We start from the raw sequence: 57,671 nt of genomic DNA, 5'->3' as shown, positions 1-57,671 counted from the left end.
TGAAAGGCGATGACCCTGCATTGATCGTCGAACCGCTTAACTCCTATCGACAGAAAGAAATTTTGCCCGATAATCTGGGCGAATACTATATCCCGCTAGGCCAGCCGGAAATTTTAAGAGAAGGAAATGACCTCACTATTGTTACCTATGGCTCAATGTGTCGTATAGTAATGGAGGCCGCTTCTCAATTGCAGAGTTCAGGAATTGAAGTTGAAGTCATTGACGTGCAGACGCTCCTGCCATTCGATGTCGACAACCGGATAGTGGAGTCCATTAAAAAGACGAACCGGGTCGTTTTCGCCGACGAGGATTTACCCGGAAGTGCGTCAGGTTTTATGATGCAGCAGGTTTTGGAAAGGCAAGAGGCTTATCGCTGGCTCGATTCGGCACCGGTAACCATTGCAGCGAAGGATCACCGCCCACCTTACGGTTCGGACGGCGATTATTTCTCGAAGCCTAATATGGACGACATTTTTGAAACTGTTTACGAAATCATGCGCGAAGCGGCCCCAGATAAATATCCGGAGCTGTTTAACGTATGATCTTATGTATCGTTCAAAAGGAAAAAGAATCTTAGACATTTTACTGGCGGCAATGGGGTTAATCACCTCGTTGCCGTTTTTTGTTGTGCTGCTGCCGGTGTTGTCGGTGCATTTTAAAGGTAACCCGATCTTTGTGCAAATCAGGCCGGGGCTGGATGCGCGGTTATTCGCAATCCTGAAATTCAGGACAATACAAGGCGACGGCAAGCCGCTCACCCGGCTTGGGAAATTGCTTCGGAAATCGTCGATCGACGAGTTGCCGCAGTTCTGGAACGTACTACGGGGCGATATGAGCATTGTAGGGCCCAGACCTCTGTTGCAAGAATACCTGCCGCATTACAATGAAAAACAGCATCTACGGCATTCGGTAAAACCCGGTATGACCGGCCTCGCGCAAATCAATGGGCGCAATGCGCTGAGTTGGGAAGAAAAGTTTGAATTTGACTTGCATTATGTGGATAACCTTTCGCTGATGCTCGATGTGAGGATCATCTTCGAGACAGCTATGGGGCTTCTGTTCATGCGTAATGCTGCCGGTTCCGCCGTTGATGTTTCCCCATTCAAAGGTCGTAAGACATGCTGATCTACGGTACAGGTGGGCATGCGAAGGTGGTAGCAAGTATACTTTCGGCGCGTGGAGAACAGGTTTTGGGCCTGTTCGATGATCATTGGCAAAATGCGAAATGGCGTGGTCCATGCGTTCCGGTCGCTTATGATCCATGGCTGATGCAGAATGAAAAGCTGATTATCGCCATTGGCAACAATTTCGCTCGCCGAAAGGTCGCGGGGCGAGTCGCGCATTCTTTTGGAGCAGCGGTTCATCCGACGGCGATCATCGATGATTCCGTGCATTTAGGCGAGGGAGTTGTGGTAGTACATCGTGCAATCATTCAAGTCGATTGTTGTCTGGGGGATCACGTGATTGTCAACACCGCCGCTATTACTGATCATGAATGTACCGTCGGCGACTTTGCGCATGTAGGCCCGGGCGCTATCTTGTGCGGAGGCGTGCGTGTAGGCGAATGCACGCTTATTGGCGCAGGAAGCGTAGTCCTGCCTGGGGTAAATATCGGGAAGGAATGTGTGATCGGAGCAGGTTCCGTGGTGGTTCGCGATGTCCCCGATTATGCAAAGGTGGTTGGAAATCCTGCCAGGATCATTTGTTAAAATAAAACACACTATGCAGTATAAAATTTACCTGTCACCCCCGCACATGAGCGGGCGCGAAATGAAATACATCCAGGAAGCATTTGATAGCAACTGGATCGCGCCTGTTGGACCGAATATCGAAGCTTTCGAGGAAGAATTGTGCCGCTACACCGGCAGTGAACATGCATTAGCGGTGTCTTCGGGCACGGCGGCGCTGCACCTTGCATTGCTCGCATTAGGCGTCGGCCAAGGCGACATCGTCCTTTGCCAATCCTTGACATTCGTAGCGACGGCGAATCCGATCATGTACGTAGGCGCGACGCCGGTTTTTATCGATAGTGAGCCGGTAACATGGAATATGTGCCCTGATGCTTTGGAAGATGCTATCCTGCATTATATAAGTATCGGGAGAAAACCCAAAGCCGTGATAGTCGTGCATTTGTACGGTATGCCGGCCATGCTGGATGAGATTTTGTATTTGTGTAAAAAATATGAAATCCCTTTGATTGAGGATGCTGCGGAGGCATTAGGCTCGGAATACAATGGCCGTAAGGTAGGGACCTTTGGCGATGTCGGTATTCTGTCTTTTAATGGAAATAAAATCATTACCACGTCGGGAGGTGGTGCAATGCTTTCGGACAATGCAGCATACCTTGCAAGGGCCCGTTATCTGGCAACACAAGCCCGGGAGCCGACGGCACATTACGCGCATCGGGAGGTGGGCTACAATTACCGGATGAGTAATGTATGTGCTGGGATCGGGCGGGGGCAGTTGGAAGTGGTTGACGAAAGGGTTCAACAACGGAGAGCCAACTATCTGTTTTATCAAACTTCCCTAAGCAAACTTCCTCATGCTAGCTTTCAGAACGGCATTCCCGGTTTGTTTTCAAACCGATGGTTGACGGCGCTGATTGTCGGGGATGAAGATACTTTGCTTATTCAGAATGCGCTTTTCGCGAACAGAATTGAATCCAGACCAATGTGGAAGCCGATGCATTGTCAGGAGATATACAAAACGCTACCTCGTTTTGGAGGTAGCGTTTCGGAAGGGTTGTTTAATCGCGGGATTTGTTTGCCTTCAGGGTCAAATCTCCATGACGATGACAGGGAACTGATTGCCTGCATCATAAGCGATTGCTTCAAAACCTAGTTTTGAATTTCAATTTCAAATTGAAGCGGAGAATAGGGAAGAATAGATTTGGTCCATGTTTTGCCATAACCTAGTTTGGACGGGAATACGATTATCGCCTTTTCACCCTTTCTCATTTTTCTGATTGCCCTGTCAAATCCTGGGATCGTGTTCGGGCTGCCTGTAACGAAACTGCTCGTATTTTCATCGAATTTCGTGTCGTCGAGCAGCCTTCCTACGTATTTTACATTCACCGATTTTCCTATGCCGATCGTGTCACCGGTCACAGTATTGGCTTTCACTATTACGAGATTATCAGGCGTTCTTTCGGATACGGTATAGCCTTTTTTAGCGATGAAATCATCGATTTGCTGCGGCTCAGTACGAGTTTTGATAAACTCAACTTCAAGGCGAATAGGTGAGTAAGCGGGGATATTCACCCTATCCACGGCGCCGGAGGCCAGGTAGAACGGCAGATAGAAAGTCGCTTTTTCGCCAGTTCTCAATTTGAAAATTCCCAACTCAATGCCTGGCCAATATACGCCTCCGTAAGCCGGGAAAGAGAATTCCGTTTTGTTGTCCTCAGTAGAAGAGATAACCTTGGTCCCATTCAGCAGGTAGCCGGTGTATTTGATGGTTGCTGCGTCACCGATCTGTGCTTTCAGACCGGCCGGATTGGGCTTTCTGATAATGTAATAATAGCCGGCCGAATCCCTCACCGCTTTTGAGCCTAAGCTGTCGGCCTGCAATGCGGCTTGGATAGCAGTTTCATTCTCGGCAATTTTCTCCTCATCCCTGTTTGATACATCTTTCATACAAGATGATACACCGATCGCCATCGTCAGTAGTACACACCACACCAGATTAATACGCTTCATTTCTTTTCTAAGTAATTAATGGGATTGTTTTAGTTTCAGGGTAGACCATGCTACGCGGAAATTGGTTGTAATCAAGAATGAAAAACGTCGATTTTTACATTTTTTTCAAAGTATTTGCAAAATGGCGATAGCGGGCACTGGAAGCACTGCGGGTTGCGCGCGGTACACACGTAGCGCCCGTGCAGGATAAGCCAGTGATGGGCTTTGTGAATTAAATGCTTTGGAATGTGGCTCACCAGTTCCTTCTCTACGGCTAGCGGCGTCTTTGCCGTAAGCGGCACGAGGCCCAGCCTGCGTGATACCCTGAAAACGTGCGTGTCCACCGCCATTGCCGGCATGCTGAAAATCACCGAAGCAATCACATTGGCGGTTTTGCGGCCCACACCGGGTAATTTTTGCAATTCTTCCACGGTGGAAGGGACCCCTGAGTGAAACTGGTCAACCAGCATCCTTCCCAGGCCTACCAGATGTTTGGCTTTGTTATTCGGGTAGGAAATAGATCTGATATAAGTAAACACCTCCTCCGAGTTGGAGGCGGCGAGTGACTCGGGATCCGGGAAACGCTCGAAAAGCTTCGGCGTGACCATATTTACACGCTTGTCGGTACATTGCGCCGACAGGACTACCGCCACTAACAGCTCGTACGGATTGGAATAATGCAGTTCGGTTTCGGGCTCCGGGAAATTCTGGGTGAAATAATCCAGGAAGAGTTTATAGCGTTCTTTTTTTTGCATAATACAATCATGGTCCTATGAAGGATGGAATTCCGACACAGAAATCTACCGGGAACGGGAACCGACTGGCGGGTTTCCGTTCCAAATCTTAAAAATAATGACAATTTCCAGCTACCGCACCGATAGCTGGAAACAAAAAAATCTGCCAACTCGTCCTAGTACAGGAGTGCAGCAGATCTTTTAGAAGAGAATTGTCGCGAATATCTGAAAACTTCTGAAATCACATTCTCGGAGGGAGTCCGAGTGATCCTGTTCATCTGATTCTGGATTTCCAGTGAATCGAGATAAAAGTTCATCAAGTTGTCGTCAAGAGCGAGCGCCTCAACAATCTGTTCATTTTCATTCTCAGTTGTTTCGGCATATAAATACCTTACAACATCATCGTAGGTAAAGGTTTTTGTCATACTGTGGGGCACGTTGGTTAAATTGCTTACGCAGGTTTATCAACGCGTAACGCATCCTACCCAATGCCGTATTAATACTCACACCCGTGGCGTCTGCAATTTCCTGAAAGCTCATGTCCTCGTAATGGCGCATGATCAGAACTTGCTTCTGCACGTCGGGCAACCGCTGGATCATCTCCCGCAGCTGCTCATGTGTTTCCTGACGAATCTGGATCGACTCAACGGAATCTTCCGAAAAATCCAGCGTGTTGAAAACACTGCTCCCATCTTCGAACACTACATTGGGGTAGCGTTTATCGCGTCTGAAATAATCAATGGCGAGGTTGTGTGCGATTCGTATAATCCATGGCAGGAATTTACCTTCGTCGTTATATCTCCCACCTTTAATTGTGTCAACAGCTTTAATAAATGTATCCTGTAATAAATCTTCGGCTACATATTGATCCTTGACAATCAGATAAATAGTGGTGTATATTCTCGACTTATGGCGCTGAACAAGCTTCTCGAAAGCCTTCTCATTGCCCCGGATATACAATGTTACCAACTCACTGTCGCTAACTTGGACTTTCTCCATTTTACTATTCGATTTAGTTAACGTAGAGCAGTTCGTCGATATTGTTTCTCCTTTCTGGTTTGGTGAAAATTAGATGTGACTTTTCGGTATTTCGAATTATACGAATCAAAGAAATGGATTTGAAAAATAATTTGCAAATGTTTGAGTTCCTTTTTGCAGAAAAATTATTTCCCGTTAACAGATGTTAACAAGTTGTGCATGTTTTAGATGCATCGCATTCGTTGTCACCACACCGTAGACATATTAGAATAAATAATAGTATTTAATAAATAATTTACGATGCGCACGTCGAGTTAGATCGATTTTAGTATGTCGGGCCCTGTATTTGTCGGCTGGACATCGTAATTTCACTTTTCTTATAAAAATTGAATTTTTACCAGATATGAGATACAAGCATATCTTCTTCGATTTGGATCACACACTTTGGGATTTTGAGAGAAATTCGTCCGAATCCCTGGAAGAGATTTTCCACCATCACCAGCTCACCCGTTACGGCATTCCGTCGTTAGAGGCATTTGTAGGTTCATTCCTTAAAATCAATACTGCTTTGTGGGACGCGTTCGACCGCGGGCAGTTGCACCATAGCTATATACGTGAGAACCGTTTCAGGATGGTTTTTGAGGAGCTCGGCGCGGAATGTCCGCCGGAGCACACAGAAATCGGGGAGTTGTACCTTACTTCGCTGCCTACCAAGAAGCATTTGCTGGAAGGCGCGCTCGATTTGCTGAACTACGTGTCGGCGGCGGGCTATGGAATGCATATTATCACGAATGGCTTCAACGAAATCCAGGCGAGGAAAATCGCGAGTTCGGAGATCGGCCATTTCTTCGATCATGTAGTGACATTCGAAACGGCCAGCGCCAAGAAGCCCGACCGCCGTATTTTCGAGTTTGCATTGGAGCTGGCGCAAACCACAGCGGAGGAAAGCCTGATGGTGGGCGACAACTGGATCGCGGATATTCTCGGCGCAAAACAGGTCGGGATGGACACGGTGTACCTCAATCCGGCGGGTCTGGTGTTCGACGAATCGCCTACCTATAATATCAAAAGGCTCGAAGAGTTGATGCGCGTACTTTAATGATGCCGGAGGTCAGGCCGGGTCGGCTTCATAGTAGCGGATGTGTTTTTCTTTTAAAAACTGCTTGATCACATCGACGTGCACGCATTGCCCGACGTTCAGGAACGGGTAATTGGACACCCGCTTGCGATGACCGTCAATCGTCACTTCGCGGTTGACCTGGTCGAAGCCGAGATGCAGGTGACGTGTGGAGCTCTGCATTCCATAAATGATGCCGTTCTGGTCAAACAACGGCCCGCCACTCTGGCCGCGTAGTCCCGGTGTGCTCATTTCGATGCCTACGACTTCGCTGTTGTCGCCGATATGGCGGGTGATGATGCCGTCAATCGGGAAGCTCGGGGTCTTGATCTTGCCTTCGGTCGTCCATTCGATGTCCCCCGTATGCTTATTGTACCGGTAATTGGTGAATTCGGGGAATGGGTAACCTAACCGGCACAGGTAACGGCCTTGCTTCACCATTCTGGAATCTTTCAGGAATTGGGCATGAAACTGGTATTGTTTTGATTCGTAATTCCGGAATTGGATAATGGCCAGATCCTGCGTCGGATGCAGATGGATTGTGAGCCCTTTGTAGGCCGATACACAACTGATGAAGTTGAAAAGGATGCGGATCGGGCTGTCCGGCGCGATTTTGTATTTCGTTTCCAGCAAATTACGTTGCGTGGCAAGGCCGGGATCTTTCTCGAATTTTCGAAGTTCACCCTTGAACTTCAGGTAATTTTCATAAATGTTGTTAGCATACAATATCTGCCGGGCGACATGCCGGCACGTAACGGCGAAGCCGTCTTCATTCACGAAAAACAAGGTGGCAGTACCCGGAACAATGTCGCTCCCTGCGTAATAACGGATGATAAAGTGAACCGGACGGGTAAACTGATCTATTTTTTCAATAGCATCAACAAACATAAAAAACTGGCCGTAGCCGTATCGAACTAAGGGTGGGTAAAGGGAACGAGCGCCTCCGTCTGGTCCCAGCTCAGGACCATGTTGACACCATTGGGGATTTCTTCAAAATAAATATGGAAGACTTCCTGAACTGTCGGACGGATCCGGATCGGAACTTCGACATTCATGACATTCTTGCCGTCGTTGTAATCTGTGCCCCATTGTCCGGTTTCCGAGTTGAGGATGATTTTCCAGGTGCTTTGCCCAGGCACGGAAAAAAGGGAGTAGGTTCCGGCCTTAACCGGTTTACCACCCATTACGACATCTTTTTCGAATTCAATCAGCGTCGCTTCATTGGCACCGGTACGCCATACCTTGCCATAGGGCAGCAATGCTTTGTCCTGCTCCCTGCCGAAAATCATGCGACCTTTTTTGCTGGGTTGTCCGTAGGAGATTTTGATGTTGACCCCATTCAGACTGGTTTCCGCCACTGCTTCCGGGCTAAACGACTTGGTATATTTCCTGACTCCCCAAAAGCCTGCGACTGCAACGATGATCAAGGCAAAGACAATCAGTAGAATTCTTTTCATAAATCAGGGACAGAAGATTTTGTAGAAGGTATAGCTAACAGAAAGACGCACGTAAAAGTAGGTATCTTTTACGGAGGGATCGCCCTGCTGGAATTTGTCGGTAGATGTAGGGTCGCCGCCGAGGTTGTCGAGGTAATCCGTAAAAGTTTTCCGCGTGCCGTATTCCAGTCCTATGTTCCAGGGGCGACGGATCTGATATTTGATGCCTACGCCGTATGGCAGCACAAGGCCGGATGTTTTGTATGAACTGGTCTGGATATTGGGATTAAATTTGTTGAAACCAAGCCCTCCGAATACATAGGGACTCCAGTTGACAGCAAAACGGCGGTCCTGAAAATTGAGAAAGTTATACTCTGCCACCGCACTGCCTTCGAATATCGTAGTGCGGAATGACATATTCCTGGCCTGTTGAAACGGATCGTCGCTTTTCTTATCGTCCGCACCGATGAAGCCGCCGGCTACCTCCGCACGGAGCGATAGGGCCTGGTTGGGATTGAACCGGAAAAAAAGGCTTCCGGCCGGTTTGAAAAAACGAAAGCGAAAAGTAGGAGAGATATCCCCCCGGTAGTTGAAGCCTCCGACACCTGCCCCGATCTCGACCCGCTGCGCGCGTACCTGCACGGCTGCCGGAAAAAAACAAATACCTGCCAGCATCATAACCGGCAAGTATCTCCGCAGCAGCGGCCGTTCATTCAAATGTTCGAAAATGTATTTCAACGGGGTAAGTTTATTATCTCAGTGGAGGACATTTTACCTGCGAAGGCAGCATGTAATGGACGCTGATCATACCAAAAAGGTAAGCGTCCTTTTGGGTTGGGCTATTGCCGCGTTCGGTGCCGGGTGCCCCGAATCCGGTAGTAGGTAGTTTTGTAAAAGGGTCTTCTCCACTAGCCAAAACGCCCGGGTAGTTGGCATCCATGAATTTTCTCACATCATTGGTTCTGTCTTTCCCCTTACGCGCGGCGAATTGCTCGGTGGTGCGGTTTGCAACTAATGCAGCTGTTGGATTATCCGCGAAAAGCGCTGGATCGGCATAGGCACCGTGCGCGTCGTCAAGATAGTCTGTGAACGTTTTGCGGTAACCCAGTTCAGCCGAAATGTCGAATTTGGAATTGATTTTATAGCGGACGCCTATACCGAGAGGGATCGCAAACTGAACCAGTGAATAAGGCTTGGCATATCCTTCGTGACCCTGGCCTTCTGTTCCAAGCGGTTGTAATTTTACCCAGTCGCCATTCAGGGAATCGAGTGCTTTCGGATTGTGTGCGGTAAGCGCGACACCTGCGAACAGGTACCAGCCCAGTTGAGGGCGGCGATCATAACTGCGGTTGTCCGGTGTCAGTTTGTAAATACCTTGTATCGAAAACTCTTTAAGGTCATTGCGGAAATGCAGGTTCCGGGCGTAGTAAATACTGGTAACGTGTTTCGAATCGCGGTTCATGATGTAATCGTCACCGGCGATTCTGGCATAAATGAAGCTTGCTCGTGCGGCAAGGCGCGGTGTAAAGTGGCGTGTGTAGTTCCCGCCGACACTCCAGCGGATCATTTTGAAGGTAGAGGCCAGCGGGCGACGGTACGGCGCCAGATCGCCATAGTAGCTCGAAGTACCAATACCAAAACCTGCCGTAGAATAGGGAACGAAGAACCCCCTGTTCTGTGCTTTTACGTCTTTGCCAGACAGTAATAGCCCCAAGATCAGGGTTAAAGCCAACGCTCCGGATACTCTTCTCAAGTCGAAATTTCTACGCATTTTCAGATCGATTTTTTTGCAAAAATAGAATAGTTGTTGGTTTTCTTCAGGATGCAACACCATTTCAACGACAAATCTTCCTTATCATTGTGTACTCAAAAAGCGCCACAGAAAATGATTTCGAGTAATCAGCTACGGTTTTCTTATTCCGCTCAGAAAAGATTCAGCTTCCCCAATATTCATTGCAACGACAAAGAAACACTCCTTATCCTTGGTCAATCAGGTAAGGGAAAGACCACATTGCTGCATTTGCTGGCGTTGTTGCTGACGCCGGAATCGGGGGATGTTGTCATCGCGGGTAAATCTGTCAAAAACCTGACCCCTCAGGAAATTACTGCTACACGTGCCAAAAACATCGGTATTATCTATCAGCGGCCGCATTTTGTGAGCTCGCTTTCGGTGATGGATAACATTTTGTTGTCCAATTATCTGGCCAATCAGAAAGAAGACCGCCAAAAGGCCCGTCACCTGGCCGAGCAGCTGGGTTTTGCGGATCATTTATCCAAAAAAACGAATCAGCTAAGCCAGGGAGAACAGCAGCGCGTAAGCATTGCGCGGTCGTTGATGAATAACCCCAATATCATCCTTGCCGACGAGCCAACGTCCAACCTCGATGATGATAATTGCCAGCGGGTGATCCACCTTTTGAAAAATCAATCGGCGCAAATAGGTGCGAGTCTGGTGGTGGTTACTCACGACCAACGCCTTAAAGACGAGTTTTCCAACCAGGTTTTTCTGTAAAATCATACCGGCATTGCCGTTTTTCATACCTAATCCTTTTAAGAATGAATCTTTTCAAGATCAGCATTGCCAATTTAAAGGAGAAAAAGCTCAACAGCTTCCTGAGCGCATTGCTGCTGACCCTCGGTATTGGAATGATCTCCCTGCTTTTGCTGCTGAATAAACAGCTGGACGAACAGTTCAAGCGCAACCTGAAAGGCATCGACATGGTGGTAGGAGCCAAAGGCAGCCCGTTGCAGGTAATCCTCTCGAGTATTTACCAGATCGACGCGCCTACCGGTAATATTCCACTAGCGGAGGTGAATGCGCTTCGGAAAAATCCGTTTGTGAAGACGGTAATCCCGCTGTCGATGGGAGACAATTACCAGGGGTTTAGAATACTGGGAACAACGCCCAAATACATCGAACACTTCAATGCGAAACTGGCCGAAGGGCATTTATATAATGCATCCATGGAAGTGACGATCGGCAGCAAGGTCGCGCGGGATTCGAAGCTGAAAATCGGAGATCAGTTTTCGGGATCGCACGGGCTGGATTCCGAGGGGGAGAAGCATGAGGATAAGAAATACAAGGTCGTCGGCATATTTCAGCCCAGCGGCACGGTGGTGGATCAGCTCATCGTAACCCGGCTATCGAGCGTCTGGGATATTCATGAGCATTCGGAGGGGGCACAAGCGCCGGCCGTCGCGGAGTTGGAGCATACCGACAGTCAGGCACACGCAGACCCCGAACCGGACGAAGAGGGCAAGGACGTAACCAGCGCATTGATCCAGTTCCGTAACCCGATGGGGTTGATGACCATTCCACGCCAGATCAACGACAATACCTCCATGCAGGCCGCATTACCCAGTATAGAAATCAACCGGCTTTTCTCATTGTTAGGCGTAGGTATTGAAACGCTGCGTACCCTGGCATTGATCATTATCTCCATTGCGGGAGTTAGTGTTTTTATTTCGCTGTATAACTCATTAAAAGACAGGAAGTACGAGATGGCGCTTATGCTTTCCATGGGCGCCACGCGCACGAGGTTGTTCCTGATGCTGCTGATCGAAGGCGTATCGCTTGCTGTGATCGGCTTTTTTGCGGGTGTTATTGCCGGCAGGGTCGGGTTATGGGTATTTTCCAAATCGGCGGAGCAGGACTTTCATTATTCGTTAGGCAAGTTCGCCTTGCTGCCAGAAGAGATCTATCTGTTTTTTGGTGCGCTCGTGATTGGCGTGGTAGCGGCCGCATTACCTTCGCTGGGCATTTACCGGCTGAATATCTCCCGGACACTGGCGGAGGAATAATAATGTGTGTAAATTTGCTAAACCGGTACAAATCATTGTAATACAAAATTGGAATACTGATGAAATCTGTCAAAATCAGCATATTGTTCTTCTGCATCGTCTCACTGTTCGCTTTCAAACCGGCGATTGAACCGGTGAAACTGACCTGGGAAACGCTGCGGGATGTTACTTTCAAAAAGAAATGGTATGCCGAAGAATCGATTTACATGCTGCATCCGACATTCGGGCCAAGTGTGCAGAAGCTGAAAAATCAGCAGGTTTCGATTACGGGTTACATTCTTCCGGTTGATTTGGAAGCCAATTTGTATGTTTTGTCTGCATTCCCGTTCAGCGCATGCTTTTTTTGCGGCGGCGCCGGTCCGGAAACGGTCATGACCCTGAATTTCAAGAAAAAGGACGGAAAGAAATTCAAAACGGACGAACGCCTCACGTTCACCGGCACATTGAAACTCAACGCCGATGATATTTACCAGATGAACTACATTCTGGAAGGAGCGGAGATCGTCAAATGATCAGACGCCGATCAGGCGCCAAACACCCGAGATAAAGAACAATACGAGTCCTACGGGCGTAAGCACCTTCCAGCCAAGGTACATGAGCTGGTCCACGCGGAGGCGCGGGAGCGTCCAGCGCGCCCACATCTGGATCAGAATGCCGAATAATGCCTTCGATAGCAGCCAGAAAATCCCCGTCAGGTAACCGAACCATGTTCCCGGCTCACCGCTGGTCCAGTCGGCCAGTTTTACCGGACCCATGTTGGGCAGCGGCGTATTCCAGCTTCCCAGGAAAAGAATAGCCCCCAACAACGACACCAGCAGCATCATACCGTATTCCGAGAGCATGAACAACGCCCAGCGCATTCCGGAATATTCGGTGTGAAAACCGGCTACCAACTCCGATTCACCTTCGGGAAGATCGAAAGGGGCGCGGTTACATTCGGCCAATGAAGCTATGAAGAAAACGACATAGGCGATCAGCAGGAATGGATTGCGTACGATATTCCACGACAGAACCCCACCCACACCGCTCACATCGATTCCTAATTCGCGCATGCCGAATAAATAGACTGTTTCGGGTGTGTAAATGCCTTGCTGATAGCTGATTACCTGTAAATCGAGCGTCTGCGTGAGCATAATCACGCAAAGTATGGAAAGACCCAACGGTATTTCGTAGGAGACGATCTGAGCGACCGCGCGCATGGCGCCGTACAATGCAAATTTGTTATTGGAACCCCAACCCGCCATTAGCAACCCGATTACGTCCACGGAAACGATCGTGAGCAGGAAAAATACCCCCACAGCCGCGCCCGATCCCGCGAGTTCCGGTGCGAGTGGTACCACCGCGAATCCTGCAAAAACAGAGATGAAAATGACGAACGGGGCGATCAGAAAGAGTCGCCGGTCAGCAGCTTTCGGTACAATATCTTCTTTTTGAAGCAGCTTGAGCAAATCGGCGAATAGCTGCAATAACCCCCATTTTCCTACTTCCATGGGTCCGAGGCGGTCCTGAATGAAGGCTGAGACCTTCCTTTCCAAGTACACACCGATCACGACAAAGCCGGGGACGAGCAGGAGGAAAATGATGAGCGTAAAAGGCATTAAATGCTATCTGAACAATGGTTTGACGCAAAAGTAAGTAAAAAACTTACTCATCTTCGTCTGTCTGTCCCTTATATCCCGATTCCTGCAAAATTCGGCCGGCATTGTCAATCGCCATGAGATCAGTGAGCTTTGTGTCCGGATTTTCAGCTAAAAACCGGCTCACGATCCGCCAACCGACCCACCGGCCGATCGCGCCTGGCACTTTGTTGCCGATTTCGGTTGTAAACGGGCGGTCGTCGATGAACTTGCGCTTTTTCAGGTCGCTTTTTTCGTAGAGTAGCTTGCTGGAAATAAAATATGCCCAGATGTCCGTCTGGCTGTTATACGTCCTCCTCAGATCGTCTTCCGAATAGCCGATAATGAGGCTGTCCGGCGTTTGAGGCATGATCTGCTTCACAAATTCGTAGCCTTTGCCGTAACCGATCATGTCCGAAAGCAATGTCTGGTCACCGACATTCATGAAATTGAACTGATTGGATTCAAAGAAAACGATTGACGGCACAATGTACTCACGCTGGTACCGACGAAGCTGGTAATCATATACATTAGGTCGATAGCGCGCCGCAGGGCCCCCGAAATAATCGAGACCAATGACGATCAGCGAATCGGAAATATAAAGGTCGTTGCCAGCGAAGCCGGTAACGATAAAATCTACCTCAGGGATTCTGAATTGGGGATAATGGTATTTAATTTGCTTGAATGCATTGGTCAGCGGGTTCAGGATACGGGTTTTGCGGTCCCCGATAATCGAATCGAGTTGCGCCCGGAATGCCTGTAAATCGGGGTTTTGCAGGATTGTAAACAAATGCGCAGCCAGTTTTGCAGGCTCGACGGGGGCATTGGTAAAATAGGCCTTCGCGAGATAGGGGTGACTGTCCAGGAACTTTTGTACATCCTCAACCGATTTGCAGGAGAACAGCTCTTCGTCAAGATTTTTGGAAGTCAGTTCAACCCGGATATTGCTGGTGTCGGCCTCCTTGCGTTGGTCGGTTTTACAAGAAAATTGGAGGAGTGTTACAAGCAGAATGCACAACAAGGACCTGAAATAAACCATTGGACGGAGAGAATATATGTCGGAACAAGTTTCAAAAGTAGAAAAAAAACGCATAAGCATCCTGGGCTGTGGCTGGCTCGGGTTTCCATTAGCTAAACGGTTACTCGGCAGCGGTATTACATCGCAGGTGAAAGGGAGTACCACTTCGGAGGCCAAGCTGGATACTTTCGCGGGAGTTGGTATCGATGGTTATCTACTGCCGTTAAACCCCGAAGCGGGCATCGACGCCAGCGTTTCAGGGGCGTTCTTCGATGTGGACGTTGTGGTGATTGCTGTCCCGCCTCGTATGTCGCAAAATGTCGCAGGCAACTATGCCGCGCAAATGCGGATGGTGGCCGATACGATCCGGCAATCGCCGGTAAAGGAAGTGGTTTTTGTAAGCTCCACCGGCGTTTACCGCGACCTGAGCCAAACGGCTGTTGAGCGTGACGTAGTTTTACCCGAACAGTCGCCCCAGCCCGAAATGGTGGCGGCCGAAAATGCCATAGCCGCATTAAGGCCTGAAAAAACGGTGACTATCCTGCGGTTGAGCGGGCTGCTGGGCTATAACCGCATTCCCGGCAAATATGTACAGGGGCAAAAGAACATGACCACGGGTGACATTCCTGTGAACTACATCCATCGCGACGACGCGGCGGGCATTATCATAGCTATTATCAAACAGGGTATTCAAAACGAGACATTCAATATTACCGCTCCATTCCATCCCACACGTAGCGAAGTGTATATCGATTCCTGCGCGCAATTCGGTTGGGAAGCGCCTACTTTCAAAATACCGGAAGAACATCCGGCATTTAAACTGATTTCAGGGGATAAATTCGGAAAATCGTACCGGTATGATTTCAAATATCCCGACCCGCTACTGTTTCATTATCAGCTCGACGAGGATTTCTGAGTCAAAAGTTGAAAGTCCATGAGTTCAAAGTCAACAACGTTTAACATTGAACTATTAGACTCTAAACTCATGAACTAAAAAAAATCCGCAGGATCAACTCTGCGGATTTTATTATTTATAACCAAAAAGTGTATTACTGAGCCCCCAGCAACTCGGTGAGCTTGGTTTCGAGCGCCGCGCCGCGGAGGTTTTTTGCAATGATCTTGCCTTCTTTATCGAGCAGGAATGTGGCGGGGATCGCATTGACGCCATACGTCTGCGCAACCCCCGAATTCCATTTCTTCAATTCCGAGCCGTGCAGCCAGGTTAGTTTGTCGCGTTCGATAGCCGTCTTCCAGGCTTTTTCGTTATCGTCCAGCGAAACGCCGAAAATATCGAAGCCTTTGTTCTTGAACTTGTCATACATTCGTACCACATTCGGGTTTTCCATTCGGCAAGGTCCGCACCATGAGGCCCAGAAGTCGATCAGCACATATTTGCCGCGCAATGATGATAATGCGATCTGTTTGCCTTCGGGGCTGTTGAGTGTGAAATCAGGGGCTTGCTCGCCTACGGCAAGACCTGCCATTCTTTTAACAGACCCGATAAAGCCTTTCGCGAGCGTGGGCACGGGATCTACTTTGGAATAGTCATCGGCCAATTTTTTCAGGATGTCCAGGTCGTTCTCAGGCGTAAGAAAGTTGTTGGCCGAAAAAAGCGCGATAAGCGACGTTCCCATTTCAGGGATCATCTGGCGCAATGTAGCTACCCTTTCTTTCTCTGCTGCCTGGTAGGCCTGTTGTATTTCCTGGATTTTTTTAGCGTCTTTTTTCTCTTCCGCAGCTGCATAGGCTTCGTTCCAGCCAGTCACTTTCGCGGAAAATGCCTGCATCAGCTGGTCGACTTTGGCGTAGTACTCCATGTTTTTGGAACCGGTGATGGACACCTTTCCGCCATTGCCTTTATCGTCGCGCTGGGTGCCGTCGGCGGTAATACTGAACGTTTCCCCACCTTCCACGAGCAAGGGGAACTTCTGCCGGTCGGCGATATTGAGGGTGAAAAAGCTGCCGCGGTCTTTATCTACGCCCTTTAGCGTAAAACTGCCATCGGCGCCTAATAATGCGGAATCGAGTTTAACAGAAGATCCGGCTGCAGTGGATTGGGACAGAATGACTTTTTCGCCTTTGGAACCGTTTTTGACCTTTCCATTGATAGTAAAGCCTTTCGGTTCGATTTGCGCCATGACCTGGAGGCTCAGTAACGCGCCACCCAAAACCAATGCACTCTGTTTGATAAATGCCTTCATGATCTTCTGTTCGATTGTCAAATGTGTGATCTATAACTTTTGCGCGAGCAACTGGTTCACGAGCTTGGGATCTGCGGCCCCGTTCGATTTTTTCATCACTTCGCCGACGAATAGCCCCATAAGGCCTTTTTTCCCTTTTCTGTAAGCTGCGACCTTGTCGGGCATAGCGCCGATCACCTCATCTACCAACGTTTCAAGCTCGTTCGTATTGCTGTTTTGCAGCCAGTTATTTGACGAAGCGATCTCCGAAGGCTCGTGGTTTGGCTCTTCCAGCATGACCGGGAAAATCTTCTGTGCAGCCACCGAATGGCTTACTGCGCCCGATTCGTTCAGTTCGATCAAAGCGGCCAGGTTTCCGGCGCTGATCGGGAAAAGGGCGATGTCACCGTGATGGTCGTTCAGGTAGGATTTCACGGGGCCCATCAGCCAGTTCGATACCGCTTTGAAATGCGCTGTGTTAGCACAAACTGCCTCGAAATATTCGGCCAGTTCGCGGGTATCGGTCAGTACCGCGGCGTCGTAGGCCGGGATACCATATTGATTCACAAATTTTTCACGCAGCTCGTGTGGCAATGCAGGCATACTTGCCTTGATGCTTTCCAGCCATTCGTCCGAAATCACCACCGGGCTCAAATCGGGGTCTGGGAAGTAGCGGTAATCGTTCATGGTCTCTTTTACACGCATCCCGTAAGTTTGCCCGCTTTCCACGTCGAACATCCGCGTTTCCTGCTGGATTGTCTCGCCGTTTTCGAGCATGGCTGCCTGGCGGCGCTCCTCATAGGCAATGGCGCGCATCATGTTACGGATCGAGTTCATGTTTTTGATCTCGACTTTTGTTCCATATTCTGCCGCACCCTTCTTGCGCAGGGACACGTTCACGTCCGCGCGCAGGGAACCTTCTTCCATATTACCGTCGCTGATGCCCAAATAGCGCACCAACCGACGAATTTCTGTCACAAATGCGCCTGTTTCCTCTGCCGAACGCAAATCCGGCTCCGAAACCATTTCCACCAGGGGCGTTCCGGCGCGGTTGTAATCGAGCATGGTCTCGGTGTGACTGCCGTCGTGCACCGATTTTCCCGCGTCTTCTTCCAAATGGATGTGGTGGAAGCGAATGGTTTTTTCGGTGAACTTGCCGTCGTGCTTAAAGGAAATATGCACGCCGCCCTGTTCGCAGATCGGCTTTTTGTCCTGCGAGATCTGGTAACCTTTCGGAAGGTCGGGATAAAAGTAGTTTTTACGGTCGAAAATGGTCCTCTTGCTGATCGAGCACCCGCAGGCAATGCCCAGGCGGATGGCGTATTCGACTGCTTTTTTATTGACTTTGGGTAAAGTCCCGGGCAATGCGATCGTCAGCGGACCGATATTGGTGTTGGGTTCTGTGCCGAAAATGTTGAAATCGCGGGTAAACAGCTTGGATTCCGTCAGAAGCTGGCAATGTACTTCGAGCCCGATTACGGTTTCATAAGCGGCCAGAAGTTCATCGGTAACGTCAGCGGGGTGAATTGCGGTTTGACTCATATTATATTACTAATGCTTTCGCAAAGATACAAATACGGGCCGTCCATAGCATGAACGACCCGTATTTTATGGAATATAGCCGGTTTTGCCAGGGATCAGAGTGAGTTGATCCAGTTGGCGATTACAACAATGTCAGCTTTTGGAACGTGGGCCAACGGCGCCATCGGAGGATAGCCAGGCCAGTGTTCCGGTTTTGGGCTGTGAACCAGCTCCACAATCTGGTCAGCAGTATATTTTTTCTTAGCAACTTCTGAGTAGGCAGGCCCGATTACCTTGTCGTAAGCCTGGTGGCAAGCGAAGCAAGTGTGTTTGTTCAGCAACGCGGACACTTCTGCGGGTACCGGCTTGCGTTTGGGTGTGGCATCGGTTGCGGGAGCTGCTGCCGTGGCTGCTGTATCGCCCGGCGTTGCTGCCGGTGTAGCCGGCTTCGCAGCTGCTTCGGCTTCTGCCTTTTCTGCCGCTGCTTTTCTATCGCTTTGTAGCTTCACGAGGGCCGCTTCTTCGCGCGATTTGCTTCCCGAGCCGTACCACTGATCATATTTGTCACGGTCTTCCTTGGACGAACAACCGATGAAGAAAGAAACTGCCAGGGCCATCAGGGCCAAAGAAGCGCTTTTTTTGAGTGTCATTGTGTTAATTTTTAAGAATTTTCGCCAGATTAAGGTTGCGATACCAAATCGACCACGAAGAAAGCAAGTTTGCGTTAGATTTCCGTCATGGTCATGGCAGAAATTCGGACGATTCTTGAAAACACCGAATTCTATTCGCTTGTCCGACAACCGCTTATCCGCAGGTGGCTTTTAGCAAATTCAGGAAAATTTCTTGTTTATTTGTCTGTAATTGTTGCGATTAATGCAAAATGTCTTTACTTTTGCACTCCTATTTGTAAAACGATGTAAAGCAATGGCTAAGAAAGGTAATAGAGTACAGGTCATTTTGGAATGCACTGAACAAAAAGAAAGCGGTGTTCCAGGCATGTCACGTTACGTGACCACAAAAAATCGGAAGAATACGCCAGGCCGTATGGAATTGAAGAAATTCAACTCTTTCCTGAGACGTTACACAGTCCACAAAGAAATTAAGTAAGTTCGTCTTGTTACCCGTTAACTGTCACGTGAAGCTGAACAATAACTGGGTAAGCGTTGAACAGTTAATCATTAACAAAATAACTTCTAACTGATATACAGACATGGCAAAGAAAGTAGTTGCTACCCTGAAAAAAGAAGGCGGTAAAGCATTCGCGAAAGTGATCAAAGCCGTAAAATCTCCTAAAACAGGAGCTTATACCTTCAAAGAAGAAATCGTTCCCCTGGACGGCGTACAGGGTGCATTGAAAAACTAGTCTTCGGCCGCACCGGTTCGCTCGGACTGTCTTCGACTGCGCTCAGACTGACATCAAGCGCAATATTTTTGTCACCCTGAGCGAAGTCGAAGGGTTGAATTTATAAAAAGTCCCTTTCCGGGACTTTTTTGTTTTATTTTTGAGCCATCAATGTAATCAGCACTATGGGTTTATTTGGCTTTTTTTCAAAGGAGAAAAAAGAAACATTAGATAAGGGCCTCGAAAAAAGCAAGGACAGCTTCTTTGGCAAGCTCTCGCGCGCGATCGTGGGTAAAACCACCATCGACGAGGACGTACTCGATGAACTGGAAGATATACTTGTAAGCTCCGATGTGGGTGTCGAGACGACCGTGAAGGTCATCAAACGCATCGAAGAACGCGTAGCCAGGGATAAATATGCTTCCACGGCCGAGCTCGATAGCATCCTGCGCGAAGAAATTGCCGCATTGCTGACCGAGAATAAGTCGGTGGACATTACCGACAGCTTCGAAACCGAGCATTTGCCGAAGCCGTACGTAATTATGGTTGTGGGTGTGAATGGGGTAGGTAAAACGACGACGATCGGCAAGCTGGCACACCAGTTTCACCAGCGAGGCCATAAAGTGGTACTCGGCGCAGCGGATACCTTCCGCGCAGCGGCCGTTGACCAGCTAAAACTCTGGGGCCAGCGCGTGAATGTGCCGGTGATCGATCACGGGATGAACACCGATCCGTCGGCCGTAGCGTTCGATGCATTGAAAAAAGGTACCGAAACCGGTGCGGATGTGATCATTATCGATACCGCGGGTCGCTTGCACACAAAAGTGAATTTGATGAACGAGCTTTCGAAGATCAAGCGCGTGATGCAGAAGATCATCCCCGATGCGCCGCACGAAGTATTGCTCGTCCTCGACGGCAGTACCGGCCAGAATGCCGTGATCCAGGCCCGCGAATTCACCAAGGTGACCGACATTACCGCATTAGCCATTACCAAACTCGACGGAACTGCAAAAGGCGGTGTCGTGATCGGTATTTCGGATGAATTTAAAATCCCGGTGAAATACATCGGAGTAGGCGAGAAAATGGACGATTTGCAGGTCTTCGACCGCGCGGAATTCGTTGATTCGCTGTTTAAGAAAATAGGATAACGGCGCTGGTCAGCGACGGTAACCGCTCGTAGATTAAACCACTCAGGTTTGGTATAAGAAGGTATCTTGGAGTATTCAATTCCGGGATACCTTTTTTATGAATACGCTGCTGGTCTTTTTAATTGTTTTCGCGCCATTTGCATGGTATATCTGGCGCATGCTGCGATTTACGAAAGACACAATTGGAGGGAATTCACCCTTGAAAGTATCGCGCACTTTCATTACTACACCCTGGAACTACTTTTCGCAATTCGAAGGTCTGTTTACGTATTACTTCATTCTGGTAGGCAGCTTTTTCTTCAAATTGGCGCTTTTCATGCATATTTCTTACACCGAGAACCACCCGCTATTGGTGAGGCTTTGGTTTCTCGCAGTTGGTTTGGTGGCCATGGGATTCGGTTTTTTGGTGGTGGCGCTGGATATCAATCACTGGCAATATGTTGAAGGGCTTGTTATAGAGACATTTCCTGAGGAGCACGAATTGGAACTCACATTTACGGATAAAGTGCTCCGTTTGAGGGAAGGTGATATTGAAAAGGTGCGTGTTTATCATAACAATAACATCAAGTTTCCACTTGCTTACATGCATTATTTTCTCAGGACGGGCGATGAGTTCATTATATCACCCAAAACGGAAGGGTATTGGGTGATAGACCAGTATTTCCAAAATCTTCCGACTGAATACACCCATCGCCGTTTTCCTTTCATCCGATAGTACTTCCTATTCATTTTTTCACGAACTTTGCACCCCATTTCGCCGTTCATTATCAGTCACTTTGACGCTGAACAGCGTCAAATTAATTCAAAAGCATATAGCTTATGGCTTAAAGCCTAAGGCCAACTTCAATGAAAACCAAAGGAATAGTCAAGAATAAAGTCAATATCGTGACGCTGGGTTGCTCGAAAAACCTGGTCGACTCGGAGGTGCTGTACACACAGCTTAAAGGCAACGGTTTCGCGGTGGACCATGAGTCTAAAAAGGATGATTCACAGATTGTCGTGATCAATACCTGCGGGTTTATTGATAATGCGAAGGAGGAATCGATCAACACGATTTTGCGCTATGCTGATGCCAAAGCGGCCGGAATGGTGGATAAAGTGTATGTGACAGGCTGCCTCTCGCACCGTTACAAGGACGAACTGGCGGTTGAAATACCCACAGTGGACGCCTGGTTCGGTACTAATGAGCTTCCCCGCCTGCTCAAAACACTGAAAGCCGATTACAAGCATGAGCTCGTAGGCGAGCGCCTGCTCACCACCCCCGCGCATTACGCGTACCTGAAAATCGCCGAAGGTTGCGACCGCCCGTGCTCGTTCTGCGCGATCCCGCTCATGCGCGGGGGCCACGTGTCGAGGCCGATCGACGAGCTGGTAAAAGAAGCGAAATCGCTTGCTAAACGCGGCACCAAAGAGCTCATCCTCATCGCCCAGGACCTGACATATTACGGTCTGGATATTTACAAAAAGAGAAACTTGTCCGATCTGCTCCGTAACCTTTCCGATGTGGAAGGTATCGACTGGATCCGCCTGCAATATGCCTACCCGGCGGGCTTTCCGATGGATATTCTGGATGTGATGAACGAGCGCAGTAACATCGCCAAATACCTCGATATGCCGCTGCAATCGGGTTCGACCGAAATGCTGAAACTCATGCGCCGCGGTATTACCCGTGAAAAAACCGAAGCGCTCATCTACTCGATCCGCGACAAAGTGCCTGATATCGCATTGCGCACGACATTGATCGTCGGTCACCCCGGCGAAACGGAAGCGCTGTTCGATGAAACCTACGAATTCGTGGAAAAAATGCGTTTCGACCGGCTGGGAGCATTCCAGTACTCGCATGAGGACAATACGCATTCATTCACGATGGAGGACGATATCGATCCGGAAGTGAAGCAAGAGCGTGCCGACGCGATTATGGAGTTGCAGCAAGGCATTTCAGCAGAGCTTAACCAGGAAAAAATCGGTAAGACATTTAAAGTACTCTTCGACCGCAAGGAAGGAGGCTATTTCATCGGCCGTACCGAATACGATTCACCCGAGGTGGATAATGAGGTACTTGTCCCTGCGAGCCAGTATGTACGGTTGGGCGATTTCGCGCAGGTGAAAGTAACTTCCGCCGAGGAATTCGACCTTTACGGCGAAGTGATTTCCTGATGCGATTTCCGGCAAATGGCGTCTTTGCCTAAATTTGCCGATCATTTGAAAAAGAACAATTCTTAAAAAAGCATGTTACAACGTATTCAAACAATCTTCCTGGCAATGGTCGTCATAGGAATGGGTATTTTCCTTGCCTTTCCGATCTGGTCGAAAGTAGCATTAACGGGAGGACAAAGTGCTGATCTGACAGCCCTGAGGCTGCACCACCAGATCAACGAAGTGCAATCTAATGTTCAACCGGTATACTACCTCGTGGCTTTGGCTATTCTTACAGCCGGCGTGGCTGCCTATGCGATTTTTCAATACAAAAACCGCATTCTGCAATCTGCCCTTTGTGCAGTAAATTCAATTTTGATGACTGTGACGATGGGTCTGGTGATCTATTTCACATTCTATAAAACAGCCAAGCTTTTCGATCCCGAACTGACCGGCAAATACGATATCGGTTTTTACGGATTAGTAGGAGCAATGCTCGCAAATGTGTTTGCTAACCGCTTCATCCGCAAGGACGAGCGCGAAGTACAGCAATCCAAGCGGTTCAGATAACGTAGTATGTCACGCTGAGCGGACCGCCCGGCGGCCCGGTCCGCTCAGCGTGACAACTGCGCTAAACGAGCCCCTCGCGCAGCAAATCGTGCAAATGCACGAACCCAAGCGCCTTACCCCCTTCCACCACTACCACCTGCGTAATGCTTTTGGACTGCATTACCTCCAAAGCATTCACCGCATATTCATCAGGTGAAACCGTAATCGGTGACTTAGTCATGATATCTTTCGCGTGCAGGTTCAGTAAACCGGCAGCACCATAAGTTTTCAGCATTCTTCGAAGGTCGCCGTCGGTAATAATGCCGGCCATCTGGCCATTTTGGCCTACTACCGCAGTAGCTCCCAGCCTTTTTGAAGTCATTTCCAGAATCACTTCCTGCAATGTAGCTTGCTCATTCACGGTCGGCAATGCATTGTGCGGGTAAATGTCGCATACTTTCAGGTAGAGCCGCTTGCCCAGTGAGCCGCCGGGGTGGTACCGGGCGAAATCATCATGCGTAAAGCCGCGGGCTTCGAGCAGGCATATGGCCAGCGCGTCGCCTAGGGCCATGGTCACGGACGTGCTCGTCGTAGGCGCGAGGTTGAGCGGGTCCGCCTCCGCGGGCGCGTGTGCGTGGAGCGTGAGAATGCAGTTTTTAGCCAGGTAGGAATCCTTGTTGCTCACCATGGCGATCATCTGGACGCCCGTACGTTTCAGCAGTGGAACCAACACTTTGATCTCCGGCGTATCGCCGCTTTTGGAGATCACGATCACTACATCGTTGTCCTGGATCATGCCCAGATCACCGTGAATGGCATCGGCGGCGTGCATGAATAGTGCAGGCGTTCCGGTGGAGTTCAGTGTGGCAACAATTTTCTGTCCTACAATGGCGCTTTTGCCCACACCAGAGACCACAACGCGTCCTCCGGAATGCAAAATGGCATATACGCATTTTTCAAATTCATCGTCAATCAATTCAATCAGATTACGTACGGCTTCCGCCTCCTGACGTAATACTTCTTTTGCGGTTGACTGAATATTTTTTATTAATTTCAAATCTGAAACACAGTTTAGAGAGACAAAAACGTCATTATTTATTTCAAAGCGCAAAGATAGGGAAGTTTGGAATAACCATTTTGTGAACAGAGTATGGTACAGCAGGTTGATAAAGTCGTAACAGACACATTAAAAGGGAAGCTTAAAGAAATATTTGGATACAGTCAATTCCGCGGAGATCAGGAAGTTATCATACAGAATATACTTTTAGGTAAAAATACATTCGTCATTATGCCTACGGGCGCAGGCAAGTCACTCTGCTACCAGCTTCCTGCCCTTGTCAGCGACGGACTGACGATCGTGATTTCCCCGCTGATCGCCTTGATGAAAAACCAGGTCGACCAGCTTACTGCGTTCGGTATCAATGCTCAATTCCTGAATTCCACGCTTACCAAAGCTGAAATGACGCGCGTAAAGACCGATGCGCTCGACGGAAGCCTCAAACTGCTCTATATTGCCCCGGAATCGCTCACAAAGGAAGATAACCTGGATTTTCTCAAAAAGGTAAAAATCTCGTTCGTAGCTATTGACGAGGCTCACTGTATTTCAGAGTGGGGCCACGATTTCCGCCCTGAATACCGCCGCATTTACGGGATTATCGAGAATATCGGGAAATTGCCCATTATCGCGCTTACGGCCACGGCTACACCCAAAGTGCAGCAGGATATCCGTAAAAACCTGCAAATGGAAGAGGCTGAGACGTTTAAATCTTCTTTTAATCGTAAAAACCTCTATTACGAAATCCGTCCGAAGAAGGACATTAAGAAGCAACTGATCCGCTATATCCGCAACAACAAGGGCAAATCGGGCATTGTGTACTGCCTGAGCCGGAAAACGGTGGAGGAAGTCGCGGAGCTTTTGAATGTCAACGACGTACGTGCATTACCGTATCACGCGGGCCTCGACGCCAATACGCGCATGGCGAACCAGGACGCGTTCCTGAACGAGGAGTGCGACGTAATCGTGGCGACGATCGCATTCGGAATGGGTATCGACAAGCCGGATGTGCGTTTTGTGATCCATTACGACGTACCCAAATCGCTCGAAGGGTACTACCAGGAAACGGGCCGCGCAGGCCGCGACGGGCTGGAAGGCAACTGCCTGATGTTTTACAGCTACGACGATATTCAGAAGCTCGAAAAGTTCAACAAGGACAAAACCGTTACCGAACGCGACAATGCACGCCATTTGCTGAACGAAATGGTAGCTTATTCGACGTTGGGCGTATGTCGGCGGCGGCAGCTGCTGAGCTATTTCGGCGAATACCTCGAAAAGGATTGCGGGTACTGCGATAACTGTAACAAGCCCACGGAGAAGATCAAGGTACAGGAGGACGTGATTTTGATCCTCAAATCGGTAGCGCTTACCGAGCAGCGTTTTGACGCCGATCATATTGCCGATTTGCTGACCGCCACCGACAACCAGTATGTTAAAAGCTATGAGCACGACCAGCTGGAAGTTTTTGGTAAGGGATTGGAATTGAACGAATCACGCGATTACTGGGTGTCGGCCATCCGCCAACTCGTGATCCTGAACTACCTCGAAAAGGACATCGAGAATTACGGAGTGATCAGACTGGGTGAAAAAGGCGCCAAATACCTGAATGATCCTTACCCGATTACCCTTCAAAAGGACCACAACTTCGACGAAGAGGAAGTGAAGCCGGAGGACGACGACAAGGAAGCCGTGAACGGAAACGGCAGCGCACATGCTTATGACGAGGCCTTGCTCGGAATGCTGAAAGCGTTGCGTAAAAAAGTGGCGAAGGAGAAAAACCTGCCGCCGTACGTGATTTTCCAGGACCCCTCGATGGAAGAAATGGCTACGACTTATCCCACTACCCAGCAGGAGATGGCGCAGATCAACGGCGTCGGAATGGGGAAGGTACAGAAGTTCGGCCGGCCGTTTATCGAACTCATTTCACGTTACGTGGAAGAAAACGAGATCGAAACGGCGAAAGACGTGGTGATCAAGTCCACGGTTAACAAATCCAAAATCAAGATTTTCATCATCCAGCAGGTCGACAGGAAGGTAAGCCTCGACGAGATTGCCGAAGTGAAGGACCTGGCATTGGCTGATGTAATCGAGGAGGTAGAACACATTTGCTATTCCGGCACGAAGCTCAACCTGGATTATTACATCAACCAGGTGATCGACCGCGAGCGACAGCAGGACATTTACGATTACTTTATGACCGCCGAAACCGACAATATCGCCACTGCGTTGAACGAATTCGAGGGTGAGGAAGTCAGTGAAGAAGAATTACGGCTGATGCGGATCAAGTTTTTGTCGGAACTAGCCAACTAGCACCCCCGGAGTACTTGCCGGACAATCAGTATTTTTTGAATTTTTAAAACCAGTTATGAACATACTCATCTTGGGATCGGGCGGAAGAGAACACGCTTTTGCCTGGAAAATAGCCCAAAGCCCTCTTTGCGACACCTTATTCATGGCTCCCGGAAACGCCGGGACAGCGGGCGTAGCAACGAACCTATCCATTTCTTACAACGATTTTGACTCCATTGCCAACGCGGTAATTGAAAATAACATCGAACTCGTGATCGTAGGCCCCGAAGAACCGCTGGTAAATGGGGTTGTAGATTATTTCAATGCACGGGAGGACCTTTCGAAAGTGCGCATTATCGGTCCGGACAAAGCCGGGGCACAGCTGGAAGGAAGCAAAGACTTCTCGAAGCAGTTTATGGATAAATACGGTATTCCGACCGCGGCTTCGCGCACATTTACCGCCGAAGACCTGGAAGTAGGATTGGAATACCTCGAAAACCATTCACTGCCGATCGTGCTTAAAGCCGATGGACTTGCTGCCGGTAAGGGCGTGATCATCGCCGAGAAGCATTCCGACGCCATACAGGCGTTCCGCGAAATGCTGCTGGATGGCAAATTCGGTAAGGCGGGTAATAAAGTTGTGATCGAACAATTCCTGAAAGGGATAGAATTGTCGGTTTTTGTGCTTACTGATGGTGAGCATTATAAAATCCTCCCCGAAGCGAAGGATTACAAGCGTATCGGCGAAAACGATACAGGTCTCAACACGGGTGGAATGGGCGCGGTGTCGCCCGTCGTGTTTGCAGATGCGAATTTTATCAGAAAGGTGGAGGAAAAGGTAGTGAAACCGACATTGTATGGCCTTCAAAGCGAAGGGATCAAATATGTGGGCTTTATCTTCATCGGCCTGATGAATATCAAAGGCGAGCCTTATGTGATTGAATACAACGTCCGGATGGGCGATCCCGAAACCGAAGTAGTAATCCCGCGTATCCAGTCGGATTTTGCGATGCTCATGGCATCGACGGCTAAGGGTACCCTGCAAGATTTCGATTTGCAGATCTCGCCACAAGTAGCCGTAACGACGGTAGTGGTGTCGGGCGGTTATCCCGAAGATTACGAAAAAGGAAAAGTGATTTCGGGTACAGATAAGGTGGAAGACGTGCAGGTATTCCATGCAGGAACCACTTTTAATGCAAACGCCGAAGTCGTGACGAACGGAGGACGGGTGATGGCCCTTACAGGCCTTGCCAATTCCCTCGAAAACGCGGTGCATAAGTCACAGCGGGCTGCTCAGGCAGTGCAATACGAAGGAAAGTATTTCCGGCACGATATTGGCGTGGATTTAATTCGTTATAACGATTGATGAAGCGGAGTAATTATGGGATGTGGATCATGTTCATCCGGGGGCTGCGGTACTAACGGTACGGCCGTCGCCGGGTGTGGAAGTAAAGGAAGCTGCGGAACGGGCGGATGCAATAAAATGAATGTGTTCGATTGGCTCAGTCATATGGACGTGCCGACGGGACAGCGTTTTGATGTGATCGAAGTCAAGTTCAAAGGAGGCAGGAAGGAATATTTCCGGAATATAAACCAGCTGGAATTTATCACAGGCGACTATGTGGTTTGTGAAATGGCTTCCGGCCAGCATATTGGAACGGTATCGTTGCAGGGAGAACTTGTGCGCCTTCAGATGAAGCGCAAGAATGTCCAGATCAACGACGACCTGCACGTGATCTATCGTATTGCGACGGAGAAAGATCTCGATAAATTCACGCAGGCTATGGCGCGCGAAATGCCTACGCTCTACCGTACGCGCGAGATTATCCGCGATATGAAGCTCAATATGAAGCTTTCGGATGTGGAATATCAGTCGGATAATACCAAAACGACTTTCTACTATTCGTCGGAAGAGCGCGTGGATTTCCGGGAGCTGATCAAAATGCTGGCTTCGGAATTCAAGGTACGGATCGAAATGCGGCAGATCAGCCTCAGGCAGGAAGCGAGCCGCTTGGGCGGGTTAGGCTCCTGCGGGCGCGAACTTTGCTGCTCGACCTGGCTGACCGATTTCAAGAACATTTCAACGGCGGCAGCACGTTATCAGAACCTTTCATTGAACCCCGCGAAGCTCTCGGGCCAATGCGGAAGGCTGAAATGCTGCCTGAACTACGAACTCGAAACGTACATTGATGCATTACGGGATATCCCGACGGTGGATGCGCCCTTGAAAACCAAAAAAGGTGTAGCCACATTGCAGAAGACGGATATCTTCAAGAAAATCATGTGGTTCGGGTTCGATAAGGATACGAACTGGTATCCTGTTCCTATCGACAAGGTTTTGGAAATCATTGAGTTGAATAAAAAGGATATTATTCCTGAATCACTCGAAATCCTGACGCCGGAACCGGAAAAGGGCCTGGATAAGCTAGCTGGCAAGCTCAACAGCGACCTGGAAAACCTTGACAAGAAGTACAGCGACGAGCAGAAGAAAAAGAAAAAGAAGAAAAACCGCTCAGGTAAAAACCGTGGAAATGGCGGTGTTGAAAATAGCAATGCTGAGGCTGCGGTAGCTGTGCCCGCGAATACAAATCCCGGGAATAATGCTGGTAATGCGCCTTCTAATAAAGGTAATAATCAAAACCAACGCAACCGGGGCAACAACCAGGGTGAAGGACCCAGGAATAAAGGTAACAATCAGGGAGACGAAGCAGGAAACCGGGGTAACAGCCAGAATGAGGAGCGCCAGAACAAGGGCAACAATCCGGGCGACGAACCTCGTAACAGAGGTAATAACCCGAATGAAGGCCAGCGTAACAGGGGCAATAACAATCCCGGAGGCGAGCCTCGAAACAAAGGCAATAACAATAACCCCGGCGGAGAACCCCGCAACAAGGGGAATAATCCCGAGGGGAACAGGAATAACAACGAAGGAGGGAACAGGAACAACCGTAACCGGAACCGAGGGCAGAAGCCTTCTAACGGGCCGAAACCCGAAGGCGAAAGCAACGGGTAACAATGTTTCCAACGAATCCAAACGGGCCAGCTCATTCAAAGGCTGGCCCGTTTTTTACCCAGACTATCTGTGAAAGAACACGTTGAAAAGCTTTATGCGCTGAGCCGGAAGCCGTCGCGCTGGATTATTGGCCTGATGTCGGGGACTTCGCTCGATGGGCTGGATGTGGCACTTTGCCGTGCAGAAGGCAACGGACCGGAAACAAGGTTACGGGTAGAGCATTTCAAAACGGTGCCTTACGAGGACAGTTTCAGGAATGCTGTTCGTGAGATTTTTGCTAAAAGGCAGATCGATTTTCAACAGCTTTGCCTGCTCAATCCTTTCATTGGCTTGCAGCACGGGCAGATGATCCTCGAATGTCTGGCTGAATGGGGAATTAGCGCTTCGGAGGTGGATCTGATCGCAAGCCACGGGCAAACGGTTTTCCACGCCCCGCAAAAGCAGCATGGAGTAGCAGGCTTTCCCAATGCCACCCTGCAAATCGGGGACGGGGACCATATTGCTGTTAAGACCGGTATCATAACCCTGAGCGATTTCAGGCAGAAACATATCGCAGCGGGTGGCGAAGGCGCGCCGCTGGCCGTGTATGGGGATTACTTTCTGTTTTCCCAAAGAGGTGAGAACCGGATATTACTGAACATGGGAGGTATTGCCAACTTCACATTCCTGCCAGGTAATCTGGATGCTTCGCTGGTTTTCACAACGGATACCGGCCCCGGAAACACGCTGATCGATGCATTTACGCGACTGCACTTCGGGAAAGCTTTCGATGAGAATGGTGGCATTGCCGCCAGCGGAACGATAGATGAAGCATTACTGCATGCGCTGAAAGCTGCACCGTTTTTTGAACACCCTTTTCCAAAAACGACTGGTCCCGAAGTATTCGGTGCGGATTACGTGCAGAATGCAATGCGGCTATCGGGACGTAATGCGATTGGACCGAAAGACCTGATTGCCACACTGACCCAATTCAGTGCGGAGACGATCTCGGAAGCGATCCGCAATGCAATGCAAACGGGCGAAGTATTTGAAGTGTACGCAAGCGGCGGCGGTGCGCATAACCCGGTGTTAATGGGCACGATTGGCAGGTTACTGGGCCAAAATATTCGTCTGATCGATAAGTTGGGGGTATCCGGCGATGCGAAAGAGGCGGTATTGTTCGCCGTGCTGGCGAACGAGGCAATTGCAGGGGAAGCGGCGCATTTTGGCAAAAAGAAGGGGGTGCCGGGCGTTTCAATGGGGAAAATATCCTTCCCCGGTTAAGTAAGGAAAAAGTATTTGAATATATGTACGACATTACCATCATAGGCGGCGGCATCGTAGGCCTCGCAACAGCCCTCCGTATCAAGGAGCAGAAACCCGCATTGAAAGTACTGCTGCTCGAAAAAGAAAATGAAGTAGCCAAACACCAGACCGGCCATAACAGCGGCGTGATCCACTCCGGGCTGTATTACAAACCCGGTAGTCTGAAAGCCACCAATTGTATACGAGGTTACCAGATGCTCATTGATTTCTGCGAGAAAGAAGGGGTGGCTTATGATTTGTGCGGAAAAATAGTGGTAGCCACTACCGAAGAGCAGCGCCCGTTGCTCCGGAACCTTTTCGAACGCGGCAACCAGAACGGATTGACCCAAAACCGAATGATCTCGGAAGGCGAAATGAAGGAAATCGAGCCGCACGTGAAAGGGCTCGAAGGCATTTGGGTGCCCTACACCGGCATTATCGATTATAAAACGGTTTGTGAAAAGTATGCGGAAAACTTCCGGAAGCTGGACGGCGAAATTCGTTTCGGTGAAAAAGCGACGGACGTGAAAAACCGCAATACGCATTCGGAAGTGGTGACGGCAAGCGGGAAGGTATTTGAAACCAAACTCGTCGTAAACTGCGCCGGCTTATACTCCGACAAAGTGGCGCAGCTTACACAGCCGGAGAATATCAATGTTCGCATCATACCCTTCCGTGGTGAGTATTACAAGATCCGTCCGGAGAAGCATTACCTCGTCAAAAACCTCATTTACCCGGTTCCGGACCCTAACTTCCCGTTCCTGGGCGTGCATTTTACGCGCATGATCGAGGGCGGTATCGAAGCGGGGCCGAATGCGGTGTTTGCTTTTAAGAGGGAGGGCTATAACAGGCTGGACTTTAATGCAACGGAACTGATGGAGTCGCTTTCCTGGCCTGGGTTCCAGAAGGTAGCGATGAAATACTGGCGTACCGGGCTGGGCGAATATTACCGCTCATTCTCTAAAGCCGCATTCACCAAAGCATTGCAAGGCCTGATCCCCGAAATTCAGAGCGAGGACCTCGTTCCCGGCGGCTCGGGCGTACGTGCGCAGGCGTGCGACTACGACGGCGGCTTGCTGGACGATTTCTCGATCATCGAAAACAAAACGGCCATTAACGTCTGCAATGCGCCGTCGCCCGCTGCTACCTCGTCGCTTTCCATCGGACAAACGGTTTCGGAGAAAGTGCTGTCAAGGTTTTAGCATTGATTTACCCATAAACGAAAAGAGGCCATTCCGCTGCGGAATGGCCTCTTTTCGTTTGATATATGCTGATTACGCCTTTTTCGACTGCGTCATCCCGAAAGTGACGAGGTGGATCAGCGCGAAAATCATCGAGAAGTAGTAGATGCCCGTATCGGCGCCGTCTGTTTGGAGGTGGTGGAAATAGGCGATAACAGCCAGCAGAATCGCCAGCACGATACCAACTAGGCCCACTATTTTACTGCCTGCTACAATCGCTGCGGGTAACTTGTTCGACAGGAAACTGTTTTTGATTCCATAATACAAATACACATCGAAACCGATGATCATCCATACGAACAGACGGATCCACGTATCGAGCGGCAGAAATGCCATCATGAAGAAGCAGGTGAAAATACCAAGGATCGGAACCAGTGGAACAAGTGGCGTTTTGAATGCACGCGGCGCGTCCGGCATTTGCTTGCGCATTACGATGATACCGATACAAACGAGGATAAATGCAAACAATGTTCCGATACTGGTCATTTCACCTACCACTCGCGCAGGTACGAACGCCGCGAAAAGGCTTACGAATACCAGGAACATCGTGTTGTTCTTCACCGGCGTCTGGAATTTAGGATGTACTGCTGAGAAAACACGTGGCAACAACCCGTCTTTACTCATACTGAAAAATACGCGGCTCTGGCCCAAAAGCATTACCAGGATCACGGAAGCGTAACCTGCAAGGATCGCCACGATGATCGCGCGGTTCAACCACGGATAATCGGGGTGAATGACGCCGCTGGCATCGGGCGTACCCATGGATTCGATCGCTACGGCAACCGGCGCGATACCGTCCTGGCCCTTGAATGTGGTGTAGTTGGTTACACCGGTCATGACGTGTGCGAAAAGGATATAGAGAATGGTACAGATCACCAATGAGCCGAGGATACCGATCGGCATGTCTTTTCTGGGATTCTTGGCTTCCTGTGCCGCGGTACTTACGGCGTCGAAGCCAATATAGGCAAAGAACACGATCGCTGCGGCCCGTATGATCCCGCTGAAACCGTATTCACCGAATTTGCCGGTGTTTTCGGGGATATAAGGTACGTAATTAGATTCGTTGATGTATTTCCAACCCAGGATGATGAAGATGATCACAACGGCTACTTTCAAGCCTACGATGATACCGTTCACCAATGCACTTTCCTGGGTTCCTTTCATCAGGAGCAAGCTCATCAGGATTACAATGAAAATAGCTGGGAGGTTGATGATGCCGCCATCCCATGGACCTACCGTGAGGGCCGCGGGTAAATGGACGTCAAACCCCTCGCAGAACTTGACTAAATACCGGCTCCAGCTGATACTTACCGTGGCGGCACCTACCGCATATTCCAATACAAGGTCCCAGCCGATGATCCATGCGATGAACTCGCCCATGGTGGCATAGGAATAGGTGTAGGCACTACCCGCAACGGGGATCATGGAAGCGAATTCGGCATAACAAAGACCGGCGAATGCACAGCCTAATGCCGCTACGATAAAGGAGATGGTGATAGCAGGACCAGCCTGATTGGCGGCGGCCCCGCCTGTAATGGAGAAAAGACCCGCGCCGATGATCGCACCGATTCCAAGTGCCACCAGGCTTCCGGGGCCCAGTGTCCTTTTCAGCTGGTTACCTTCTCCGGTAGATTCGTGTAATAGTTTTTCAAGTGGTTTCTTAATCCAGAGTTGACTTGCCATATATTAGGTTCGTTGTTGTAGAAATGATGGTCTGATAAAGCTAAAAGAAAATTTGCTAACTACGCATGGAGACCAAAGAAAAAGAGGGTAAGTACAAAACTTACCCTCTTTTATTCTTTTATTTTATGCCTTTGCTTTTTTGGTTGCCGCTGCCGCGGTAGCGTCCGCCGCTACTGCCGGTGCCGGCTCATTCTTCTGTGAACGTTGCAGGAGGTCAACCACGATAGGTGCCGCTACGAAGAGTGAAGAATAGGTACCCACGATTACCCCTAGCAACATACAGAAGGTAAATCCGCGGATAACCGCTCCACCAAAGATCATCAGAACGATCAACACGAGGATTACCGAGATACCGGTTACGGCCGTACGGCTCAAAGTACTGTTCAAGGCGTTGTTGATAACGGTCGACAGGTTTTGTCCGCGCGACTTTTCGTCGGCCAGGTAATCACGGATACGGTCATAAATTACGACGGTGTCGTTCATCGAGTAGCCAATCATGGTCAGGATCGCACCGATGAATGCCTGGTCGATATCCAGTGACCATGGCAACCAGCCGTTGAACAATGAGAAAATCGCGAGGATGATCACTACGTCGTGTGCAAGGGACATCACCGCACCGTACGAGAATGCTACGCGTTTGAAACGGATGAGGATATAGACGAAGTTAGCTGCCAATGCAAGCAATACCGCATAAACCGCGCTCCACAAAGTGTCCTTCGCCATGGTAGGGCCAACTTTGTTCGAGCTGACGATCTTGGCAGGGTTGTTGGCGATTTTCTTGGTCGCTTCCAGGATTTTCGCTTCCGCTTTCTGGTCAGCTTCCGGCGTCACGTCTTCGATGAGGTAAGGAGTCGTGATTTTCACCTGATCCTGGCCTCCGAAAGTTTTTACTTCGGTAGTCGAGCCGAGTACTTCGTCCATGTTGGTACGAAGCGCATCCGCATCCACATTGTTTTCAAAACGAACCACATAAGACCGGCCACCTTTGAAATCGATACCCAGACCAAAACCTTTGAAGATAAATGACCCTACACCAATCGCGATGATGATACCTGAAATGATGTAGAAACGACGGCGTTGCGAAACGAAGTCGAAATGGTTGTCCTGGAACCAGTTTTTAGTCAGTGTATTCGTGAATGCAAAAGTTTTGCCGTTTTTAAGCTTTTGTTCAAGCAGCAAACGGGTAATGAAGATCGCACTGAAAAGGGAAGTCAAAAGACCCAAAACGAGGGTTGTTGCAAAGCCCAGTACCAGACCCGTACCGAATGTATAAAGGATGATACCGGTCAAAAGCGTCGTAACGTTGGAGTCGATGATGGCAGTCAATGAATGCTTGAAACCGTCACGGATCGATTGTGCAAATGGCTTTCCTTCCGCCAGCTCTGTCTTGATACTTTCGTAAATCAGTACGTTGGCATCCACCGCCATACCGATCGAGAGCACGATACCCGCGATACCCGAGAGCGTCAGTACAGCTCCGAGCGAAGCCATTACACCCAACAGGAAGAACAAGTTGATCAAAAGCGCGATGTCAGCAATCCAGCCAGCCTGGTTGTAATAAGCCACCATGAATACGAGTACGATCAAAAGACCTACCGCAGATGACCACAAACCGTCGTTGATCGCCTCGGCACCGAGTGAAGAACCAACAACCGCTTCTTCCACGATGTGTGTCGGAGCCGGTAGTTTACCTGCTTTCAATACGTTGGCCATATCCTTGGTCTCTTCCACAGTGAAGCTACCGGTGATGCTTGAGTTACCATTAGGAATCTCGCCTTGTACGGTCGGAGCGGTGTAAACCAGGCCATCGATGATGATCGCTACCGGGCGGCCTACGCTGCGTGCAGTCAGTGAGCGCCATTTGCGGGCACCTTCGCCGTTCATTTGCATCGTTACTTCCGGACGGCCGCGGTCGTCGTAATCGTGGTTCGCATTCACGATCACGTCACCTTCCATGGCTGCTTCGCCATTGGTTTTCTTAATGAAATACAAAGGCAAAATCAGTTGGTTACCACCTGCTTCGGTTCCTTTGCGGTCCCACATGAACACGAGGTCCGAAGGGAAAAGCGAGCGTACTTCCGGGCGGCGCAGGATTTCGCTGGCGCGCGCAGTGTCTTTCAGGTATACACCAAGGCCTTGCGGCATCGGTACGAACAGGCTGGTCAATGCAGCGCTTTGAGCCGCCAATGCAGCTGAATCAGTTTTGGCAGTATCTGATTTTTGTTCCAGCTGGGCGGCCAGGCCACCAGCAGTCGATTTCTTGGTCGTATCAGCAGAAGCAGTGTCTTTGGGAGCAGCAAGCCCTCCGTTTTTCTTGGCGGCTTTTTCGATTTCAGCTTGCTGCGTCAGGTAACGGCCGAGGCCTTCGAGCCCAGCGCCTAATTCCTGAGTGAGGTACACTTCCGCGAATTCCAGTTTCGCAGCACCGGAAAGGAGGCGGCGAACACGTTCGGGGTTATCTACACCCGGAAGCTCCACCAAAACGCGGTTCTGGCCTGGCAGGCGCTGAATGTTCGGGTTAGTTACCCCGAATTTGTCGATACGTGCCTGAGTGATCTGGAATGCGCGGTCGATAGAACCGTCGATTTCCGTTTTCAGCATTTTGATCACGTCCGAATCCGACGAGTTGCTGTTGATCTTGCCGCGGTTGGCGCTCGTAGCGAACACCGAAGCGAGGCTGGTGTTTGGAGCAGCTTCTTTATAAGCGCTTACGAAACGGTTGATAAATGTACTGTTGTTGGCCGATTTGTCTTCACCTGCTTTTTTCAATGCATTCTGGAATGCTGCACTGCGGGCATTACCGCCGGCCATTCCTTTCAGGATGTCGGCAGGAGCTACTTCCAGTACAACGTGCATACCACCTTGCAAGTCAAGGCCGAGGTTCAGTTCGCGCTCGGTAACTTCCTGCAAAGTATGGCCGAGGTATACCTCTTCACGCCACAGGGAGTCGATGTAATGTTGTTTTTTGGTCAAATCAACCTCTCCTTTCGCATCGGTCGCATAGGCGATCGCCTTGCTTTTGAAATTGCGCGACACAAAAGTGAAGGACAGGTTATAGACGCTAATAAGGGCGATGACGATCGTCAACGCGATTATCCCGTTCTTGTTGGTCATTTTGAAATGAAAAATTTAATTGAAATCCTTGAAATACAACTGGAAACTGCCCGGCCGGAAATGTAAAAAGGCGCAGGCTTTCTGAGAAAATGTGTACGTGCGGGCCTGGGGGCCCGCTCACATTACGGAGCGTTGGTGACGATAAATCTGCCGAAAACCCGCTGGAAATGAGAAACCAGGTATACCGGTTCGCTGAATGCGGTCCGGACGACCAGCTTTTGGGCGACGAAATGCCAGACGGGTTGAGGTAAAAAATAAAGGTATTGATAAAAATCAAAAGAAATGGCGGGCGTAATGACCGCATTCAGGCTGAGTGCGCTTACTTCGGGCTGCTCCGATTGGCCGGATTGCGCATGGGCCTTCTTAGCCAGGTCTTTGGCGAGCGCCTCTGTCTTGGCCCCCTGGAAAGCACCCCGATCCGTATGATCCGACCACGACCGCACCCCCGCAACCGTCAATAACATGACGGCAAGCATTAAGCTGATGGCCTGGTTAATCACTCGTACAGTCTTCACTTTCAGATTCGGGATTTCAATGAAACCGCAAATTTGATTCGAAAAAATCAGAATCGCAAGATAAATTTCCACCCACCCAATATTACTATTCTGCTAATAACTTGTGTTTTGTGTGTGTTTTTAATGCAAATGCCCATTTATGGTCGCTATTTTGTAAGCAGATGAGAATCAGAAGGATAAAAAGAATTTGCTGTAACATGGTTACTTGGCTTGCCTTGTGATTGTCGTGCCGCTCCGTAACGGGGCATTGCAGCCTCGTTTTTATGTCTTTTATTTGGGGCTCAACTACTCCCTATCATTTATGTACAGCAAGTTTATCGTTTTTACTTTTTTGATCTTATCCTTTCATTATTCCAAAGCTCAAAAATCATTTGAACCCGGTTACCTGGTCACTTCTCCCGGAGACACGACCAGAGGTTTCATCGACTACAAAAGCTGGTCACGCAACCCGGAAACAATCAGCTTCAAAGCGTCGCCTGAGGAAAAAACCGAAACTTACGGGCTTAGCGACATAGAAGGTTTTGGTGTGCATGGGGAAAATTATGTCAAAGCGCATGTAGAGGTAAACACAAGCGCGACCGAAATCGACAAATTATCGTCCTCACCGACCCCGGAGGTCATAAAAACGGTGGCCTTTTTGCTGGTGGTGCATAACGGTCCGAAAGGCCTCTTTTACTTAAAGGATAAAGATGGCAAAGTTCACCTCTATGTGAGGGATAAGGACGGGGCCTACCAATTGTTGATCAATCACCGCTATCTCGCAGCAAACGGGCAGGTGGTCAATGTTACTTACTACCGCGAGCAGTTGAAAAATTTCTTTGCTGAGTGTGAGGGACTCGTTGCGGACCAGAGAATGTTACCGTATTCTCAGCAATCGATAGGCAAAGTGTTTGACCGGTTTTACGAAAAATGCTCCGCCCAAAAGGTGCCCGCTACCTCGTATAAACCTACCGGTTCTTCAATCCAGGTGGGTGTTGTTGCCGGCTTGGCCAGCTCAAAACTGAGTTTTGAGGGGTCTGTGGAGCCAGAGCTGGTAAATGGAGATTTTCCCTTGTCTAACAAGGTCTCAGGCGGTATATTCCTGAATTTTGTATTCCCGCGGTTGAAACAACGGGCTTCGTTGTATAATGAGCTTGCATTTACTTCTTACAAGTCGAGCGTCGCTAGTCAGACTACATTTTCAGATAATAGTTATAGCCAGGTTAGAACAACGTTTGGTTTTGGATATATCAAGCTTATTAACATGGTGAGATATCAGATTCCGGTCGGCGGTCTTAAACTATTTTTGAATGGAGGGGTGACAAATGGCCGAGCTATTTCGGTGATTAACGAAAGAATAACTGAGGAAAGATTTCAGACCTCTGCTCCCACAACAACCAGGGAAGTGGCAATGGATGGTGCCCGAAAATATGAATTTGGGCTAATCTTTGGTTTGGGTGTTAACTATAAAAGGTTAGGCATAGAGCTACGCCATGAAACCTCAGACGGCATGTCCCTCTATAATAAATTGAAATCCAACATAAAGCGTAACTACTTCCTGCTTTCTTACCGCTTTCTGGAAAAGTAGGCATGAAATCCCTGTGGTGCGCTTGTCGACATTAAACGGCCATCAGCATCGCGTAACCCAGCGGGACTGACGGCCCGTCATCGGAAGCGAGGGTAAATGCGGATGTTCCGGGAGGTAGTTTCAGCGATACAGTGAAGTCGTATTCCACGGGTATAAACCAGCCGAGCAGCCAGTTAACCAGTGCGTCGAAGTTCTTGTTGTGCAGGTATTGATCCAGCCCGGCAGGGTTGGGGACTTCTATCCCGACGTTGATTTGCGGCAGGTAGGTATCCAGTTCGCCACCGAGGGCAGTATCCGCACCGAGCAGGGAGTCGCCCATACTCGCTTCGGATTCGAAGTGATATTTCAAACCGAAAATGATTTGTATTTCAACCGGCAACCGCAATGCCACCGTCATGATTTCCGCGGCTTTGTCGAGGTTACCACGATTTTCGGAGACCAGCGGAAGGAGTGGCAGCAGTTGTATGAAGACATGCTCATCGAGAGAAGGCGGCGCCTGCCAGAAGGCTTTCAACGCATCCAGTACTCCTGAATCCGTACCCAGTTCCCACGCGCATTGTTCCAGCCGGGCGAGGCTCACGCGGTTAAGAAAGAATTCCTGCTCCCACGGCAGAAAAAACAGCCGGGATTGCTGTTCTTTCTCCCTTTGCAGGCGGATCTCATCGACCTTCTTTTTCGTCGAATTCAAATTGGCCGATGAGGGCAAATGGAAAAGCTGCTCGGGCAAATGGTCGTAAATACCACTTCGGTTTGAATCAATTATCTGGCCTTTAAAATTGCCTATTTCAAGCTCATAGGTGTTTTCGATATCGCGATGGCTGCGCCGTTTGAAGTCTCCCAGCGGACGAAAAAGGATTTGCCGGGCGGGAATGCCGTTTTCGAGCCAGGCGCTGGCTATGAATTCGGCTTTAAGGTCGGGGCGGGGTTCCATTTTTCTGGTGGATGCGGTTAGAATAGTCAGGAGTTGTCGGGTATGGTCAGGTGTTGTCAGGAGTTGCCGGATAGTGTGACTACCTGGATGGGGTACATACCGGTGGAAAGGCGGCTTACTTTCAGTTGCAGTAATTCGCATTCGCGTGCCCAGTCGTCGGTCGTGCGGGCGGATGAGGCGGGCGTGAGCCCGATCTGCAAGCAGCGCACGAAGCCTTGCCCGGGCATTTTGCCAGGCATAAAATGTGGTTTCACCTGCACTTTGCGCAGCCGGTCGCCGAGCTCGGCGGTACAGAATGCGCGCATATCTTCCAATGTGACAAGCCTGTTGCGGGTGACGATGTTTTTCCGGAGCTGGTTCACGTATTCCCCCTCATCCGGCCTGGATTTCCCGCCCGACGAGCGGGTAAGCATCGTAATATCCGCCCCGCTCACACCCGAGGCTGCGTACGATTGCAGCCGCGTACCTGCGGGAATGCCGTTGGCTTGCTCGGCCAGCGTGCTCCAGTAGGAAATGAAAAGTACGTCGGGATTTTTATCCCCCCGAATGACGAGGAATGGTTGCGCGGTAGTTTCACTGGCTTTTTTGGCGCCCAGCTTCTGCTCGATCCGGGCCATATTCTGTCCAATTTCGCGGAGAATGGAAGCGAGGAAATCTTCACCGATGGCATTGAAGGCGGTCACTTCGTCGCGAAGCAATTCCAGGAGCTGGTACAACACTGCCCGCGCATCGCGCTTGTCGAAACGGCCGATGCCTTGCCTGCGAAGCGTGTAGATGCGCGCCGAACCAACGGGCGTGGAGCCGGATTGCGACATATTGCCGTTGGGAGAGGTTTCCTCTTCCGTGTACAGGCTTTTTTCAGATGCCGTATAAGCCTGGTTCTTTTGATTAACCACACTTTGAATACCCATAAAAGCGTCGCCGCTGGGTAATGCGATACCATTCAGGCCGGTTTGCAGCCGGTAGGTGATTTTGTTGAGCTGCTTGTTCTGTACGGGAAATGCATTCAGCGAAACATTCATTTGTTCAAACCCCGCTGCGGGAAATATGGCCGGCCACGTGATCCGGATCCAGGTCAAAGGCTTTTTCAGCATTTGTAATGTCCGGGTATCGAACATACCTTCGAATGCGTCGGGATAAGGCTCGGTTTGCTGTTTGCCTTTCTCCCAGGAGTCGTCGCTCTGGATACGGACGAAGCTGTCGTGATAGATCAGAATGGAATCGTCCACGGCATTTTCCTGCAAACCATGCAGGACGGGAAGCTTTTTATTGTTCCAATGCCAGTTCACGGCTTGCAGGAACTCACGGTACTGATATTCTGCTGGATCTCCCGCCCAATCGAAATAGAATCTGAAACCCGCCCAGGAAGTAATGCCCGGATCGATTTCAAGTCCGAGCCAAATGCTTTGTTCGCCTCCCGGTTGGGGCAATGTTTTGGCAGCTAATGTCCTTATGCCTTTCTCAATGGAGAATAGCCCTTGGGGCGTCACGTATTGCACAATGGCCGCATTCACGAGAGGGTAGCGGTCGGCCGGGGCGAAATGTACTTCAGTGGTTTCGCCCTTCCGAGCATTGGTACGCTTGCCGGTAAGCTGGTTCTCCGGCTCAATCCAACCGGTCGGCTCCTGCGGGCGCGCCTGCACAACGGCCGTGGCGGGTTGTGGCGCATTATGGGTTTCGGGAGAAAGGATTTCGGCCAGACGCGTCATCAGCCGGAGTTCGGTATGCTCGATTTCCTGTCCTACCTTTTCAAATTCCACCGAACACGCCTCAACCAGCAGCCGGACGAGCGGGTCGAAATGGTCGGCCTGGGCGTCGTCGATACCCCAGAGCTCCGCGCAGCGTCTGATCAGTCTGCGGGAGATATTTTCTTTGGTATAGCTTATCATTTCGGGCATATTATTCTATGGATAAAGGGGATATGAAAATGCGTTCGAAGAAGATGAATGGTTCGTTGGTCCGCCGGATGGTGGCTTTGATCTCAATGCCCACGCGTTTGCGGATGTAGTTGTTTGTTTTACTCAAAACCTCAAATTCCTCCATTTCAACCCGGATTTTGACGTTGGTTAACCTCGGTTCATAGGTACCGACGGCCTCTTCAAGCGACTCGCGGATAAGGTCTTTCCATTTGATTTGGGACAAAACAGAAAAGTCATGTTCCCAAAGCGCGCAACCGTAGCGACTGTCGAAACGGTTTTCGTCGAAGTGGGTGACCATTAGCAGGTATAAATGCTGGTGGATGGCCTCTCTGTCAGGACATTTCGGATGCGGCAGGCCGGCCACGATGCGGTCGAGCGCGAGAGGCAAAGAATAGTTTTGATCTTCCATCCGGCGTTTAATAAATTGTGGTTGTATTAATGAAAGTCTGGCTTATTTTTGTTTGTTCACCAACTTCCAACCTCCCCGATGAACCTTCCGTTTGTTAAAACTGTCACGCAACGTCTCCAACTATTGTATGCAGTCGTTCTGATAGCCGTGCTGACATTGGTAGGGGCACTGGGCTTCTGGGTGATCGACTACCGCGACGCCTACCCGATGGCGGTAGGGTGCTTTCTGGTATTCGGCATTCTGCATGTTTACCTCCTTTCACAATGGTTTGGGAGTCTGTTTGAAAACCGCTCGGCGCGGGCAATCGGTTTTACATTACTGATCACCTTAGTTACCGCGTTAGTCATTGTATTCATTTACCACAAAATAGCTCACGAGCTTTTCAAGGGCGTGGGTATGGCCACGGCGTTGGTCGGCTTCGTTTTCCCGGTTTTTGTGGCCAGGGTTTATCAGAGCTACCTCGAAATACCGCCCAAAGAGTACAAAAAGTGGTATTACCCCGTGGGCCAGCCATTGCCGGATATGGACCTGCTCGACCTCTCCCGCGTGCTGGTCATCCAGTTTGAGTTTACCAAAAAGGCCGATGAGGCCGCATTCACGAACTTCCGGGCCAAAGCGCCGCATTCCATGCTATTCGGCGAGCTGTTTTTTATCTTTCTGAACGACTACAACGACCGCAACCCGGGTAGCCCGGTGGAATACCTCGCGCCCGACGGCGCGCCTTACGGCTGGCATTTCTATAAAAAATTGCCCTGGTACAAACGCCGCGTTTACATGGATCCGGACCTTACATTTCAGGCTAACCACATTGTCGATAATGAGACGATCGTGGCAGTGCGGGCGTAGTGGAATGTCGCGCTGAGCGGACCGGGCCGCCGGGCGGTCGAAGCGCATGTACGGTGTTGCCGTAAAGAGTGTTTCGACCGCAGCGGCGGCCGCTCCGCTCAACATGACATAGCTTACCAGCGGTTGGTGTGTGGGGTGCCGAACAGTTTGATTTCGCGTGCCGACAGCGTAATGCTGGTCGTCATCGGCATGGCGCCGGTTTCTACGAAGCTTTCCGCATATTGCACGCAATACACGTCGGTAAGTTCGAGCTCCTTTTGTGTTTGCTCTTCGTCTACATTCTTGAAGGTGATCTTTGCGGAAGCCTTTTTGCCGTCCGGGTCGACCATCCATTCCCAGAGTTTCTTGCTGTCGTCGGCGCTGGATGAGTCAACTTGTATGAACACATTCCCGCCATACACTTTGGAAGAAACACGTCCTTTATCGTCGGTGGATTGCGACAGGGAGTAGCTGCATGAGATCACGGCGATGCCGTCGCCCGACGGGCCGCCATCCCAGGTGAAATAAGCGTCAAAACTTGAAGCTGGCATAGTTGTAAGTGTTTAAAAGTGAATGAATTGATTATGGACATATTGACTTAGTTGAGCATGATCGGGTTACCTTGCACGACGGTGGCGGCACTGGATTTCAATTCGGCCATGGCGTCGGCTTCGAGGCTGAGTTGCGCTCCCTTTACTTTTGCGGTTGCGGTACCTTCGGCCTCGAACTCGGTACCTGCCTTGATTTTGGTGTCGGTACCGCTTTCTATTTTAATGTTCTGGTCGGCCTTCATAGCGATTTCGCCGGCATGCAAATCGAATTTCCCTCCCGCACTGACGGTAATGTCTGTGCTGGCCTCGATCTTGATTTCCTTCGATTTGACTTCGACCAACCCGTTTTCTACATGGAGCCTGATCTGGCCGTCGTCTTTGAATGCGAATTCCAGGAAGGTATCGGTCTTGTTCCGGTTGCTGATCTGGATTTTGGCGTCGCCCTCCTTATCGATGAATATCATCATGTTCCCCGAGCGGGTGGCGATCACCTTCACATCGTTGTTTTCAGGGGAATAATCAATGTCCTCCTCCGGTTTCGGGTACAGGCAGGTCAGTACGAAAGGATTCTCAGCCAGATTACCTTCGTACCCCACCATAACCTTCGCCCCGACCTCGGGCACGAAGTTGACGCCTCTTCCGTCCGCATTGTGGAGGGTTCCTACCCGCATCCAGTACGATTCCTGGTCCTGTTGGCGGCCCTGTCCCCAGAAAAACTTCACGCGTACGCGTCCGAGGCTTTCACTATCGTCGTTGGCGATCACTTCCGCCTGCTCGGTTTCTCCCAGAGGATTACGCACATACGGGTTGTTGGGCGGATGCTGGGCCGATTCGGGCACTGCATTGAACGTATTCTGATAGCTACCGGCTGTATTGACTTCATGGCGGATATGCACCACGCGGTATTTGCCGAAATTCTCTTCATAGGATTCGCCGCGCTCGTTGAGGCGCTGCCCTTTAACGGCCAGTACGGTACCTACGCTCATGGTTGGCGTTTCCCCCGAACCTTTGAAATCGACCATCGAAGTAACCCTGGCAGAGCGCTCCATCTGGGTCAGCTCGTCGATTTCTCCCTGGTTTCCGATAATTTCCGGCGCTGGCAGGAGGGATGTTTGGGCAAAAAGGCTATCGGATTGTTCCAATGCGAATTCGCTCAGCGCTGTGAGGCCATCTACGTTTTGTGTGGACGATTGCCCTGTAAAAGTTTCGGGAACCGTGTAATTATAGCCTTCAAAGGAGAATACCGTGGGTTGCAACCGGATGGCAACGTCGAAATTCTGTAAACCGTCGACCAGGAAGTCCACTTCCTCCGAGTTGTTGTTACCCAGCACGAGTTCGCGGCCATTGTAATAGAACCACTCGCAGCAACGGTCGGCTACGCGGCAGAGAAATTTGTAGTTGCTTTCGTTGTATTGCGTAAAAGGAACCCGCCGGCTTCCATTTTCGGGGTTGAGCTGCTTCCGGAGCAGATTTTGCGGGTACGGTTGCAGTACATTGTTGAAAAGGTCCTGAACGGAGGAACGCAGGAACGACCGCCGCTGCACGGAATCTTCCAGGACGATCGTCGGGCTGTATCCTTTCAGTACAAATGCGCTGCTCATGTCGGACAGGCTGCGAAGGCGGATCTCGGTCACAATGCCTTGAAATACGAAGTCGAAGGAATCGGAACCGAGGCGCGGACTGAATGAAAATGTTATTTTTTTGCCCATGACCGCACGGTGCGAGCGGTTGAAAAAATGCTCTCCCTCATCTTCCAGCTGATCGAACGGGACCAATAGCTCGAACCAGTGGTGGGCGAACAAATCCTGCTCGATCACCAACCCAAGGTGCCGGGTGATCTCCACGCCGCCTTCGATTTCAATGCTCGTGTTAACTTGTCTTGCCATTTAGCTGCTTATTTCAACCTGACCGATTCTGACTTTCTGGGGCAGGATTACCAGTTCGTAAACCAATGCGAGGCTGCTGTCGCGCAGGAAATAATCCTTGCCCCTGTGCTGCGGCAAATAGCCTTTCGTATCCGGCACATGTGCCAGCTTGTTTCCGCGGATGGTCGATTGCTGCGCCCGGAACGACTCCCGGAAGCCGACGCAATAGGCTTCATCGAATTCCATTTTGCGCAGGATTTGCGAGTCGTTGTCGTATTTGAATTCGACTTTCCCGCTCAGTTGACGGTCATTTTTGAAAGCCCAGTCGTAGAGCAATGCAAAATCATCGTTTTGCGCCGGAGCAATCGTCATGCGGATCAGCCGTGCTTTGGGCGAGTCCGTCGGACTTCCGCGCTCGTCGGCATTACGGTTGCATCCGTAGGCCATCTTTTTGACCGTAAACTCCTTCCCGTCGAGCGTCAAATGTGCTTCTACGCCTATGGTCGCATCCTGCTCAGCCATTTTCTAGAAATTTTCGAGTTTCGCTTCGTTGATTTCCACATTTCCGGCGGTCACCGTAATGCAGGTAATAAAATTCTGTAACCGGCTGGAAAGCGCCTTATCGAGATCGTCGGTACCGTCGTCAAACATTTCCACAAATTCGATACAAACAGCTTCTTTGAAACTCAGCGTTTTGAAAGAACCTGTTTCACCGAACTGCTCCACCGTGAGATCGTATTTCTGCGATGGCTTGTTGGCCCATTCGACCAGAAAATCGTCGAGGACCATTTCCAGCTCCATATACAAATGCGCCCACTGGATCGGCGAGGTAATGGACATGGCGTCGTCCACCGTCTGATGCAACTCGAATTGCATGAACATGACGCTGTACTCGTGATCGCCGTCGATTTTTACGTTTGCGCTGTAGGGCATCGCTAGTCTTAATGATTGAATGACTGAATGACTGAATGATTGAATAGGCGTTTGACTTTTTGAGTGACAGCCTGACTTTGACCGGAGGTATTCGGTCATTCAGTCATTCAATCATTCGACATTACTACTGTTGCGCATACTCCGCCGCCCAGGCCGCAGCGTCCAGGTCATCTCCTTTCTGTCCCGTGAGTGCTATCATGAAGTTTTTCGCTGGGAAATAGGGCACCATGTGGATATCGAGGTAAACCTTGTCCTTCTGGTCCTTATCTTGCTCGAAACGCATCACGCTGAACTTCTCGATGAGCTTGCCGGGGCCGGTAACGCTGTCGAGAAACTTGATGATCTGCTTTTTCAGGTCATTCTTGGTGTTATAATCAAAGTTTTCAAATGCGCGGCGGTTCAGGAAATCGATCAGCACTTTGGTGATGTAATCAAAAACGCGGACAACCGAATAGGTCTGCAATCCTACATTATCTCCGTTGAACAGGGTTTTGGCAGAGAACGCCATTACCTTGCTGTATTCATTCACCATCGGGATCAGCCCCATTTTTTCCAGATCGGCGATCTCCGATTTTTTAAGCGGGAACCTCACACCGTCCACTTCGCTGAGCGTACCGTGTTTTTTACCGGCAGCCACTTGCGACATCAGCGTTTTGTACACATTACCCGCCAATGCGGTCGATGGTGGGATGTACAAATCGTCCTCTTCACCCAGGTCGTCGTGTTTCGCACGGCCTACCAGCCAATTGCAGGTCATCATGACGTTCGATAAATGTGCCGCTCCGCCGGTCAGGTTAGCCGATTCAAAGAGCTCCATCACATCCTCGGGCGCATCCAGGTGCATGAAGTCGGTCAGGAGCATTACCTTGTTTTTATGAGCCATTTTCGCCCATTTATCCACCACTTTTCCCGAGCCCAGGTAGCCTGGTACATTCAGGATCGAATAGTTTTCGCGCAGATCGAGGCGGTCGTATTTCGATGCAAGTTCCTCGCCCACGGCATCGATGAACGTGGTCACGTCGAGATCCTGTAACTGATCGGCCGCCGCATTCATGAATGTGACGTTTTTGACCTTGTCCTGTTCGGTGTTTTTGAAAAACATCGCCACAGAGCGGTACGACTGTTCCAGCGGGCGGATCTGCTCCACAGCCTTGCCCAGGTTTTCTTTCAATAATTCAAATGCGGAATCTGCCTGTTTCTGACCGGCTTCGATCATGTCCGGCACACTCTCTGCGCTGCTCAGCAGCTCCGACCATAGTTCCAGGCGCTTTTTCAGTTGCTGGCGCTCTTTCTTCTTGTCGGCTTCGGTGAGGAATATCTTTTTCCGGGCCTTTTTCTCGGGGTTGATATTTGCGGCGCCTTCGATGATCGTCTCCACGAGATCGTAGCTGCCATATTTGGCAAGAAGCGGCAAGCCGGTTTCCAGCGGAACAGCTACGCGTTCGCGGAGGGCTGGGGTGGCTTCTTGGGATGTTTTTGTATCGTCTGCCATTTTAGTTTTGAATGACTGAATGATTGAATGATTGAATAAATTGTGGATTGAATGGTGCCGTGTATTTTGAATTACTCACCACACTCCGACCGGAGGTATTCAGTCATTCAATCATTCGGTCATTCAATCATTAACTCTCTTAGCGTTATCCCGCCTCCTCCAACTCGTTAATCAGCGTCTGGAATACGCCCAGTAATGCGGCCTTGGCTTCTGGTTTTTCCAATGCTGCTTTGAGAATTTTATTCACTTTGAGATGCCTTACCACTTGCTGGTAGGCCTCGCTGCGCGCGTCGAGATCTTGCAGGAATGCGCTTTGGGCGATGATCCCTTTTTTACCAAAATCCCCGAGATTCCTGAACCGCAGGTTCTCATTGATAAAACTGCCGTCGGAAGTGATGAACTCTACTTCCGCCTCGGGCTGATAATGCGCGAAAACTTCTTCGGTGGTTTTGAGATCGTAAACCATTTCCGGCCGCGGCGACGGTTCGCCGGTCAGCTGCGTGGCAAAAAGGGTGCGGTTTTGAGGAATATCAGCAATCCCTTCATTGGACTGATCAATTTTGCGTTCATTACCGCCAATTCCGTAGTTGAACATAGTTGTATAGGATTAAGTAAATACTGTTGTTGCTAACCGATCAAAACTGTGGGACAGCCCGCTACAATGGTTCCGCCGTGAGCGGTGGTGTCGCCGAGACGTGCCGCCGGTTTTCCGCCGATGAGTACGGAGGTGGAACCCATTACAATGGAGTCGGGCGGGCCCGTACATAGGCACATATCGCCTGCACAAGCGGCCGGCTGCCCGCCTATAAGCACAGTGGGGGTGCCCGGGGGCAGCACGGGTCCGCCTACATGGGGCACCGGAGGCGTTCCGGGGGTAACCATCGGGCATACGTGCATATCGCCAATTCTTGCTGCGGGTTGGGACATGGTTTTGGGGCTTTCGGCTGTTGGCTGTCGGCTTTCGGCCTCGGGCTCTCAGTCTGGTGAATGTTAAAAAATTTGTTGTATGCATTTACGTTAATGCGATAGCTGCTTGGCGCGCTTGAAATCGAACAGCGACGTGAGCGATACACCGAGCCCGACTGCCGCTGCGCCTACCGAGACGTAAATGCCCGGTTTGGCATAGCTGGTGAGCCCTTCCGGGTTGTCTATGAGCTTTTTATATTCCTTGTAATCTTTATTAAGCATGCTGTAAGTCACCGCCCCGAATGCGAGGGCAGCCACACCGGCCCCGAGTTTGATCGCGCCCCATTTGCGTGCATTGGTTGCCGCTTCGGCATTGGGCTTGTTGAGCTCTTTGAAAACCCGTTCCCCTTCCTTGGCATCCTCGGGCTTTGCAACCGGCGGACGGTCTGCTGCCCGGCTTACGACCGGCTCTTTTTTGCGTTGCAGCGAATCATAGGTAGCCGAAGGTTTAGGCGTTACCGGCACCGATTTGGCGCTTTCGGCGGAATTAAATGCGATGCGCGTCAGAAACACGATCCAGTCATTGCCCGATTTGTCGGCCCGGAGCTCGGCTACCCGCGCGATGGGCGTGTAAGCGGTATTGTCCTTATTGCTTTTGCCTTTGAAATGCTGGGTGTAAAAAACCTTCACGAACGGGTATTTATCGACTTTGACGTCCGAAACGACCAGGCTGGTGAATTCAATGGTATTGGTTTCCGATTTGGTATAAAACAGGTCGAAATTGCTGAGGTATTTCTCAATGGGCGTATCGAGGCCCGGGGCGCTGCTTTTGTGCCCGGGATCCACATCATCCTCTACGATTACGCCGTCGTTGATGAAAATCTGATCGTTGCTGGGCATATAGCTGTTCATCATCAGGTAGCGGCGCTCGTAGTTGCTGAGGTCCTCGTTGGCAATCGCATTGAGCAGATCATTGAGGCCCTTCACTTTCTCGCGCGCCAGCACGCGTATCTCGTCCGCGTCCCTGCGTGTGAGCGCTTGCGCATCCGCCTGCACAGCGGCGCCCACGATGCCCAGTGCCAGCAGGGCCAACCGCCATGTATAACTGTTGTTCATTCCCGTTTTCATATTTTCAGTTGCTTTTTGGGTCTAAATCAATGATCTGCACCTCCACACGGCGGTTCATGCGCCGGTTTTCCTCGCTGTCGTTGGGCCGGGCCGGAAACTTGCTGCCCACACCCACCGCCGCGATCGCCCCCTCGGGGACGCCTTTACCGATGAGGTACCGCGAAATCACCCGTACGCGGTACTCCGACAGCGTGAGGTTCAGGCCGGGGTTGCCCACATTGTCGGTGTGGCCGGTAATGCGCAGGCCTTTGTTTTTGTTTTCAAGAATGTACACGGCCACCGAATCGAGGTAGGTCCGCGATTGCAGCGGGAGCTTGTAGTCGCTTCTCGGGAAATAGAGCGTCTTATCGGAAGCGGTAATCCCTTTTGGCACCGGTGTTTCAGCGCGGGTAACTACCGGGGCGGTTCGTTCCGGTGCCCGCTCGGCCACGCGCAAAGTCTTCAAGGTAATCCCCTCCTTCACCGATGCCATGGCCGTAACCAGTTCCGGTTGGCCCGATGCGGGTGTAATGCCGAACTTATAATTTCGGCCGGGTGAGAGGTCGGCGAAGTAATGGCTGTCGTTCACCCGGTTCAGGGCAACGTCGGGCTCTCCGTCGCTCCATAACCTGCACAACATGCCTTGCTGGGCTTGCAGGATGTTAACGGACAGGATCGTCCGCTGGCGGTTCAGTTTGATAATGTAGGTCCGCGGCTCCTGATCGGTTTTATCGAGGATAAGGTTCCCGTTGTAAGCCTGGTAACCACCCGATTTGACTTCAATGGCCACAATATCCTTTTCTGTAAATACGATTTCAGCCCTTGGACGGTCGGTGGTCAGCGAAAAGCAGTCCTTTTTTTGTTTTTGGGTATAATAAAGGCAAATCTCAGCAGGCAGCCGCTGGTCCGACAGTGCGTCACGCGCCTCGATCCGCCTGACGATGGAAACGGCTTTCAACGAATCCTTCAATTCGAAATGCTTTTGCTCCGACTGGGCGTACGGTTCGTCGCTGGTTTGTTTGCCCAGGGGCATCATGGCTAGTGAGATGAAAAACGTGCCCTCGGTTTTGCCGTCGATACTCACCGGGATATGCTGTGTCTGAAACTGCGGACATTCGATCGTGAGCTCGATGATATGGCAGGGCATTTCCACGTTGAATACCCCCAGGCTGTCGGCTTTACCGAGCCGCTGCTTGCCCTGCTCGGTTTTGGCGGAGAGGGTGGCGACGAGTGGTGCAGCGCCCGAAATATCGGTGATCTTGCCGGCCAGGTAACCGCATTGCGCATGCAGCGAAGCGGTGGCGGCCTGAAACAAAAGCAGGATGGTGTATAGCCTGGTTTTCATTGTCCCTCGTTGGTTTCGACCCCTATATTTCCCAATAAAACTTCCCAGTTCACCGTATCCTTGCCATCGATGGTTTTCTGATACGATTCGAGTTTGACGCGGATATTCTTGCGGGTAATATCCCCGTAGGCGACTTTTCCATTGGCCGAATAGCCTTCAAAGACCTGCTGCCCGGCGATTGTGCCGTAGTAGTTGCCATCAGCCTCCTGTTTCAGCTCACTCACATATTTGACCTCATTCCAGGTAATATTGATTTTGGCATAGGGAAGGAGTTTCAGACGATTGAGGTATTCTTTAACCGGATATTTTTTTACCCCTTTTGCCGAACTTACGGCGACAGTGGCCTGCGGCTCGAACAGGCTCAGTGCCTGCTGGACAGCCTTGTTCTTATCTTCCGATTTCATGCTTTTATCGCCGATAATGCGCAGGTAGGAGGTGAATTCATCCACCCGGCGAATGCCCTTTGCGCTATATTCCTTGTATTCGGCGTCGGTTAGTACCGGTTTTGTCTGTTCTTTCGGTGGTGGCGGGACGTCTTTTTTCGTAACGGGCTGGCTTTGCGTAGGGTCCGGTTCTTTTCGGACAATTTCCCTTTCCTTTTTCTCGATTTCCTTGTGTGCCAATGCCAGCAATGGTGCCACATCGACTACATCCCGCAGAATTTCATGCCGGCCGTCGCGGTAAATCACCGTCGCCACTTCCTCCTTGTTGATCGACGCCGCATTACCTTCCATCGTCAGGTAGTTGATCACGTCATCGCTTTCATAGGAAATGTTGCCGGTAATGACCGTCAGTGGAACGCTTTTGACGATAATATCCTGACTCACATTCCGCGGGGGCGACTTGTAAAATGCTTCGATCTGTGTCTGCGCCTTGTTGGGGCTTTCGTTCAGTTCGGAAATCACCATGAATTGCCCTGCCGCGCCGAATATGACCAGGAAACGCTTCCTGTGGTAAATCCGCGGGATGCCATCCGAAGCGATCCATTCCAGCTTGCTATCCATCGCACGGCTCAACCTGGCTTGCACGGGATTGCCGTTATCGAGCCAGATCCGGTCCTGGGCCAGCGCCTGAACGGCGAGCAGCGTCATCAAAAATGTAAAGAGTTTCTTCATTATGCCATTAGTTTTCATAAGTGATGAGGCTCATCGTGATGTCGTTGGCTGTCACGTCTTCGATCCGCCATTTCCCGAACCGGCCTTCTCCTGTTTTGAATGCGATCACGGTATTGTCAGTCTGTTCGCTGAATACGTAGGTAATGCTCATACTACCGTAGTTGGCGATGCGCACAAGGTCCAGGTAGGTAAGTTTGTCATAGTCGGCGAGGTCGAGGTTCACGAATTGCAGCTTGTTAGCGGTGTTGATTTCAAGTACAGTCCCCCTGGCCGATATGGAAAAGAAATCGATCGTAATATCCTTTTTCGGATCGTCGGCAGCGAGGAGCGCTGTACCGGTATCGAAGTCGTACCAAAGCGCTTTGGTTCTGGCAACTTTTACGGAGTTGCGTGTGACTACCGCGGGTGGTATAAGGGTCGTTTTGATGTCCAGCGTTTCTCCGTAAGCCATTCCACCACCTTCATTCCGGGCGTAAAGCGCGACGTAATAGCGGGTGTCGGACATTAACCCGGTTATTTTCTGTGCCTGGATCAATACAGGTGTCTGCCCGGGTGTCTCCCCGAGTTTGATCACTTTGTCTTTCTGAACATCGAGTGCGGATGTAGTGCCATATACCAGACCATATTCCTTAATAACACCGCTTTTTTTCTCCTGGCGGTCGTTCTTGCTGTCGGGATTGTTGATTGTCCCGCTGACGGTGATCTCCGTGCGTTTGATATCCACTACTTCCAATTTGGACAATACAGGCGGAAGCGGATCAACCGGCGCAAAGAGGTTACACGACTGAAATAGCACAGTCGGTGCGAGAGCCAGCAATATGGACAGCCATCTTTTCATCCGTTTTTTTCGAAATAATTTACCTTACGGTTACGTGTATACGCTTATGGTTTATCGTAAGTCAGAATAGTCACTTCCATATCTCCTCCGGCAGCAGCGCCAGGCTTTCGATCTTCACCATGGGCGTCGACGCGCAGCTTGCCGTACCTGCCCTGGTTGGTCATAAATGCGATCACCGTACCGTTCTGTAACTGGTTTGCCATTACGTCGGTGTAGCTGCCGTTGATAAAACCGGTGCTGAGATTGGCCCGGGTAAGGTCGCTGTATTTTACCTGGTCAAAATTCACAGCTCCCAAAACCGCAAACTTCGCCCCGTTTCTCGGGTAAATGCCCGGCCTGTCGTTATAGGGGTACCAGTTCAAGTCTTCAGAACCTACTTGCGATACCAGCGCCCCTTGGTCCAGGTCATAAGGATTGGAATAGTACATGGTGAATGATTTCTTGGGTGTAAAAACAGCCGGTTCGCCGAGTGAGAAGCCGGTTGTTGCGTCACTGTAAATGATGCCGCCCAAAGTGATCGCAAATGCGCGGGCATAATAGGTTGTTCCTGCGGCTAATCCGCCTACATTGACGGTGAAGCTGCCCTTGGCCGCTTTGCCGTTGACTGTCGCCCGGCTATCCTTGGTGGTAGGTTCATTGTTGGTGGACGAATAACAGACCCCGAACGAGGAGATTTCCGCATTGCCCAGTGACAATATATTGACGACAACATCGGCCGATACCTTGGAAGTGGTAGTTATCTTACCCAAAGAAAGCTCTGCAAAAACATAATCGTCGGTTTTGAATGTAGCCACAGGCCCGTATCCTACGCCGCCACCCTGGTTGCGGGCATAGGTACGCACATAATAGGTGGTGAGCACGGAGAGCCGGTCTATCTCCCGCACAAATTCAAACGGGGTCGGAGGGTTGTCTTCTCCTACCTTGATCACCGTTCCGGCTTCGAGGGTAGGCTGGTTCTGGGTACCCCAAACAAAACCATATTCAAGAATCTTCCCGCTTTTCTTTTCCTGGCGGTCGTTTTTAGGGTCGAGGTTATCGATTTTTCCTCTCACAGTTGCCCCCGATGTCCACACTTGTTCGACACTCACCTCTGACGCTGCGGGCGGCAACGGATCGACCGGTGCGAACATGTTGCAAGCTTCGATGAGGAAAGCAATTCCTGTAATAATCAGTAAGCTGGTTAACTTTTGCATGGCTTTGATCGCTGTGTTCAGCGGATTTGTTCATTCATATTTTCAGGAAGCCGCCGGGGCTGCCGGGCGCCAGTCATTATCCCAATATTCGATCAGCTGTGGGCTTGCAACCCTTCCGCGGAAGGAAACGGAGGTATCGTAATGCGTTTGCGGGATCAGGTGGTTACGCAGGCGCGTGATCCACGGCTGCGCGTGACGCGGCGTGAGCAATCCGCCCATACCCATCTGATTTTCCCGTTCGGATAATGTTACACCATAGTTGGCATCGCTGTTACCCACCCCTTTGACGTGATTCAATCCGAGCGTGTGGCCAAATTCGTGGTTGATGGTAGTTTGCAAAAACGACACGTTGTGATTTTCCGAGCCGATCCGGGTAAGGCGGTCATTCCAATGGGGTTCCAGGTCGTTGTGGGTGAAAACGCCGGTACGGTTAAACTCTTCCACATAAGACCTGAAAGTGCTCTCGCGCGGGTGAATAATCCGGTAAGTCTGGTGGGCCTGGGAAGAGCTGTCTACCAGCTGGATGGACAGCCCGCATTGGATCGTAGCCGAATTACGCGGAGATGTAGTGCGGGGGACATGCCAATCTTTATTGGGGTCGAGGATGAATTTATCGCTCCAATGCCTTTGTACTACTGTCACAAACTGGTCCTTGTAGGCTTCCCATTCATGGTCGTCCCACCGGTCGAGGTGAAAATGGCCGTAAGTGTCGTGTAACATGCCATTGCCGGTTGCGTAGGTTTCGCCCATAAAAAAGCGGGAGGTCGGTTCGATACGGACCAGACGCACTTTGAATTGCAGGATCATTCCGAAAGTAGTATCGTCAATCGGAATGAGGCATGAATCCCACCGCCTCGCATTTCTGAATAGATGAATGTGCATAATGTTCAGGTTTTCGGATGGATAATTTCCCGATGGGGAGGATCAGGTGGTTGGTCGGGCCTGCGGACGGTAAAACCACATTTGCCCGGAGACGGTCACGCTGCCGCCACTCATGGCGCCGGTACGGAGGTAAAGACGGTTCTGCTGTACATTCTTGCTGCCATTGACATTGCATTCATATACTTCTACCGCGCCGGAAGTATCGACTGACATGACGATCGCAGTGTGGTGCGGACGGGATTCTGTCCGCCATGCGCCATCCGAGCTATCGAACCTGAATGTGTAATTGCGGAACTGGATAATATCGCCCGCTTCCAGGTTGGCCGATGTGATGGCGGTACCCCAGACATAGTTGTCGTTCGGGCCTACGTTGCCCATGATTTCGGTGGACGTCCTGGCGCCGGCGCTTTGCAGCGCGCGTTCGGCAAGTGTCCAGCATTCTCCGTCTCCTACCTGGCTGGCCAGATTGGTTTGCGCGAATTGCGCGACTGCATTTCCAAGTACACTCATTGTTCGATTCAGGAAGGTGTGGATAGTTTATCAAAATGGGTGCTATTCCAATATGCTTTCGGCCTGGTGGACATTCCAGATGACCTCTCCATTGTCGTCGGTGCTGAGGTCAATCATCGAGCCTTTCCCCGCCTGTCCGGAAATAATCATCCGGCTTACCGGCCGCCGGAGCAGGTTCCGGATCACCCCTTTCAGCGGCCTCACGCCATATCTTGGTGTAAAACCTTGCATTGCGATGCTTTTCCGGGCTTCGGGTGTAAGATTGAGCCTGATACCCTGTTTGTCGAGCAGGTCTGTAAAGCTGCGCAAATGGATGTCGAATATTTTAACCACATTATCTTCGGAAATCGGTGCAAACGGGACGATTTCAGTTAGCCTGGCCAGAAACTCCGGCCGGAAATACTTGGCCATGATCTCCATCAGGTCGGATGACTGCGGAATGCCGCCTTTGCCAAACTCCTGGATAATGTGCTCTTGTCCGATGTTCGACGTAAAAAGGATCACGGCATTAGAGAAATCCCCTTCCTTCCCAAGTCTGTCGTGTAACTTGCCTTCGTCGAGAATTTGGAGGAAAAGGTCAAAAACAGAGGGGTGCGCCTTTTCAATTTCATCAAATAACACCACTGAATAGGGTTTCTGACGGATTTTATTCACCAATAACCCGCCTTCCTCGTAACCCACGTATCCCGGAGGCGCACCGTAAAGCAATGCCGCCGAATGCTCCTCCTTGAATTCCGACATATCGAACCGGATCAGGAATGACTCGTCGTTGAAAAGGAAATCGGCGAGTGCCTTAGCGATTTCGGTTTTGCCGGTCCCGGTTGGTCCTAACAGGAAGAACGAACCGATGGGTTGGCCGGCCTTGATGAGACCTGAGCGTGACTCCAGAATGGCCTCGCTTAATGCCTTCACGGCCTGATCCTGGCCTACCACCCTTTTCTTCAATACTTCGTCAATTCCCAGCAGTTTGTCGCGCTCGGAGCTTTGGAGTTTGCCTAGCGGGATGCCGGTTTTGTGAGAAATAATGGCGGCTACATCGTTTTTGCCGATCGAATCGGAGCGTCGGGTAGCCAGGTCGCGCAGTGCTGAAAGTTTGGTACTTAATTGATTATGAATGCCCTCCGGGGTTTCGAGGTCGGTGTCATCCTGGCCGTCGAGCTGGCCGGTGAGCAGCGGGCTGAGCCTGTTGGGAAGCTGCCGGGCAAACCATTTGAGCTCGTGGAGCCTTTCTGCTTCATCTACCGCCATCAGTGTGTCGAGGTCAGTTTGCAAGGTGGTTAGCTCATTTTCAGATACTTCGTCCATTAAGCGCATCGCGGCCATCGTGCGGTCGAGCAGGTCGAGGGCTACGTCGGGCAAACGGCGGTCTTTGACATACCTTTTGGCCAATTTCACAGCCTCGGCGGCAGTGCCTTCGGAAACTTTCAGGCCATGGTGCGCTTCGTAAACCGGCAACATATGTTCGATCATGCGTATTGCAGTGGCTTCGTCGGGCTCTTCCACATGCAATATTTCAAACCGGCGGGAGAAGGCTTCATCTTTTTCGATGTATTTCCTGTATTCTTCTGGTGTGGTTGCACCGATTAATGTAAGTTCGCCGCGTGCCAGTTCCGGTTTGAGCAATTGGGCAACGCCCGCGCCGATCGAACCTTTCGGATCGAGTAGCATGTGAATTTCGTCGATGAACAGAATGGCCTTGTCAAATCCCTTCAGTTCATTTAAAATGCCTTTCAACCGTTCCTCGATTTCGCCCTTATACGAGGCTCCGGCTACCAGTGTCCCGGTATCCAATTCGAGCAAACGGGCATTTTGCAGCAATTGTGGTACTTTTTTCTCG

The 57,671-nt window shown here is 50.3% G+C and carries 56 protein-coding genes (2 of these 56 only partly in view); 22 read left to right on the top strand and 34 right to left on the bottom strand.

Features of this window, described 5'->3' with window-relative positions; translation table 11 throughout:
* The 4 genes in view from J7619_RS17555 to J7619_RS17540 are tightly spaced (at most 13 nt apart) and all read left to right on the top strand, a layout consistent with a single transcriptional unit that may run on beyond the window.
* Positions 1-542, top strand: the 3' end of a protein-coding gene (locus tag J7619_RS17555; protein WP_291201176.1) for a thiamine pyrophosphate-dependent enzyme. It extends 1,873 nt beyond the left edge of the window; only the last 542 of its 2,415 coding nucleotides appear in the window; its start codon lies off the left edge, out of view; it ends in the stop codon at positions 540-542.
* Positions 543-546: 4 nt separating this feature from the next.
* Positions 547-1,125 (top strand): sugar transferase, encoded by a 579-nt coding sequence (locus J7619_RS17550; RefSeq protein WP_291201173.1) that lies wholly within the window; start codon positions 547-549, stop codon positions 1,123-1,125.
* Positions 1,119-1,709 (top strand): acetyltransferase, encoded by a 591-nt coding sequence (locus tag J7619_RS17545; RefSeq protein WP_291201170.1) that lies wholly within the window; start codon positions 1,119-1,121, stop codon positions 1,707-1,709. The genes J7619_RS17550 and J7619_RS17545 overlap by 7 nt, the downstream gene beginning before the upstream one ends.
* Positions 1,710-1,722: 13 nt before the next feature.
* Positions 1,723-2,841 (top strand): aminotransferase class I/II-fold pyridoxal phosphate-dependent enzyme, encoded by a 1,119-nt coding sequence (locus tag J7619_RS17540; protein ID WP_291201167.1) that lies wholly within the window; start codon positions 1,723-1,725, stop codon positions 2,839-2,841.
* Here J7619_RS17540 and J7619_RS17535 read toward each other — a convergent pair.
* The 3 genes from J7619_RS17535 to J7619_RS17525 form a co-directional block, all read right to left on the bottom strand.
* A complete protein-coding gene (locus tag J7619_RS17535; RefSeq protein ID WP_291201164.1) occupies positions 2,838-3,698 on the bottom strand; it encodes an FKBP-type peptidyl-prolyl cis-trans isomerase in 861 nt (286 codons plus the stop codon). The two genes, J7619_RS17540 and J7619_RS17535, sit on opposite strands and share 4 nt — an antisense overlap.
* 71 nt (positions 3,699-3,769) lie before the next feature.
* Positions 3,770-4,432, bottom strand: coding sequence for an endonuclease III (gene nth / locus J7619_RS17530; RefSeq protein WP_291201161.1), 663 nt, complete (start codon positions 4,430-4,432; stop codon positions 3,770-3,772).
* A gap of 378 nt (positions 4,433-4,810) precedes the next feature.
* The gene (locus tag J7619_RS17525) at positions 4,811-5,410 is read right to left on the bottom strand and encodes an RNA polymerase sigma factor (protein WP_015813074.1); all 600 of its coding nucleotides are present in this window, start codon (positions 5,408-5,410) and stop codon (positions 4,811-4,813) included.
* 382 nt (positions 5,411-5,792) lie between these two features.
* On the opposite strand from J7619_RS17525, the gene J7619_RS17520 reads away from it, so the two are divergent.
* A complete protein-coding gene (locus J7619_RS17520) occupies positions 5,793-6,488 on the top strand; it encodes a YjjG family noncanonical pyrimidine nucleotidase (protein WP_291201158.1) in 696 nt (231 codons plus the stop codon).
* 12 nt (positions 6,489-6,500) lie between these two features.
* Here J7619_RS17520 and J7619_RS17515 read toward each other — a convergent pair whose 3' ends face one another.
* Genes J7619_RS17515 through J7619_RS17500 form a run of 4 tightly spaced genes read right to left on the bottom strand, consistent with a single transcriptional unit; the run spans position 6,501 to position 9,713 of the window.
* Positions 6,501-7,394 (bottom strand): trypsin-like peptidase domain-containing protein, encoded by an 894-nt coding sequence (locus J7619_RS17515; protein ID WP_291201155.1) that lies wholly within the window; start codon positions 7,392-7,394, stop codon positions 6,501-6,503.
* A 26-nt stretch (positions 7,395-7,420) separates the two neighbouring features.
* The gene (locus tag J7619_RS17510; protein ID WP_291201152.1) at positions 7,421-7,963 is read right to left on the bottom strand and encodes a DUF2911 domain-containing protein; all 543 of its coding nucleotides are present in this window, start codon (positions 7,961-7,963) and stop codon (positions 7,421-7,423) included.
* A 3-nt stretch (positions 7,964-7,966) separates the two neighbouring features.
* Positions 7,967-8,680 (bottom strand): DUF6089 family protein, encoded by a 714-nt coding sequence (locus J7619_RS17505; RefSeq protein ID WP_291201149.1) that lies wholly within the window; start codon positions 8,678-8,680, stop codon positions 7,967-7,969.
* 13 nt (positions 8,681-8,693) lie between these two features.
* Positions 8,694-9,713 carry a hypothetical protein gene (locus J7619_RS17500; protein WP_291201147.1) on the bottom strand — a complete coding sequence of 340 codons (1,020 nt, stop codon included), beginning with the start codon at positions 9,711-9,713 and terminating at the stop codon, positions 8,694-8,696.
* Between the two features lie 114 nt (positions 9,714-9,827).
* Here J7619_RS17500 and J7619_RS17495 point away from each other — a divergent pair, with 114 nt between their 5' ends.
* The 3 genes from J7619_RS17495 to J7619_RS17485 are packed head-to-tail and all read left to right on the top strand — an operon-like array spanning position 9,828 to position 12,255.
* On the top strand, positions 9,828-10,454 hold the full coding sequence (locus J7619_RS17495; RefSeq protein ID WP_291201144.1) for an ABC transporter ATP-binding protein: 627 nt from the start codon (positions 9,828-9,830) through the stop codon (positions 10,452-10,454).
* Positions 10,455-10,498: 44 nt separating this feature from the next.
* On the top strand, positions 10,499-11,743 hold the full coding sequence (locus tag J7619_RS17490; protein ID WP_291201141.1) for an FtsX-like permease family protein: 1,245 nt from the start codon (positions 10,499-10,501) through the stop codon (positions 11,741-11,743).
* Positions 11,744-11,802: 59 nt separating this feature from the next.
* Positions 11,803-12,255, top strand: a complete 453-nt coding sequence (locus J7619_RS17485) for a DUF3299 domain-containing protein (protein ID WP_291201139.1) — start codon at positions 11,803-11,805, stop codon at positions 12,253-12,255.
* Here J7619_RS17485 and J7619_RS17480 read toward each other — a convergent pair whose 3' ends face one another.
* On the bottom strand, positions 12,256-13,341 hold the full coding sequence (locus tag J7619_RS17480) for a complex I subunit 1 family protein (RefSeq protein ID WP_291201137.1): 1,086 nt from the start codon (positions 13,339-13,341) through the stop codon (positions 12,256-12,258).
* Between the two features lie 46 nt (positions 13,342-13,387).
* Positions 13,388-14,398, bottom strand: coding sequence for a gliding motility protein (locus J7619_RS17475; RefSeq protein WP_291201135.1), 1,011 nt, complete (start codon positions 14,396-14,398; stop codon positions 13,388-13,390).
* A gap of 16 nt (positions 14,399-14,414) precedes the next feature.
* Here J7619_RS17475 and J7619_RS17470 point away from each other — a divergent pair, with 16 nt between their 5' ends.
* The gene (locus tag J7619_RS17470; protein ID WP_291201133.1) at positions 14,415-15,293 is read left to right on the top strand and encodes an NAD(P)H-binding protein; all 879 of its coding nucleotides are present in this window, start codon (positions 14,415-14,417) and stop codon (positions 15,291-15,293) included.
* Positions 15,294-15,426: 133 nt separating this feature from the next.
* Here the strand turns inward: J7619_RS17470 and J7619_RS17465 are convergent, their stop codons facing one another.
* The 3 genes from J7619_RS17465 to J7619_RS17455 form a co-directional block, all read right to left on the bottom strand.
* The gene (locus J7619_RS17465; protein ID WP_291201131.1) at positions 15,427-16,578 is read right to left on the bottom strand and encodes a TlpA disulfide reductase family protein; all 1,152 of its coding nucleotides are present in this window, start codon (positions 16,576-16,578) and stop codon (positions 15,427-15,429) included.
* Between the two features lie 30 nt (positions 16,579-16,608).
* Positions 16,609-18,099, bottom strand: coding sequence for an Asp-tRNA(Asn)/Glu-tRNA(Gln) amidotransferase subunit GatB (gatB, locus tag J7619_RS17460; protein WP_291201129.1), 1,491 nt, complete (start codon positions 18,097-18,099; stop codon positions 16,609-16,611).
* A gap of 95 nt (positions 18,100-18,194) precedes the next feature.
* Entirely contained in the window at positions 18,195-18,728 is a 534-nt protein-coding gene (locus tag J7619_RS17455; protein ID WP_291201127.1) for a hypothetical protein, read from the bottom strand.
* A gap of 274 nt (positions 18,729-19,002) precedes the next feature.
* Between J7619_RS17455 and rpmG the strand changes: the two genes are divergently transcribed.
* From rpmG to J7619_RS17425, 6 genes are all read left to right on the top strand, one after another.
* Positions 19,003-19,185, top strand: coding sequence for a 50S ribosomal protein L33 (gene rpmG / locus J7619_RS17450; RefSeq protein WP_019944752.1), 183 nt, complete (start codon positions 19,003-19,005; stop codon positions 19,183-19,185).
* A gap of 103 nt (positions 19,186-19,288) precedes the next feature.
* Entirely contained in the window at positions 19,289-19,441 is a 153-nt protein-coding gene (locus tag J7619_RS17445) for a DUF4295 domain-containing protein (protein ID WP_015813059.1), read from the top strand.
* A 164-nt stretch (positions 19,442-19,605) separates the two neighbouring features.
* Positions 19,606-20,568: a signal recognition particle-docking protein FtsY gene (gene ftsY / locus J7619_RS17440; RefSeq protein WP_291201125.1), complete on the top strand. Its 963-nt coding sequence runs from the start codon at positions 19,606-19,608 to the stop codon at positions 20,566-20,568.
* A 97-nt stretch (positions 20,569-20,665) separates the two neighbouring features.
* Entirely contained in the window at positions 20,666-21,283 is a 618-nt protein-coding gene (locus J7619_RS17435; RefSeq protein ID WP_291201122.1) for a hypothetical protein, read from the top strand.
* Between the two features lie 131 nt (positions 21,284-21,414).
* Entirely contained in the window at positions 21,415-22,725 is a 1,311-nt protein-coding gene (gene rimO, locus J7619_RS17430) for a 30S ribosomal protein S12 methylthiotransferase RimO (protein WP_291201119.1), read from the top strand.
* Between the two features lie 72 nt (positions 22,726-22,797).
* Positions 22,798-23,274: a DUF4293 domain-containing protein gene (locus J7619_RS17425; protein WP_291201116.1), complete on the top strand. Its 477-nt coding sequence runs from the start codon at positions 22,798-22,800 to the stop codon at positions 23,272-23,274.
* A gap of 61 nt (positions 23,275-23,335) precedes the next feature.
* Here J7619_RS17425 and J7619_RS17420 read toward each other — a convergent pair whose 3' ends face one another.
* Entirely contained in the window at positions 23,336-24,310 is a 975-nt protein-coding gene (locus J7619_RS17420) for an SIS domain-containing protein (RefSeq protein WP_291201113.1), read from the bottom strand.
* Between the two features lie 93 nt (positions 24,311-24,403).
* Here J7619_RS17420 and recQ point away from each other — a divergent pair, with 93 nt between their 5' ends.
* The 5 genes from recQ (at position 24,404) to lhgO (ending at position 32,095) form a co-directional block, all read left to right on the top strand.
* Complete coding sequence (gene recQ / locus J7619_RS17415) at positions 24,404-26,617, top strand: DNA helicase RecQ (RefSeq protein WP_291201110.1); 2,214 nt, start codon at positions 24,404-24,406, stop codon at positions 26,615-26,617.
* Positions 26,618-26,672: 55 nt separating this feature from the next.
* Complete coding sequence (purD, locus tag J7619_RS17410; protein WP_291201107.1) at positions 26,673-27,962, top strand: phosphoribosylamine--glycine ligase; 1,290 nt, start codon at positions 26,673-26,675, stop codon at positions 27,960-27,962.
* Between the two features lie 117 nt (positions 27,963-28,079).
* A complete protein-coding gene (locus J7619_RS17405) occupies positions 28,080-29,609 on the top strand; it encodes a regulatory iron-sulfur-containing complex subunit RicT (protein WP_291201104.1) in 1,530 nt (509 codons plus the stop codon).
* Between the two features lie 69 nt (positions 29,610-29,678).
* A complete protein-coding gene (locus tag J7619_RS17400) occupies positions 29,679-30,872 on the top strand; it encodes an anhydro-N-acetylmuramic acid kinase (RefSeq protein ID WP_291201101.1) in 1,194 nt (397 codons plus the stop codon).
* A gap of 23 nt (positions 30,873-30,895) precedes the next feature.
* Positions 30,896-32,095 carry an L-2-hydroxyglutarate oxidase gene (gene lhgO / locus J7619_RS17395; RefSeq protein ID WP_291201098.1) on the top strand — a complete coding sequence of 400 codons (1,200 nt, stop codon included), beginning with the start codon at positions 30,896-30,898 and terminating at the stop codon, positions 32,093-32,095.
* A 72-nt stretch (positions 32,096-32,167) separates the two neighbouring features.
* Here the strand turns inward: lhgO and J7619_RS17390 are convergent, their stop codons facing one another.
* The 3 genes from J7619_RS17390 to J7619_RS17380 form a co-directional block, all read right to left on the bottom strand.
* A complete protein-coding gene (locus J7619_RS17390; protein ID WP_291201095.1) occupies positions 32,168-33,817 on the bottom strand; it encodes an amino acid permease in 1,650 nt (549 codons plus the stop codon).
* Positions 33,818-33,940: 123 nt separating this feature from the next.
* On the bottom strand, positions 33,941-36,931 hold the full coding sequence (gene secDF / locus J7619_RS17385) for a protein translocase subunit SecDF (protein ID WP_291201093.1): 2,991 nt from the start codon (positions 36,929-36,931) through the stop codon (positions 33,941-33,943).
* Between the two features lie 122 nt (positions 36,932-37,053).
* Complete coding sequence (locus tag J7619_RS17380) at positions 37,054-37,446, bottom strand: hypothetical protein (RefSeq protein ID WP_291201090.1); 393 nt, start codon at positions 37,444-37,446, stop codon at positions 37,054-37,056.
* Positions 37,447-37,747: 301 nt separating this feature from the next.
* Between J7619_RS17380 and J7619_RS17375 the strand changes: the two genes are divergently transcribed.
* Positions 37,748-39,013, top strand: coding sequence for an outer membrane beta-barrel protein (locus J7619_RS17375; RefSeq protein ID WP_291201087.1), 1,266 nt, complete (start codon positions 37,748-37,750; stop codon positions 39,011-39,013).
* Between the two features lie 31 nt (positions 39,014-39,044).
* On the opposite strand, the gene J7619_RS17370 is transcribed toward J7619_RS17375, so the two are convergent.
* The 3 genes from J7619_RS17370 to J7619_RS17360 are packed head-to-tail and all read right to left on the bottom strand — an operon-like array spanning position 39,045 to position 42,272.
* The gene (locus J7619_RS17370; protein WP_291201084.1) at positions 39,045-39,944 is read right to left on the bottom strand and encodes a hypothetical protein; all 900 of its coding nucleotides are present in this window, start codon (positions 39,942-39,944) and stop codon (positions 39,045-39,047) included.
* A gap of 56 nt (positions 39,945-40,000) precedes the next feature.
* Positions 40,001-41,842: a type VI secretion system baseplate subunit TssF gene (locus J7619_RS17365; RefSeq protein WP_291201081.1), complete on the bottom strand. Its 1,842-nt coding sequence runs from the start codon at positions 41,840-41,842 to the stop codon at positions 40,001-40,003.
* A 1-nt stretch (position 41,843) separates the two neighbouring features.
* Positions 41,844-42,272 (bottom strand): GPW/gp25 family protein, encoded by a 429-nt coding sequence (locus J7619_RS17360; protein ID WP_291201078.1) that lies wholly within the window; start codon positions 42,270-42,272, stop codon positions 41,844-41,846.
* A gap of 78 nt (positions 42,273-42,350) precedes the next feature.
* Between J7619_RS17360 and J7619_RS17355 the strand changes: the two genes are divergently transcribed.
* Positions 42,351-43,118 carry a TssN family type VI secretion system protein gene (locus tag J7619_RS17355; RefSeq protein ID WP_291201075.1) on the top strand — a complete coding sequence of 256 codons (768 nt, stop codon included), beginning with the start codon at positions 42,351-42,353 and terminating at the stop codon, positions 43,116-43,118.
* A gap of 113 nt (positions 43,119-43,231) precedes the next feature.
* On the opposite strand, the gene tssD (J7619_RS17350) is transcribed toward J7619_RS17355, so the two are convergent.
* The 15 genes from tssD (J7619_RS17350) to J7619_RS17280 all read right to left on the bottom strand — a co-directional run.
* A complete protein-coding gene (gene tssD, locus J7619_RS17350) occupies positions 43,232-43,648 on the bottom strand; it encodes a type VI secretion system tube protein TssD (protein ID WP_291201072.1) in 417 nt (138 codons plus the stop codon).
* A 47-nt stretch (positions 43,649-43,695) separates the two neighbouring features.
* On the bottom strand, positions 43,696-45,534 hold the full coding sequence (locus J7619_RS17345; protein ID WP_291201069.1) for a type VI secretion system Vgr family protein: 1,839 nt from the start codon (positions 45,532-45,534) through the stop codon (positions 43,696-43,698).
* Positions 45,535-46,035, bottom strand: a complete 501-nt coding sequence (tssD, locus tag J7619_RS17340) for a type VI secretion system tube protein TssD (RefSeq protein ID WP_291201066.1) — start codon at positions 46,033-46,035, stop codon at positions 45,535-45,537.
* A 3-nt stretch (positions 46,036-46,038) separates the two neighbouring features.
* The gene (tssD, locus tag J7619_RS17335) at positions 46,039-46,446 is read right to left on the bottom strand and encodes a type VI secretion system tube protein TssD (RefSeq protein WP_291201063.1); all 408 of its coding nucleotides are present in this window, start codon (positions 46,444-46,446) and stop codon (positions 46,039-46,041) included.
* 124 nt (positions 46,447-46,570) lie between these two features.
* Complete coding sequence (locus tag J7619_RS17330; RefSeq protein WP_291201060.1) at positions 46,571-47,938, bottom strand: DUF5458 family protein; 1,368 nt, start codon at positions 47,936-47,938, stop codon at positions 46,571-46,573.
* Between the two features lie 145 nt (positions 47,939-48,083).
* The gene (locus tag J7619_RS17325; protein WP_291201057.1) at positions 48,084-48,533 is read right to left on the bottom strand and encodes a hypothetical protein; all 450 of its coding nucleotides are present in this window, start codon (positions 48,531-48,533) and stop codon (positions 48,084-48,086) included.
* A 32-nt stretch (positions 48,534-48,565) separates the two neighbouring features.
* Complete coding sequence (locus J7619_RS17320) at positions 48,566-48,865, bottom strand: PAAR domain-containing protein (protein WP_291201055.1); 300 nt, start codon at positions 48,863-48,865, stop codon at positions 48,566-48,568.
* 90 nt (positions 48,866-48,955) lie between these two features.
* Positions 48,956-49,960 carry a hypothetical protein gene (locus tag J7619_RS17315; protein WP_291201053.1) on the bottom strand — a complete coding sequence of 335 codons (1,005 nt, stop codon included), beginning with the start codon at positions 49,958-49,960 and terminating at the stop codon, positions 48,956-48,958.
* A gap of 16 nt (positions 49,961-49,976) precedes the next feature.
* Entirely contained in the window at positions 49,977-51,296 is a 1,320-nt protein-coding gene (locus J7619_RS17310; protein WP_291201051.1) for an OmpA family protein, read from the bottom strand.
* Entirely contained in the window at positions 51,293-52,411 is a 1,119-nt protein-coding gene (locus J7619_RS17305) for a hypothetical protein (RefSeq protein ID WP_291201049.1), read from the bottom strand. Before J7619_RS17305 ends, J7619_RS17310 begins: the two co-directional genes overlap by 4 nt.
* 7 nt (positions 52,412-52,418) lie before the next feature.
* On the bottom strand, positions 52,419-53,249 hold the full coding sequence (locus tag J7619_RS17300; protein ID WP_291201047.1) for a fibronectin type III domain-containing protein: 831 nt from the start codon (positions 53,247-53,249) through the stop codon (positions 52,419-52,421).
* Positions 53,250-53,293: 44 nt separating this feature from the next.
* The gene (locus tag J7619_RS17295) at positions 53,294-54,442 is read right to left on the bottom strand and encodes a hypothetical protein (protein ID WP_291201045.1); all 1,149 of its coding nucleotides are present in this window, start codon (positions 54,440-54,442) and stop codon (positions 53,294-53,296) included.
* 42 nt (positions 54,443-54,484) lie between these two features.
* Positions 54,485-55,324: a hypothetical protein gene (locus tag J7619_RS17290; protein ID WP_291201043.1), complete on the bottom strand. Its 840-nt coding sequence runs from the start codon at positions 55,322-55,324 to the stop codon at positions 54,485-54,487.
* A 42-nt stretch (positions 55,325-55,366) separates the two neighbouring features.
* Positions 55,367-55,834, bottom strand: a complete 468-nt coding sequence (locus J7619_RS17285; protein ID WP_291201042.1) for a hypothetical protein — start codon at positions 55,832-55,834, stop codon at positions 55,367-55,369.
* A 42-nt stretch (positions 55,835-55,876) separates the two neighbouring features.
* Positions 55,877-57,671 carry the 3' portion of an ATP-dependent Clp protease ATP-binding subunit gene (locus tag J7619_RS17280; RefSeq protein WP_291201040.1) on the bottom strand. The gene runs 677 nt beyond the window's last position, so only the last 1,795 of its 2,472 coding nucleotides appear in the window; its start codon lies beyond the right edge, outside the window; its stop codon occupies positions 55,877-55,879.

This window comes from Dyadobacter sp. (assembly GCF_017744695.1).
GTDB lineage: Bacteria > Bacteroidota > Bacteroidia > Cytophagales > Spirosomataceae > Dyadobacter.
The sequence above is the reverse complement of the archived record's forward strand: the minus strand, read 5'-3'. Positions and strand labels throughout refer to the sequence as shown.

Bases quoted from the DNA above. Each gene is read 5' to 3' on its own strand.
- J7619_RS17550 (WP_291201173.1), top strand. From the start codon at position 547: ATGTATCGTTCAAAAGGAAAAAGAATCTTAGACATTTTACTGGCGGCA.
- J7619_RS17545 (WP_291201170.1), top strand. From the start codon at position 1,119: ATGCTGATCTACGGTACAGGTGGGCATGCGAAGGTGGTAGCAAGTATA.
- J7619_RS17540 (WP_291201167.1), top strand. From the start codon at position 1,723: ATGCAGTATAAAATTTACCTGTCACCCCCGCACATGAGCGGGCGCGAA.
- J7619_RS17535 (WP_291201164.1), bottom strand. From the start codon at position 3,698: ATGAAGCGTATTAATCTGGTGTGGTGTGTACTACTGACGATGGCGATC.
- nth (WP_291201161.1), bottom strand. From the start codon at position 4,432: ATGCAAAAAAAAGAACGCTATAAACTCTTCCTGGATTATTTCACCCAG.
- J7619_RS17525 (WP_015813074.1), bottom strand. From the start codon at position 5,410: ATGGAGAAAGTCCAAGTTAGCGACAGTGAGTTGGTAACATTGTATATC.
- J7619_RS17520 (WP_291201158.1), top strand. From the start codon at position 5,793: ATGAGATACAAGCATATCTTCTTCGATTTGGATCACACACTTTGGGAT.
- J7619_RS17515 (WP_291201155.1), bottom strand. From the start codon at position 7,394: ATGTTTGTTGATGCTATTGAAAAAATAGATCAGTTTACCCGTCCGGTT.
- J7619_RS17510 (WP_291201152.1), bottom strand. From the start codon at position 7,963: ATGAAAAGAATTCTACTGATTGTCTTTGCCTTGATCATCGTTGCAGTC.
- J7619_RS17500 (WP_291201147.1), bottom strand. From the start codon at position 9,713: ATGCGTAGAAATTTCGACTTGAGAAGAGTATCCGGAGCGTTGGCTTTA.
- J7619_RS17495 (WP_291201144.1), top strand. From the start codon at position 9,828: ATGATTTCGAGTAATCAGCTACGGTTTTCTTATTCCGCTCAGAAAAGA.
- J7619_RS17490 (WP_291201141.1), top strand. From the start codon at position 10,499: ATGAATCTTTTCAAGATCAGCATTGCCAATTTAAAGGAGAAAAAGCTC.
- J7619_RS17485 (WP_291201139.1), top strand. From the start codon at position 11,803: ATGAAATCTGTCAAAATCAGCATATTGTTCTTCTGCATCGTCTCACTG.
- J7619_RS17480 (WP_291201137.1), bottom strand. From the start codon at position 13,341: ATGCCTTTTACGCTCATCATTTTCCTCCTGCTCGTCCCCGGCTTTGTC.
- J7619_RS17475 (WP_291201135.1), bottom strand. From the start codon at position 14,398: ATGGTTTATTTCAGGTCCTTGTTGTGCATTCTGCTTGTAACACTCCTC.
- J7619_RS17470 (WP_291201133.1), top strand. From the start codon at position 14,415: ATGTCGGAACAAGTTTCAAAAGTAGAAAAAAAACGCATAAGCATCCTG.
- J7619_RS17465 (WP_291201131.1), bottom strand. From the start codon at position 16,578: ATGAAGGCATTTATCAAACAGAGTGCATTGGTTTTGGGTGGCGCGTTA.
- gatB (WP_291201129.1), bottom strand. From the start codon at position 18,099: ATGAGTCAAACCGCAATTCACCCCGCTGACGTTACCGATGAACTTCTG.
- J7619_RS17455 (WP_291201127.1), bottom strand. From the start codon at position 18,728: ATGACACTCAAAAAAAGCGCTTCTTTGGCCCTGATGGCCCTGGCAGTT.
- rpmG (WP_019944752.1), top strand. From the start codon at position 19,003: ATGGCTAAGAAAGGTAATAGAGTACAGGTCATTTTGGAATGCACTGAA.
- J7619_RS17445 (WP_015813059.1), top strand. From the start codon at position 19,289: ATGGCAAAGAAAGTAGTTGCTACCCTGAAAAAAGAAGGCGGTAAAGCA.
- ftsY (WP_291201125.1), top strand. From the start codon at position 19,606: ATGGGTTTATTTGGCTTTTTTTCAAAGGAGAAAAAAGAAACATTAGAT.
- J7619_RS17435 (WP_291201122.1), top strand. From the start codon at position 20,666: ATGAATACGCTGCTGGTCTTTTTAATTGTTTTCGCGCCATTTGCATGG.
- rimO (WP_291201119.1), top strand. From the start codon at position 21,415: ATGAAAACCAAAGGAATAGTCAAGAATAAAGTCAATATCGTGACGCTG.
- J7619_RS17425 (WP_291201116.1), top strand. From the start codon at position 22,798: ATGTTACAACGTATTCAAACAATCTTCCTGGCAATGGTCGTCATAGGA.
- recQ (WP_291201110.1), top strand. From the start codon at position 24,404: ATGGTACAGCAGGTTGATAAAGTCGTAACAGACACATTAAAAGGGAAG.
- purD (WP_291201107.1), top strand. From the start codon at position 26,673: ATGAACATACTCATCTTGGGATCGGGCGGAAGAGAACACGCTTTTGCC.
- J7619_RS17405 (WP_291201104.1), top strand. From the start codon at position 28,080: ATGAATGTGTTCGATTGGCTCAGTCATATGGACGTGCCGACGGGACAG.
- lhgO (WP_291201098.1), top strand. From the start codon at position 30,896: ATGTACGACATTACCATCATAGGCGGCGGCATCGTAGGCCTCGCAACA.
- J7619_RS17390 (WP_291201095.1), bottom strand. From the start codon at position 33,817: ATGGCAAGTCAACTCTGGATTAAGAAACCACTTGAAAAACTATTACAC.
- secDF (WP_291201093.1), bottom strand. From the start codon at position 36,931: ATGACCAACAAGAACGGGATAATCGCGTTGACGATCGTCATCGCCCTT.
- J7619_RS17375 (WP_291201087.1), top strand. From the start codon at position 37,748: ATGTACAGCAAGTTTATCGTTTTTACTTTTTTGATCTTATCCTTTCAT.
- J7619_RS17370 (WP_291201084.1), bottom strand. From the start codon at position 39,944: ATGGAACCCCGCCCCGACCTTAAAGCCGAATTCATAGCCAGCGCCTGG.
- J7619_RS17365 (WP_291201081.1), bottom strand. From the start codon at position 41,842: ATGCCCGAAATGATAAGCTATACCAAAGAAAATATCTCCCGCAGACTG.
- J7619_RS17360 (WP_291201078.1), bottom strand. From the start codon at position 42,272: ATGGAAGATCAAAACTATTCTTTGCCTCTCGCGCTCGACCGCATCGTG.
- J7619_RS17355 (WP_291201075.1), top strand. From the start codon at position 42,351: ATGAACCTTCCGTTTGTTAAAACTGTCACGCAACGTCTCCAACTATTG.
- tssD (WP_291201072.1), bottom strand. From the start codon at position 43,648: ATGCCAGCTTCAAGTTTTGACGCTTATTTCACCTGGGATGGCGGCCCG.
- J7619_RS17345 (WP_291201069.1), bottom strand. From the start codon at position 45,534: ATGGCAAGACAAGTTAACACGAGCATTGAAATCGAAGGCGGCGTGGAG.
- tssD (WP_291201066.1), bottom strand. From the start codon at position 46,035: ATGGCTGAGCAGGATGCGACCATAGGCGTAGAAGCACATTTGACGCTC.
- tssD (WP_291201063.1), bottom strand. From the start codon at position 46,446: ATGCCCTACAGCGCAAACGTAAAAATCGACGGCGATCACGAGTACAGC.
- J7619_RS17330 (WP_291201060.1), bottom strand. From the start codon at position 47,938: ATGGCAGACGATACAAAAACATCCCAAGAAGCCACCCCAGCCCTCCGC.
- J7619_RS17325 (WP_291201057.1), bottom strand. From the start codon at position 48,533: ATGTTCAACTACGGAATTGGCGGTAATGAACGCAAAATTGATCAGTCC.
- J7619_RS17320 (WP_291201055.1), bottom strand. From the start codon at position 48,865: ATGTCCCAACCCGCAGCAAGAATTGGCGATATGCACGTATGCCCGATG.
- J7619_RS17315 (WP_291201053.1), bottom strand. From the start codon at position 49,960: ATGAACAACAGTTATACATGGCGGTTGGCCCTGCTGGCACTGGGCATC.
- J7619_RS17310 (WP_291201051.1), bottom strand. From the start codon at position 51,296: ATGAAAACCAGGCTATACACCATCCTGCTTTTGTTTCAGGCCGCCACC.
- J7619_RS17305 (WP_291201049.1), bottom strand. From the start codon at position 52,411: ATGAAGAAACTCTTTACATTTTTGATGACGCTGCTCGCCGTTCAGGCG.
- J7619_RS17300 (WP_291201047.1), bottom strand. From the start codon at position 53,249: ATGAAAAGATGGCTGTCCATATTGCTGGCTCTCGCACCGACTGTGCTA.
- J7619_RS17295 (WP_291201045.1), bottom strand. From the start codon at position 54,442: ATGCAAAAGTTAACCAGCTTACTGATTATTACAGGAATTGCTTTCCTC.
- J7619_RS17290 (WP_291201043.1), bottom strand. From the start codon at position 55,324: ATGCACATTCATCTATTCAGAAATGCGAGGCGGTGGGATTCATGCCTC.
- J7619_RS17285 (WP_291201042.1), bottom strand. From the start codon at position 55,834: ATGAGTGTACTTGGAAATGCAGTCGCGCAATTCGCGCAAACCAATCTG.